Source organism: Waddliaceae bacterium, assembly GCA_018694295.1.
In the GTDB taxonomy this organism is placed as follows: domain Bacteria; phylum Chlamydiota; class Chlamydiia; order Chlamydiales; family JABHNK01; genus JABHNK01.
In genome coordinates, this window is the sequence record JABHNK010000029.1 from 1 (window position 1) to 42,733 (window position 42,733).

The following is a 42,733-nucleotide window of genomic DNA, read 5'->3' on the forward strand; positions in this document are numbered from 1 at the left end:
AAATAGACGTCTTGGATGATAGCATAGATGATTACGCTGCTATTTCTCGCGATATCATCGACAGAGGAACAGACAAAACAATAAAAGTTGCCGAAGATTGGTTTGATATAGCAATAGAGTTCTTAAGAGAAGAAGATGAAGATTTTGCAACATACCCGCAAATGGACGTCTTGGATGATAGCATAGACGATTACGCTGCTATTTCTCGCGGTATCATCGACAGAGGAACAGACAAAACAATAGAAGTTGCCGAAGATTGGCTCGATACAGTGGCGGAATTCTTAAGAGAAGAAGATGAAGATTTTGCGACATACCCGCAAATAGACGTCTTGGATGATAGCATAGATGATTACGCTGCTATTTCTCGCGATATCATCGACAGAGGACCTGCCAAAGCTATAGAAGCTGTCGAAGAATTCCTCGTGACCTCTAAAGAAGTTTCCGAAGAAATGCTGGAGGCCTCGGAAGAATTTATAGAAGAATTCCTCGTGACCTCAGAAGAAGTTATAGAAGAGCTCCTAGTGACTTCGGAAGAAGTTGCCGAAGATCTGCTAGAAACATCGGAAGAAGTTATCGAAGAATACCTAGTGACCTCAGAAGAAGTTATAGAAGAACTCCTAGTGACATCTAAAGAAGTTGCCGAAGATCTGCTAGAAACCTCAGAAGAAGTTATCGAAGAATTCCTCGTGACATATAAAGGAGCTCCCGAAGAATTCCTAGAGATCTCGGAAGAAGTTGCCGAAGATCTGCTGGCAACATCGGAAGAAGTAGTAGAAGAACTAAAAGACAAGGCTGAAGATTGGCTCGATACAACAGTAGAGTTCTTAAGAGAAGAAGATGAAGATTTTGCGACATATCCACCAATAGACGTCTTGGACGAAAGCATAGATGATTACGCTGCTATTTCTCGCGATATCTTCGATAACGGACCTGACAGAGCTATAGAATCCGTAGAAGAATTCCTCGTGACCTCTAAAGAAGCTGCCGAAGATCTGCTGGAGACCTCGGAAGAAGTCGTAGAAGAACTAAAAGACAAAGCTGAAGATTGGTTCGATATAGCGATAGAATTCTTAAGAGAAGAAGATGAAGATTTTGCAACATACCCGCAAACAGATGTCTTGGATGATAGCATAGACGATTACGCTGCTATTTCTCGCGATATCTTCGATAGAGCACCTGACAAAGCTATAGAAGCTGTCGAAGAAATCCTAGCGACGTCTAAAGAGGTTGCCGAAGAGCTTCTGGAGACCTCAGAAGAATTCCTAGAAACTTCAGAAGAAGTTATAGAAGAATATCTCGTGACCTCAGAAGAAGTTATCGAAGATCTCCTTGTTACCTCTAAAGAAGCTGCTGAAGATCTGCTGGATACTTCAGAAGAATTCCTAGTAACCTCTAAAAAATCCGCCGAAGAATTCCTCGTGACCCATAAAGAAGTTACAGGAGATTGGATTTCAGAGATCTCAGAAGAAGCAATGAAATGGATAGAAGATCTTGTCGCCGAAGAAGAACCTTCACTTACATCAGACGACACGGCTTCTTATGAAGAGGAATCAATAAGTATAGACGTCGACAAAACGATAAGCGATATCGAAGATCTTGATGCATATGGCGACTATGTGCCTACAACATTCGAATTTTCTAAAGATAGTATCAACGTCGGAGAAAGAGTAAGACAGTTCCAAATGCAGCTTGCAAAATGGTTCAAAAGAAACTACGCAACGACAGCACCGAAAAGAGAATATACTGCGCTTTCCAGCGACGAGCCAACACAAAACAGCCACGAAGAAAAAGCTCCCGAGCCAACACCTGATACTATACCGCAAGAAGAAGAAAGAAGCGCGGTAGAGATGCTGCTACAAAGAGAAATGTTTAAAAGAGAAGCAACGACAAACGAGTAATACTCAATGCTCAATGATCTTATACCAATTCTCGGTGAAAAGTTCAGAAATTGGACTCAAGATTTTTGTGTAGAAAGAAGTGCGGAGATCGCCGCAAGCATTTGTGTGCTAGCAAGATCGAGCGCAAAATTCTACGCAAAAAGATGAGGATGAATTTGTGAAGTTTTTATCGAGAATTGGTATTACTACGCTTCTACAGTGATGGCATTGACAGGACATTGGTTCGCTGTATCTTCGAGCTGGTCGAAGTCTATAGAAAGACATCCAGCTTCGATAACTTCAGCGATGCCGTCGTCGTTGATCTTAAAGCATTCAGGGCAAAGATTTTCGCATAAGCCGCAGCCGATGCATGTTTCTGGATTAACGGAAGCTTTTGGCATAGAAGAACTCCTTAAAAGAGGTGTTTTTAGGTAAAAATCATACTATATGACGATTGCACCACAGAATGCAAGAAATTATTCTGTAATATTGCCGGCCAAAATTCTTAAAACACGCCTTATACTAAGAGAGTTTCCACTCCTACGCGATATTGCTATGACATAACAGTCACTATAATAAGGGATATCTTTGTAAGCCTCTCTAGATTCAACACCTGAAACAACATACTTCGAGCCGAACATATCGTGTTCTTTAACGTACTTAAAAAAATCTTGGGCGACTCCTTCAGTTTTAAAGACAATTTCAGCGTATTTAGAAGGGATCTTCTTTCTCATAAGATGTCTTGGAATTATTGGAACAGGAAAAAAGACGACGTCTTCTAAATGTAAAACTATTGGTTGCAATGAAGGAGCCGTCATTCTTTAGCTTTTTCTCAATTTATTGACTTAATATTTCATTGATCATTGATCATTGATCATTGTTCTAGCGACATCCGTGGATCTAGAAGGGTATATGTTATGTCGGCAGTAAGGTACCCGAGAAGTGTCAGCGTTGAACTCATAAGCGCCGAGAACATGATGACGTTATAGTCGCGGTTTATCACGGCCTCATAGAAAAACCTTCCGAAGCCGTCGATGCCGAAGATCGTTTCTATTATCAGTGAACCGCCAAGGACGATACCAAGAGACCCCGCTACCGACGTCACGATGGTGATGGCGGCATTGCGCCCTACGTGGAAGATAAGAACATGTAGAGGGCTTAGGCCTTTGGCATGGGCAGTGCGTACATAATCTTGACGTAATACTTCAAGAACGGCAGTACGCGATAGCCGCGACTGTACAGCGAGCGTACCGTATAGCACTGCCAGCAGTGGTAGGCAGATATGCTGTAATATATCAAAAAACCTTTCGGAAGATGTGAAGGTGTTGTATATGCTGTCGGAACTGTTGAAGCCGCTGATGGGGATGGCGATGTCGGAGAAGAAAAAGGTGTTGTTAAGGGCAACCTTTTCGATGAGGAAAGGCGCGACGACGAAGATAGGAGTGGCGTATAACAGCAGGAACATGACGTTTAGGGTGATGTCCTGCCAACGATTTTGTCTTATAGACATATAGCATCCGAAAACCTGGCACAGGACAAAGGTTATAAGCATAGGAAGGATAGCAAGGGTAAGAGAGTATTTAAATCTTTTAGACACTTCACCGATGACTTTCTTGTTATTGTCATTACGAAGCGTTCCGAAATCCAGGGTCAAGACCCTGCTGAGATATCGTGCAAAACGTGTCTCTATAAATAAAATTTTTGCCTTTGAGATGTTGTCGGGTTCGAAGACATAGCTTTCTTTATTGCCTTCGTACCACAACGCCATCGTAGAGATTTTTTCGGTGATGACATCAGAAGGGTCGGCGGCGGATATCATCGCATTCCTCAAGATGTTATTGTCGACGGAGATTTTTTTGTTGTAGGCTTTTTTCTTTGCAGGAAGGCCAGGGCCGAGAAATGGTTGACGAGACCCTCCGCGGGCGAAGAACCGCGACGCTATAGATTTTGTGGCGATGTCACCATCACCTTCGATGATGTCAAGAAGATGTGGCATGACATAACGCGCCCTATCGCCGAAGGCCGTCTGTATCGCAGAGAAATCTTTTATAGACATCTCTTCAGCGTCGTCGGGGCTTTCTTTCTTGGTGATAAGCTGGACGATGACACGCGACACATCTTCTTTCGGCGTCGAAGACCAGCGGTTGAAAATTATAGGTAGTGTAAGACCATAATGTTCGCGGAAATGTAGGTATCGTTCGTCGCTGCCGAAGGCATCGCTAGCGCTTTCTTTTCTGCTGGCGTTTCCACTGTCGGAGATCTCTGTGACGGAAACAGGGTCGCCGGGAGCGAGGTTTATTATGACAAAATTTACTATTATGATGCATAGCAACGTCAGCGGGAGAAGCAAAAGTCTTCTTGTTATATAGCTTGCCATGGTAGCTATTCCTTAATCCAGAAGATACTACTGTCGGGCTCGGAAGTCGTCGCGCCAGGGATGATATCTTGGCGTTCTTTTGGGATGAAGACATTCTGAACATATTCTCGATACAGCAGCGCTCTCTTAGGAGTATATAAGAAGATGTATGGTGCTTCGTCGTGGAGGATTTTGTGAAAACGGTGATATAAAGATAGGCGACGCTCGCCATCGTATTCGTATTCTAAAGCTTCGATGATGCTGTCGGCTTCGGCATTGACAAAACCGATAGCGTTAGAAGAGCCTTTTTCTTTGGCGCCGGAAGAGTGCCACAGCTGTCGAGGTTTTTCGGGGGGAGTGCCAAGTTGCCATCCGAAGTATATGGCATCGAAGGATTTGGCCTCGAAGTCAGCAGAGAGATCATTGATGTCTACACCGTTGAGACGGCAGTCTACGCCGATTTCCTTAAGGGCGGTAGCAATGTATTCGCAGTTGGATTTAGTGGTAGGGTTCTTGACATAATATGTTAGGGAGAAAGAAAAAGGAACGCTCTTACCGTCGATGATCTTGTCGCGGATGCCGTCTTCGTTGGAATCGTACCACCCATCTTCTTCGAGGAGACGCCGGGCTTCGTAAGGGTCGAAAGGCCACGGCGGTATCGATGTGTCGTACGATGGAGAATTATAGAAGAAAGACCCTGTTATTTCAATGCCCATATCATTGAGGTTTTGCTTGATAATGCGTCTGCGGTCGATGGCATATGCCATAGCTTGACGTACCTTCTTGCTAGAGAAAAATGGCGTCGCATGGTTCCATCCTACATAGTTGTATGCACGATAGAGGTAGTCGAGGCGTCCTATGCCATTGTTGTTGGAAGCCTGCAAAAGATAGTCGTCGTCGTTGAGGAAGTTTTTTAGCTCGACAAGCTGTTCTGGACTGAGTTCATAGGTGTCGATGTTTCCGACTTTAAATTCTTGCCATATGGCATTGGGAGACTCTTTGAAGTTGACCTCTAAAGCTTCGGATAGAGCAGCATAGCGATTGTGATAGTCGCGGTTGCGTACGAAGCGTATCATATTGTCGGTCATACCGTCAAAAATCCAAGGACCACAGCTTACTATGATATTCTTCGCCCAGTGTTCTGCGAAATTATTGGCCCATACCGAGTCGATACGATAGGTGTCAAGGGCGCTGTCATCTTCGACGATCTTCGTTCCGTCGGAGAAATATTGATAAACAAAACGTGGTAATGGCTGAAGACCGCCGGTAAGACTCCTAGCAATATATTTTATCTTGGAAACTTTTTCGCCAGTAGCGGCGTCTTCAACGATTGAAGACTTCCACCGTGCGACGAAGGTGTAGTCGTCTATGACCTTAAGATCTTCAAGGTCTTGGAAGAAGGTTCTTTTAGCAGAAGCGCCACCTATAGTAAGGTGTGGGTTCATCATGGCGTCGAAGAAGAACTTAAAATCATAGGCAGTGACGTTATGTTTCTTGAGAAAATGTTCGGCAAGGACAACGTCTTCGGGGAAATGCTCTTGCTGGAGAGGCTCCCAGTATACGTCATGACGTAGGTGTACCCAAAATTCAGGGATGCCAGTGTCGGCATCTATACGTTCCTCGATTTTATAGGCCATATTGGGTGAGAGGGTCTCGTATTTTCCGAACTCGAGGTCTGCGACGGAGATAGAACATAGGCTGATGAAGCCAGCAATCGTTGAGAAGTTGCTGAAAGGGTGGAGGTTGTCGGGCTTGCCGACCATAGCATTGTGGCGTGTTCCGCTAGGAACAAAATCTTCGCCGAGGATCTCTGGTAGTGTAGTAGAATAAAAAACGTCTTCGTTGAGGATGTTAGGAATGGTGTCGTCGACATAAGAGCTTTTATAATCGAGATCATAGCCTTCTGAGGTGTCGTAAGAGACTTCATTAATGAGGCTTTGATTTTTGAGAATTATACGGAGGACGTCTTCTTTGATGTCCTCGGTTTCGAGACGCGTAGAAACTATTTCATCTTTAAGCTGGCTGATGTCATTGCGGAGTTTCTTGACGTCGCTCTCAAGCAATGACGAAGACCAATACAGCATCGCCATAAAAGCAAGAAGCCCTAAACTTATTACGAAGCGGAAGATATATAGCACGATAGGTTCTTTTTTCATGAGTTTTGAAAGCCCCATTTGTTTATAAGGAAATCTAAGGTGCCATCATCTATGACGGTTTCTAGTCCGCTATTGAAATGTTCCGAAAGGATTTTCCCTTCGGCGTCTTTTGGCGTTACAAGCCTTAGGGCGTCGTTGGTCAATGGCGACGAAGCGACCTTTAGAATTTTTGCATACGCATTCTTGCAATAAGAACGCCCCGAGACGATACCCATGATTACGGCGTCGACTTCATTGTTGACGAGCTTGTCGAGTGCTATGATATTATTTTCGTAGGACTCTATAAAAATTTCAGGGTGCTTTTTTAGGAGATATATGTTCTCAGAACCATTGAGGATGCCGAGCTTTTTTCCGGAGAGATCGTCAAGCGATGATATGTCTGAGTCTTCGTGGACGATGATGACGGGTCCCAAAGAAAAATAATGTTCGGAAAAATGGTATAGAGCTTTTTGTGAGGCGCGAGGATGGCGAGGTGAAAGAACACCATCATACGAGTCCTTCTCAAGGCCGTAGAAAAGCTGCTCTGTCGAAGCCTGCGATAGCTTAAAAACGATGTTTTCTTCTTTGGCGATAGCACGGAGAAGGTCGTCGGAAAAAGCACGGAGGTGTGCATTCTTGCCCATAAGAGGAAGGTTGCCCCACGAGGGGTCGCGGGCGATCCTGAAAGTTTTGTTCTCCATTTCTTTATCTTCGCCAGAAGAACATCCGACAAAGAAAAGACATATAAAACCCAACAAAAATAATATCGACCTCATAATCTACACCGTAATGATACTAAAAATATTTTTTCAGTGTAGCAAATCAATGATCAATGATCAATGATCAATTATCAATAAAAAGCTTATCTTATGCGTTATACAACTTTTGTTGGAGTGAAATCTAGGTGGTCGCACGAGGTGAAGATATATTGTATCTCGTTTTTCGTGCCGAATAAGGGCTTTTCAGTAGAGACATTATGGAGGTGCCCGAAGATGCATATGTCGACGTTGTATTTCTCGAGAAGACGCGAAACGGAAGAATCTTGAAGATCAGGGCCGATAGGGGGGAAGTGTGTTATTACGATACGCTGCTTCGCCGCAGGGTTCATAGCTTTAAGGCCAAGCTCTAGGCGGTGAAGCTCACGGGAAAAGATCTTTTCTTGCTGTTCTTTGTCGGAAGGAGACGTTCCGATGTTTATGCCCTCAGTCTCGACGAAGGAAATACAGTCGTTGAAAGAAAACTCCGTAGTGTCCCACAGCCGCGTTCCTGTTATTGAGACATCACCCCAGTCGAAAGCATTGTTTTGTATAGGATGTATCGATTTCGGCAACACTGCTTTCATCTTCTTCATAGAAGACCACCAGTAGTCGTGGTTTCCGCGGACGATGACTTTCGTGCCGGGAAGTCCACCGACCCACGAAAGGTCGGCGGCGGCAGCATCGAGGGTCATCGCCCAGGAGATGTCTCCGGCGATGAGGACGAGGTCGTCATTGCCGATGTTCTTACGCCACCGTTCCTGGATTTTGTCGGTATAGTTTTCCCAGGGGCCACCGAAGACGTCCATCTTTTTGTCGGCGTCTTCGAAGGCAAGGTGCAGATCTGATAGTGCCCATATTGTCATAATAATTCTCCTATGTTTTTGACGAAAGGACCCCTGCGCCGATGATACCGTCGTAGCCGTCGTCGTAGCCCAAGGCTACAAGCTTGTCTATCCCTACATTTTTAATCTCTTCGACGAAAAGCGATCGGTACCGTTCTCCGCCATTGATTGCGAGACCACCCATTAAGACGATGACGTCGGGGTCGTTGGCGACGATGATATTTTTGAGGGTCTTGGCGAGGATATGTATAGAGGTTTTGATGACAGCTATAGCGAAAGCATCTTCATCGTCGACGTATTGCAGCAGCTTCTGAGGAAAAGTTTCTGCTTTCTTGGTCGTTATGTTTTTGTTAAGGGCGGAAAGTATAAAAAGTTCTCTGTATTTTTCATCTTCAGCCATAGCTTCGGCGAGTTTGACGATGCCGTTGCCAGAGCAGTACCTTTCCAGTACGCCCGACAGCGGTTTATCGTCGAAGAAAACTTTTTCGGTGGTGAACGTTAGCAGTCCTATCTCTTCGAAACTTTCTGCTGCCTCGAGGGATATTTCTTTATGTTTTGTGTCGTAGACCTTAGCGCCGATGCCACTACTTATCGTCATAGACATTATTTTGTGATGCGAAGAAAATCGTGGGTCTTTGCCGTAGCGTGCTGCTGCGGCAGTCATATCGTTGATGACGGTGACGTCACACTTCCACGTTTCGGAAAGCGTCGACGTTGGCAGCTCACAGTCTTCGTCGCCCCAGATGTTGTGAGAATATATTATCGTGCCATCATCAGTGACGGGGCCCGCCATCGCTAACATTATCTTCGAGAAATTATGGCGTTGCCTGTATCCGGCGACCTTTTCGGCGAGGTCTGCTATCCACACCTTCTGGACGTCGCTGACAGAAGCCCCACGAAGCTTTTTGTCTTTGTAGTTTTTTGTCGGGAACGAAGAGATATCGTGAAGCTCCTCGCCGTCCCATATTGCCATCCGCGTCGTTGTGCCGCCGCTGTCGATGACGAGGATTTTGTTGTTGTCGTGATTTTGTGCCATAGCAAAATACTATCTTTATGATTTTGATTCTTCGGGAGAAAAGAAAAGAGGGAAGTCTAGAAGGTTGACGAGAGCATGTTTTGCAGGGTCTTCTTGGTCGAACGCTGCGGCGATATCACCAAGGCGCTGGTCGAGGATCGTCTGTATCGCTCGTTCGTGTTCGTCGCTGTCTAGGTAGCTGAAATATTCTATGCAGATCTCAAGGAGTTCGCGGAAATCATCTTCGGTGTTAAGAAGGCACAATGTTTTCTTTGCTATAGGGACAAAGAGCTTGTGGGTGCCGTCCTGGACGAGGAAAGACAAGACGTCGAAGCAGAATTCTAAGTTTAAAGACGTCTTCGATGTTTTAGCGAAGAGAGAGCTTATTATCTCGGCGGATTCATCGAAATCATAGCGAGCAACAAGGCGCGCCTGAAGGAAGGTGAACCATTTTGCGTCAGAGATGTATTCTGTGAAGCCCTCGACAAGCTCAGAAGCATAAGAGGTGTTGTTATTGTCAAGCTCTTCGGAGATGAAGTCGTAAAGAAAGCTTTCGATGTCATTGGCGCAGTTGGCGGTGAGAGCGGTGAAGATCTCGGAAGGTTTCCCACCTTCGTCGATGTTCTCGTCAAGGATGATCTGTAGGTTCGCGATGAGGTCTTCGAGATGTTCGGTGTTTTCTACATCTCCGCGGTCGTAGCTGTTGATGCTGTGGTCAAGCTCGTCGCAGAAGACAGAAAACGAAAGCTTCTCGGGGATGAAACGACGCCATAACTCGAAGACAAGAAGATATATCTGATCTTGTATGACGATCTCTTCCGTGGTGTCGATAAAAATATCAGCGAGGTCTTCGGGGGTGTCATATTTATTTGAGAGTACAAGGAAATTATCAATCTCTAGGGCGATATCAAGATTGTCGAGACGTAATAATATCTCTTCGGTGTCGAGAGCTCTATAGTCTTCGACCTGCCACTTTTCGACGTCGAGAGTATCGTCGCGAAAGTAATTCATTAGTAATAGATTGTATAGCGCCCGACGTTCCATTTCCATAGAACATAACCTCACAGATTGTTTTACTTTTTATCGTATGCTTTTTATCGCAGCCTATTCAATTTTTCGTTCATAATAGTTTTTACTTCGCAGATTTTTTTTTCTAGGCTTGATATTTTAAAGGAGACATCATCGTAATGATCTATGATAGAACGAAAAGAAGCACCATGAGTATTCCGTGGATCCTCAAGGCTTTTGACATTAGATTCGTTATTATATGCTTTTTCGTTCATACTATGGAGAATGTGTTTTGTGTTACCATCATATGTAGCGTAAACGATGATATTAAAGCTACATTATTTCTACTAACTCTATAGATATATACCCTATATCGCCCGAAGGCGTCGCAATTTTTATCCACGGAGCTTTGTCAGTGGCGTCGAGGATCTTGACGGTGATGCCGGCAAGGAGAGGCTTAGCAGTGACGCTTTTGTAGTGGTCTCCGGCGTCACAGCGCAGCACTGTAGGATCTATAACGATACCTCGTGAGTGTGCAGTGGTGATGCTTGTCATTGCGCTTAAGAATAATATGGCGGCTAGAGCCGTAAACCATAGAGCTATAAGTTTTATTCGTCGCCGTCGCTGCCATAAGAATAAAGACCACAATGCCGTAGCGGCAACGGTGAAGATTGTGAAAAGCACAGACCTTTCTTTGAAAGAAAAGACTTTATGGAAGAATAATAGCGTAGTAGTAATATATCGCGGATTTTCGGGGGCGACGCCAGCTTTTTTCAGCGATAAAGCAAGATGATGCCGTATCTTTTTCTCGCGAGGAAGAAGTTTTAAGGCTTTGTTATAATAGACGATAGCGTGTGGGTATTCGCCAAGATGAAAATAGCAGTTGCCAATGTTGTAATATAGCTTTCCATATGACGGATATTTTTTTTCTGCTTCGGAGTATAGAAGAAGAGCTTCGTTGAAAGCAGCAGAACGGTCAGCAAAGGTTTCGGCGCGCTCGCCGGCAGTATAGCTTTCGTATGCTGTAGCAAGGATGTCGTCAGAAGCATCGACGAAAGAATGTATTAGCATCGCAGATATTATTAGCAAAAAGATTTTTTTCATATGGAGTCCTCAAAGAATATATGGCGTGCCTGTTTTATTACGTCGTTGATATCAACACCTTCTTTTTTTAGGAAACGACGCTCGTCGATCCCCTCGAAGAAAAGACGCACTGCACCACAGCGCCCTTCGCGAGGAAGATGGGAAAATGTTCCGCCATCGATATGATGTCCTTGTTCTTGGAGGCGTAGAATAAAAGCTTTCTCCAGAGCAGCGAAGAACTTCTGCTCCTCGTTTTTTACGGCGAGGGCATGATAAAAAAGCTCTGTACTGCCGATGCCTTGACTTTTTTTCTTCTTCATAATATTCCGCATAACAGCCTGAAAAATTATCACGATAAAAGCAAAAGGAGCAAGCCATAGGATGCTATTATTTTCGAATGGCGATGACGATAGCTGTTTGTCAGAAAGAATTTCATTGCCGGCAAGGACGATAAGTCCTGGAGTGTAGATGTCGTCATCATCGTCGATGATCGCTGTAGCGATGTCGGAAGATATAGATATAGGAAGCACCGTTATAGGAAGAAGCCCGAGAGTTTGTGTGATATAACGTTCTTTTGTCGGAGAGAACGACGAAATTTCAATAGAAGGGATAAAGGAAACGTCGGAAGATAAAGGACGTAGCTCTATCTTGAAGGTTTTTTTGTTGCCTTCGGTTTTTATGTCAGGAGGGAGGTCGCTGATACGGAAAGCTCTCTGGAATTCCGGAAGCTGCCGTATTTCAGGAAACTGTACCGTCGAAAGAGGGCCGTCACCGACGAACGACACCTCAACGACGATCTTGTCGCCGACGTGAACTTCCTCGGGAGTAACCATCGTTATCGTCGCTGTATATTCGCCGATAGCACCAGAGAATGACGGCGGGCGCCCTTTTTCTGGGAAGTCTGCCACCGTTATCGTCATGGCCGGCGTAGCGGCACGAAGAGGGGCGCCGAGGTATGTCTTCCTGCCAAAGAAATCCTGCCGGTATGACTTTCCTTCTATAACAGAAGGTTCGAAGGCATGCTCTCCGGGTTTTGTTGCTTCGACGTCTTGGAGGATCTCTTTGACGTTGTATCCTCCGTTGGAGTATGCCCTGATGCGATGAGCCCCTGTATTGCGGAAGCCTTCGGCGTCGAGAAAGGGAAGGTACTCATAAGTGATCTCTACGGGGTCTTTAGAGAAGATCCTATAGACGAAAGTAGCGCTCTGTCCAGGATATAGACGCTCAGGGCCTTCGAGCGATGCTTGTAAGCGGAAAGATTCGTCGCTGGCAACGTCGGCAATGACATAACTTATCGCCGAAGATCGGTGTTTTTCACCGCCGATGACGACAGATATCGGCATAAGAGTATGAGCGCCGATATCCTGCGGCGGAATGAAAAAACGGTATCTTGAATTCGTTGTATTCGACTCGCTGCGCTTGCCATTGATGATAGAGACAGAAGATTGATACGAGTCATTGAGGAATTCGACAGTAAGAGGCTTGCCTTCGAGGAAGAAGGTGCCGATATCAATTTCTTCTTCGCCGTCGTGAGAGATATTTATCATCCCTTCGATAGGCCTGTCTACCGTAGAGGATTCGTCATTAATACGTACTGTAACAGTGACGTCGGCATATACGGAAAAAAAGAAAAATATATACAACGGCAAAAGAAATGCCAGAGGTCTTCGTAGCATTACCATGGGTGCTGTCCTTGTTTTATCGGCTTTTTATTGGTTTCATGGATAGTGTCTTCTTGGTCCATTTGCTTCAAAAGAAACATGACGTCGTTGAAACTGTTTTCTTCAGCAGGGCTTATGTTTTCAGCGTCTTGTTCATCGCCACCATCATTATCAACGAGATCGTCGAGATTATCATTGCCATTATCATTATCCTGATTTTCATCACTATTGTCAGCATCGCTGTTATTTTCTTGCTGTTTCTTAAGAAGGTCGTAAGCGGCAATAAGCTCTTCGGTGCTTTCTCCTATAGTGTCGATATCAAAAAGGTCTAGCGCCGAAGAGTAATGATGTTGAGCTTCACGAAAAGAAGCCTCTTCATCGGCGGGTATTTTATCATCAAGAGCATCCCAAACTTTTCTCCACGGCAATGTTTCTTTACCAAGGCCTTCGAGATGGTGTTTTTTTGTGGTTTTGTTGGCGTCGGCGTTGTCAAGCGTTATAGTTTCTTTTATTAGACTCTCGAGATGTTCTGCTATGGTGTTGCAGCCCTCTTCGAAAGACAAAGACGACAGCCATTGTTCATAATTCTGCTGCGATAATTTCGATAATAGATTTTGTAGGAGATTTTTCGTGTCTTCGAAATTTTTAGGAGACACTGCAGAGTCTTCGCCGTAGAGCTCGGCGGCGATAATGTATTTCTTTTGTGCCTCTGCTATTGTGGCAACGCCTTCTGTGGCAAGCGCTATAGCTCGAGAGATGTCTTCGTCGGAGAGGCTTTGTGCATACCCTAGAAGAGCAGAAGCTTTGGTGTATAGAGTATATGCTGAAACATGCGGAGGGATATCGACGATGTCTAGCGCGCGCGAGCAATATGAAAGGGCATCTTCCCAATGTTTTTCGGCGACGAAGATCTCTGCGATGTTGGTGATAACGACGCTGCGCTCTATAGGAGATAAATTATTGTCGAGAGCACGATTATACTCTTCTATAGCACGAAACGGCTGCCCTACATGATACAACGCCTCAGCCTCTTTGATGATGTCGTCGCTGCCATGGGAGTATAACGCGGAAGAAAAGGCAAAGAAAAATATTATGACAAAAACTTTGTTTTTCATAACACCCTCCTTTTTCTGTGTATCGCTGTTGCAAAGAGATAGTATGTCAATGCCACTATAGCAAAAGCTAGAGGTGTCTGGTAATATAGGTCATAGTATATTTCAGCATTCTTTTCTACAGACCGCATGACAGCATTGGTGACGGCATAGGAAGACTCTTCTTCGATGTAAGGGCTATCGTTTTCTATTGTACCAATAATGTCTTCTGCGATGATAAGCGGTGAAGCATCATTGGCGAAATAGTAGCGACCACGGCCTTCATCGCTGAGAGCACGAAGAAGACCTTCGTCGAGAGAGGAGCGTACAGTGTTGCCGTCGAGAGTGATGTCAGGGATGATATCACCGCTATGGCTTCCGACGCCTATGCAGAAAGTTCTAAGATTCAAATCCTCGGCACCACGGAGACACTGCGTTATTGCCAGCATCTCAGTTTTTCTGGCGCTGCCGGATAAACCTTCTAGACGAGTGTCGCCACCATCGGTGACGATAATTAGAGTGCGCGCCTTATCGACACCACGCTGTAGGTGCTTTTCTTTTACGGTGTCGAGAGCTTCCAAGATGTCAGTGCCGGCGACGTCGCCTTCGTTGATAGAAGCCTTTTTGAGCATAAGCCTGAAGAAAAGCGTGTCCACCGTAGGAGGCACTAACGTGGTGACTTCCGAGGTGAAAGCATAAAGCGATACTGACTGCCCACGTAACATCGTGCAGCATTCGTCGATGATATCTTTTGCATAGTCAAGACGCGATGTTCCTGTTCTCATATCAGCAACAGACATAGACGCCGACGCATCTAATAAGAAGATAACATCGTGGGCTTTGCGACGACGCGATATGGTAACGCTTACATCATCGTCAACATCCTCGAAGGAGGCCTCTGCAATAATATTGACATCGTCATCATCGGCGTTGAGATATTGGATATTTCCACGAGGGTCCATAAAAGCCAGCACAGCAGAAACCCATACGACACACAGCGCTATAGCACGAAACAGTCGAAGCCTTCGCTCAGGAAGGACCGCGATCTTTTTTAGAGAATCCTTGTCGGCAAAAGCTTTTAGATCTCGCTCTCTGCAATAATATTCATATACGATAACAGCAGCGATGGGAGCCAAAAGCAGCATAAAATACGATCCTTTAGGGACGCCGTAGACGATAGCATCGAAAAACATCATAGTGTCCTCCTGAAGAATAAAGCCTCCGAAAACACAGCGAACAATAACATCACAAGACCAGCGCCAATAAGACCATGATAATATGATTTGTGGCGGCGTGGGGCCTCGTCTTTAACGACGACGTCTTCATGGATGGCGATGACGGTATCTTCTCCGCCGGGAAGCTCTGACGTTTCAAGGGCGTCGATCTCAGAATATATATTCTGGAGGCTCTCAATGTTATCGGCGATGAAAAGCTTGCCGCCAGTAGCTTCAGCGGCATCATGCAACGCTTTGCGCTGTAAAGAATAACGAGGATGGCGGATTATTGGCTCTATGTCGATGATATAGGTCTTTATGTCATTGTCACCAGCATACTGCGCAGCAGCAGATAAAGACATCTCACGAAGAGGATGCCCAGCATCGAGAGGGCTGGGATGCTGAATGCCGTCAGTGACGACGACGATGACGGTGTTTTTTATGTCGTAAGAAGGGGAGTCGTCACCGATAAGGTCTCGAGAGAAATGCTTGGTAGCAGCAATAAGGTTCGCCGTCTTGAAGATAGCATAGCCTATGGCAGTGCCGTCTTCGTCGCGGTATTGTACGACATCAAGATCATCGAGATTATCAAGGATGGCACCATGGTCGAGAGTAAGAGGTGCTACGACGGTAGCAACGCGTGCGAAGCGTATTATCCCTATCATATCATTGCCATGGCCAGGAAGGCCAGAAGCCCTGTCTCCGGCGATAAACTTCTTTGTAGTGTCTTTTAGCGCAGCGATACGAGAGATGTTGCCATTGGAGCTAGAAAGCTTTTCTAGCATGGAACTCGAGCAGTCAAGGACAAGATATAAAGCAATGCCTTCGGTGGGAAGCGGCTCTATATCATAACGCTCGTCGTCGAAGCCGTCGACAATATCATTAGAACCATTACCGACAAGATGTGGATCGATGAAGGCAATGACAAAAAACGCCAAGGCGACAAAATAACAAAGCCTAGGGATGAATATAAGCCGTTCTTTAACACTGCTTGGAATGTTGGTAAGAACGTCGAGACTAGAATATGCGATATGATGGTTTTCACGGCGACAACGAAATACGTATAGCACGACACCAACGCCAACAAAAAAAATAAGGGCGATGAAAATAGCAACAATATCAAAAAGTAAAGTCATACTGAACCTGAACAATATTTATTAACTGATTTTACGTGATATCCAGAATTTTTCACCACAACGAAGCGCATATTCATTTATCAATTTATAATTGATGTTACGCGCTACCGATTTTTTCACCACAGAGCACACAGAGAGCGCCCACCGCGCAGAGCGCGCGCAGCGGACGCACAGCTGTCGCCATTGTCGTTGATTGTGCTTCCTTTCTTTGTTTTTCCTATAGCAAACGTAAAGATATAATCTTACTCTTACGACAACGGCGAGAGGGGGCACTGCCGTGCCCGGGTTTATTCAATGTTCAATGAAAAAGGGGGTCTGGGGGAGAATCCCCCAGCCATGTTCTTTTTCCTCTCTGTGTTCTCTGTGACTCTGTGGTGAAAAATCCTATTCCGAAATTCCTTCTTAATAATGGCTATCGCGTAAGGTCAGTTATAAGTATTTAATGCTCCGAACTCCGAACTCTGAACTTATTATGCGACAAGAACCTTGCTGATATGGTCTTCGGTGAGAGGGAGCTTCTTACGTAGGATGCGCATAGCTTGCTGGCGACGGCGGCGTGTGTCTTTGTCTTGGGCATAAGAAGATAGACACTCTTGTATATGGTGGGCTTTGGTGAAATTTCCTGCACGAGCTTCACAGGCACTAAGGATCTCCCAAGATAGGGGACTGGAGTTTAACATCACAGCTTGGTGTGCCATAGCAAGGCCGTCGTCATCGGAAAGCGAGGAGCTTAACCCTACACCATAAAGCCACGCCAGAGAAAGATATCCGGAAACATGGCGGGGGAAAGCGTCGGCGAGCTTGAGATATACTCCCTCGGCGTCTTCCCATAGACGATGCTGCTCAAGGCAATACCCCAGGAAAGCAAGAAGCTGTGGAGAGCGCACGCCCTTCTTCAAGGCCGCCTGTAGATACAGCCTCCCATGGTCGTATTGTTGCGTCATGACAGAACATATCCCCGCCTGGTGGAGGATATTTGCGTCGCCGAGGTTCCACGCCTCGACACTGCGATATAAGATTAGAGCTTTGTTAAAGAAGCCTTTCGCCTCGAAACATTCACCAAGGCCTAAAACAGCATCGGTGGCGGAGTCGTCGAGACGTACTATCTCAGAAAAACAGCGCTCGGCATCGTCCCAATGCCTAAGGCTCTTGTGACAGAAACCTATGCGATATAAAACATGATGATTGCTCCAGCCACACTCTTGAGAGCGAAGATATAAGACGAGAGCTTTGTCGTAACCCCGCCACGAAAAATGACAGTCGCCGGCAAGGGCAAGAAGCCTGCCGTTTCGGGATGTTTCAGTGATGTTCTTGAGGACGTCCCACGCCTCGAAGGGCTTGTCGTTATGGAAAAGCGCCGAAGCGAGGTCAAAGAAATCATCTTCATTACGAAGAAGAGGAGCACGGGAATTTAGAGCTTTTAAGGCTTCGTCATAGTTTCCAGACTCCATAAGAACACGGGCGCGCTCTTGGAGAAGTGAAGGATGTGAAGGGTGATTAATAAGAGCTTTATCGAGGAAAGAAAGGGCTTTTTCCCACTGTTTTGTGCCACGAAGAACTTGCGAATAAAAAAGAGAGGTTTTAAACCCTCCTTTTTCTACGGCGACAAGAGGGGAAAGAACGGCGTCGGCAGCGTCCCAGTCGCGTAGAGCAACAAGACGTTCTGCGTTTTCTAGGGCATCACTGATCGCATGGCTTGCTCTATGACGGTAAAGCAGCCAAAAGCGGAGCGAAAAAAGCCCCGAAACAATGGCGAAGAAAACTACTATAAAATAAACCAACGTAATAGCACCTTAAATTGGTATTATCCGCATTTAAATAATAAATACCATCTTTCACCATTTATTCGCCAGGTTAAAGTGAATATTTTATGCTTATTTATGCTTTCCTAGCCTTTGTCCCATAAGACCACGAACTTCGAGTCCCTGCTCCGAGGATTTGACAAGGTCTTCATCGAAGACAATAGTATCGGGTTTGAAGAGAAGTATTATAGTAGAGGCGCCGAAGGAGAAGAACCCTTTCTCGTCGCCTTTTTTTGCAGACACGTTACATTCGTATGTCTGTGTTATCGATCCGACATTAGTGGCGCCGACCTCGAGGTAAAGTACAGTATCAAAAGTTTCGGTATTCAAAGCGCAAACAGTACGCTTATTTTCCATGAAGATATCGGCGTTCTTCTTAAAGGCCACTGGGTTAACAGAATACAACCACCCGTTGATGAGGTGCGAAGGGCCGGGGATGCAGTCGCAAGGGAAATGAAACCTATGATAATCAGCAGGACACAGCCTTGCGATAACCATACTTCCGGCAGCATAGTCTTTGGCAAGCTCTTCGTTTTTTAGAAGCTTAGAAAGGTCGAGAGAATGGCCTTTGACGAAGAATTCTTCGGCGACATCAAGATGCTGGTATACGGTATACCGCGCATCGGCAGGGAGCATAGCGACGTCATCGCCGACGGTAATAGGGCGCGCTTCTTTTGTTAGCTTCCTGCTGAAAAAGTCGTCGAAAGACACAAAACTGTCAATATCATCGGCGAACTCCTTAACATCGATGTCGAAGCCCTCAACAAAAGGGCGTATCTTCTTCGTAGTGCGATGCCTTCGCTGCAGCCATCCATATAGTGCAGAGAATATCGGCGTCTTCGAGATGAAGAGGGCAATAGCGCCGAAGATCTTATTGAGGAGGCCGCTACCATAAGGTATCGTTATCCACATAGCCCCCAGGACTTTTTCTGTTTTCTTTGCGCCGCTCTTCCTGTCGAGATAATTTACTTCTTTCATAAGACTCTTGAAATTTAAGGGGTTATCATATATCATCAAAGAATATTTTTATAAAAAACAACTATACCATAATGGACTTTGTTCATCAAACACCTAAAGAAGGCGATACTATCGCCGCCATCGCTACACCACCAGGATCTGGCGGCGTCGCTATCATAAGGATATCAGGGCCTAACGCCCTCGACCTTGCAGACAGGTTTTTTTCTGGGAAAGTAAAAAGCTACACCACCCACACAGCACACTATGGCAAAGTCCTTGGCGCCGACGGCGAAGTCATCGACGATGCCCTTCTTCTCGTTATGCTCGGAGAAAAATCATACACCGGCGAAGATACCGTAGAAGTCCACTGCCACGGCGGCAGCCTGATAGCACGCGCAGTCCTCGAGACCTTCATCACCGGCGGCGCGCGGATGGCACAGCCCGGAGAGTTTACCTTTAGAGCATTCATGAGCGGAAAGCTCGACCTCGCACAAGCAGAAGCGGTGCAAGAGCTCATCGCCGCACAAAGCTCCTACGCACTAAACGCCGCAGGAAGTCAGCTGCAAGGAGCTCTCTCGAAAAAAATACAAGGCTTCCAACATGACCTCACCGATATCGCAGCGATACTAGAAGCATGGGTGGACTTCCCTGAAGAAGACCTAGAATTCGCCCCACGAGAAGAGCTTTGCGAGAAGCTCAGCGACGCCGAAGACTCAATAAAAAGACTCCTAGACACCTTCCATGACGGTAAAGTCGCCCACGACGGCATAACGATGTGTCTAGTAGGAGCTCCTAACGTCGGTAAATCTTCGATAATGAACGTGCTCCTAGGAAAAGACCGCGCTATAGTGACGCATATCCCAGGAACGACGCGCGACGTCTTAGAAGACAACATAAAACTTAACGACCTGCACTTCCGACTTCTCGATACCGCAGGGATACGTGATGACGCAGAACTAATAGAACGCGAAGGGATACGTAAAACCCATGAAGCAATACAAGAAGCTGACCTTATACTCTTCGTCCTAGATGTGACAAAAGGGATAGAAGCCTTCGAAGCGAAGATGCTAGCAGAACTCCCGCACAATAGAACGATATGCGTCTGGAATAAAAAAGATATGCCCCACGAAGCCCTCGAAAGCATCAACATCGCCGCTACAGTAGAAGTCTCGGCACTGCAAAACAAAGGCTTCGACGATCTTAAAAATGCTATCGACAAAATCGTATGGGATAAAGGCCCTCCATCGAAAGAAGAAGTCCTCGTGACAAGTACCAGACATAAAGAAGCCCTAGCACATGCTCTAGAGGCAGCATCACGCGTTCGCGAAGGTCTAACTACCGACGTGTCTCCAGAATTTCTCGCTAGCGATATGCGAGAATGCCTTAACGCACTAGGGTCGATAATCGGCACAAACATCACCGAAGATATCCTCACAACAATATTCTCGAAGTTCTGCGTAGGGAAATAACCAAATGAACTCAAAAGCACGAAAGATCACGCAAATCCTCGACGAACTATATCCACATCCAGAAATACCACTGCACCATACCACCCCATACACACTACTGATAGCCGTACTCCTCTCAGCACAGTGCACAGACAAACGTGTAAACAGCATAACACCAGAACTATTCGCCCTCGCCAATAACCCACAAGACATGGCACGCCTCGGCATCGCCACAATACAGAAAATAATACACACATGCGGACTAGCACCAACAAAAGCCCGCGCAATACACGCCCTATCAAAGATCCTTATAGAAAAACACAACGGCATCGTACCCGACAACTTCAAAGACCTAGAAGCCCTCCCAGGCGTAGGACATAAGACCGCCTCAGTAGTGATGGCACAAGCATTCGGTCACGACGCATTCCCCGTAGACACACACATACATCGCTGCGCAAAAAGATGGGAATTAACCTCAGGGAAAAGCATCGCCCAAACAGAAAAAGACCTAAAAGCCATCTTCCCCAAAAAAAGCTGGTCAAAGATCCACTTGCAAATCATCTACTACGCACGCCAATACTGCACCGCCCGCAACCACAACACCACAACATGCCCCATCTGTCAAGTGTCAAGGGCTCCGCGCCCTTGACAATCCGCGACAAGGGGTCTAGACCCCTTGTATCCCCGCGGCAAAGCAAAGGAGCGATGGCGAAACGCCATAGCGCCTTTGCTTTGCCTTTGCCGTCATCACCATCGAAACGATGGCGATGAGGTTTTTCTACGCATTAGTAGAGGCAAATAAATATTTTACTCAATACATTGAGTAATTTTACTCAATACATTGAGTAAAATGGTTGACTTCTCCGAGGCGCTGTGTTAATATTATAAATATATTGAAAAGAGTGCTTTTTGGAGGGCGCCATGAAGAAAAGATCTATATACAAGCATCTTATTAATAGGGTGAGAGAGCCTCGTCGATTTATTCAGGTGCTTTTGGGCCCTAGGCAGGTGGGGAAAACCACTTTAGCCTTGCAGGTTTCAAAAACTTTACGTAGGCCGATTCATTATATTTCTGCTGATCTTGTGACTTTACAAGATTTAGTTTGGCTAGAACAGCAGTGGGAAGTTGCGAGAACAAAGGTGAAAAAAGAAAAAGGGGCTGTATTAATCATTGACGAAGTGCAGAAAATTCCTCATTGGTCTGACATGATAAAGTCTTTGTGGGATCAAGATAGTCGTAATGGGGTTAATTTACATGTTATCATTCTTGGTTCATCGCCATGGTTAGTGCAAAAAGGACTTACAGAGAGCCTGGCGGGGCGTTTTGAGGTTATTCCTGTTACTCATTGGTCTTATGCAGAGATGCAGAAACATTTCGGTTGGTCGTTGGAGCAGTATATTTATTTTGGAGGATATCCTGGTGCGGCACCTCTTGTAGATGTCAAAGATCAGTCGCGATGGAGTCATTATATCAATGATTCGTTAATTGAAACGACGATTTCTCGTGATATCTTGCTTATGAAGCAGGTGAATAAGCCAGCATTATTAAGAAGACTATTTCAGCTTGGCTGTAATTATTCTGGGCAGATTTTATCGTATAATAAGATGATAGGACAACTACAAGATGCAGGGAATTCGACGACATTAGCACATTATCTTGATTTATTGTCGGGTGCCGGCTTGTTGGAAGGCTTACAGAAATATGCACAACAAAATGTTAGACGGCGTGGATCGAGTCCGAAATTTTCGGTGTTCAATACAGCGTTGATGTCAGCACAATCGGCTAAAACATTCGATGAGGCTCGCTCAGATCATGAATATTGGGGTAGGCTTGTTGAGTCATCTATTGGTGCTCATATTTTGAACTCCATCAGGGGAACACAGATAGAGGTATTCTATTGGCGAGAAGGCGATAAAGAGGTGGATTTTGTTTTGAAGAAAGGGGATAGGATTACAGCAATTGAGGTGAAGTCGGGGACAAAAAAAATGAAAGAATCGGGCATGGATAAATTTGTAAGTGCGTTTCGTCCCGACTGCGTTCTTCTTGTAGGAAATAATGGAATACCCGTGCAGGATTTTCTTAGTTCACCGATTTCTGATTTTATCTAGATAGCGGTAGATCCATGCCTTACCAGATCATTATGCTAGAACAGTATGTTGCTGACCTATTTATCATCATCATCGCGTAGCGATGGTGATGACGGCAGAGACAAAGCAAAGAGTGAAGGCAGTTTCTGCCTTTGCTCTTTGCTTTGTCGTGGGGATGCAAGGGGTCTGGACCCCTTGCCGCGGGTGGCGGGGCGCGGAGCACCGCCATTAGTTAGATGTGTTTTAGTGAGGTTGTGATGAGTTCTAGTAGTGGGAGGGTGTCGTTGGTGGTTCCTGAGAGGGTTTTGTTTATGGCTTTTTCTACGGATTTTTTGTTATAGCCGAGGTTTGTGAGGGCGCTTATGGCGTCTTCGATATCTTTTGATTGTGGGGTGGCTTTTGTTGTGGAGAAGCGTGTGCAGATGTTGTTGATGGAGGAGAATTTGTCACGGATGTCTATTACGAGGCGTTCTGCGGTCTTTTTCCCTATGCCTGGGGTTTTTGCTATGAGGGCAGTGTCGTTGGTATTTATTGCGGTGTGTAGTGCTTCGGCGTCGAGGCTGCTTATTAGGGCGAGAGCCATCTTTGGTCCTATCCCTGATACTGTTAGGAGGAGGTTAAAGATATCGCGCTCTTGTGTCGTCAGGAAGCCGTATAGTGCTTGGAAGTTCTCGCGTATTATGAAGGAGGTATGCAGGGTAATATCAGCTTCTGTTGCGGGCATTTTTCCGTAGTCGCTGGCGCTTATGAATATTTTATATCCTATACCGTTGACGTCTATTATTGCGTGTGTGGGGTATAGCTCGAAGAGCTCACCTTTTACGAAATCTATCATTTATTTAGCCTCTGAAGTTTTACATTTCATATTTTTCATGCCAGTTATTATGTGCGGCGTTGCTATGGCATATTGCCAGTGCCAGGGCGTCGGCGGCATCTTCTGGCGGTTCTTTTGCTAGTTTTAGAAGGACTTTAATCATGTTTTGCACTTGATGTTTTTTTGCGTTGCCTTGTCCTACTGCGGCGAGTTTTACTTTAGAGGGTGTATATTCGAATACGGGGATGCCTCGCAGTGTCGCTGCTAGTATTGCCATGCCTCGTGCCATCCCGAGTTTTATTGCGCTTTGCGGGTTTTTACCGACGTATTGCGTTTCGACGACGAGGGCGGTGGGGTTGTGTTTATCTAGGAGGACGCATATTGCGTCGAAGATTATTCGGTATCGTTGTGAAAGTTTATCTTTTCTTGGTGGGCGTATACATCCGTAGTCGATGACGTTATGCGAGCGAGGGTTTGTGGCATCGATGATGCCATATCCTGTTACTACTGTTCCTGGATCTATTCCGATGATAATCACGGTTAAACCCGTGGTTGCGATCTATCTTTTCTTTAGCGCCATAGAGTTAGGTAAGATGGCTCAGTGCACGACAAGCGGATAGTTGTAACTATTCGCGAGGAGTAAAATGAGCCAGATTGCCTGACACTATGGATGCTATAGGAAATAGATCTGTTTTTAAAGCCCTGACAAGAAATTTTAACTACGTAAAGATAAATATCTTAAGCCATCGCTACTTCTTATTATTTTTATTTGCTCGTTTGCCTTTATCTTGCTTCACCATATCTCTTTTTGCAGCAGCGCATCTACTTTGCTTCTATCCTCGCGAATGTTTTAACATTCGCTCGTCTTTCATCTTCGTATCTGTACCACTGCAAAAATTCTATGGTAAAGGATAGGTCGCAATCACGGGTTTTAAAACAGGTTTTCTTTATGTTTTCCATCTTGCTGTGTATCTTCGCCGAAGATTTCCTGCTGCACTCGTGGCGGCGATGTCTCTATGGTGTCGGTGGCGATGCCGCCGTCGAAGGCATTCTGGAAGTTTTGTTGTTGCGGCTGCTGTTGCTGCTGTAGCTGCTGCTGAGGGACTCCCAGGGCATTTTTTATGTTGGAGAAAACGCCTTTAAGCTGCTGGTATTCGCCTTGTACCTGTTCTAGTTCTTTCATCCGTCGTGTGTTGCGCTCGTATTTCTCGTTGAGGGAGGAGTATTGTTCTTCGTGATGTTTGACTTTTTCTTCGGCAGTTTTGACGCTTTCTTTTACGAAGGCATGCATTCTTTCTTCATTGGCGGTAAGGATTTTTATCTTGTCTTGCTGCTGTGTTAGCGTCGTGGTATATTCTGTGGCGCGGTTTTGAAGCTGCATAGAATAAACTTTCTGCTTCTCAACGTAGTCTTGGAGCATGGTATTCTCTTTGACTTTCTTGGCCATGTGGTGTTGCGCTTGCTTGATATACAGGTCTTTGTCGTAGACTTTCTTCTGTAGGACGCCGATGGTGTTTTCTAGCTTTTCTTGGTCATCGAGAATCTCTTCGATGTCAGTGGCTTTCTTCTGTAGCTCTTCGTCTTTAGTTTTCACGACGTTTTCTGTTTCGTGGATTTTTCCTTCTAATGATGTTTTCTCGTCGAGGGCTTCTTGTAGGCTCATCGTCGCTGCAAGGAATTTCTCTGAGAGCTCGGTGTGTTTTCCTTCGAGGGAGGATTTTTCTTCTGCGATGACGCTGCTATTTTCTAGGGCTTTTTGATATATGGTGATCTCTTCCGAGAACCTTGTCACTACGGCATTGTGAGAGTCTTTTTGTACTGACATCTCTCTTTCTTTGTCGCGCAGCTCTTGTTTTATTATGTCTAGCTGTCCGACTGTTTCGTGGAGGTCTTCGATATCTTTTTCTAGGGACCTTCGTTCTTCTGCTGCTGCGGAGACTTTTGCGTTGAGACGCTCGTTTTCGTTTGAAATCGCGTCGTATCGGTCGTGGAGGTTCGACAGCTGATGTTTGTTCTCTGCGACGGCATTGTCGGCGGCTTTTAGAGCTTGCTCCAGCTGTTCCGTATGCTGCCTAGAGCTGTCGTTGTCGCCGGAAGACTCTTTTATACGATCTTCTAGCGTTGCTATTGTTGCCGTGAGGGTTTTATTTTCGGTGCGTAGCTCATAATAGCGTTCTTCTAGGGAGGCTTTCTCTTCGACGATGGCGTCGTAGCGCTTCTCGATGTCGAAGGCTTTCTCCTGCCCGCGCGATAGCGCTGCTTTTATGGTATTAAGGTCGCAGGAAAGCTCTTCGAGGCGAAGGCTTTTCTCGAGAAGGCTTTCTTCGGCCTTATTTTTGTCTTCGACAGAGAAGCTCTCTGTTGTCATCGTAGGTTTTGCGTCGCCGAAAGTCTGGGCGATGAGGTTTTTCTCTGTGGTGACAGTCTCGATGTTTTTCTCTAGGGAGGCGATATGCTTTTCTGCGCTGAAGAGCTTTTCTTTCGTCGTCGTCAGAGCCTCTTCTAGGGTAGCGGACCGGTCTTTTAGACCAGAAAGCGAGCCTTGGAGGCCTTCGTAGTCGTCTTGTGCTGAAGACGCTTCGTTTAGGACGAAAAGCTTCTCTTCTTCGAGGGCAAGGCGTGCTTTTTGTTCTTCGCCGAGGAGGACTTCGAGCTCATGGCGACGCATCTCTGACTCTCTATAGCGCTTCTCAAGGTCGTCGACTCCTATGGTGAAATCCTTGTCGTAGCGCGAGGCGTCGAAGAGTAAAGACGTCTTCTTCTGGTGTTCTTCTTTCTTTGCGGCGAGCTTCGTTAAAGACGTTTCTAGGGAAGAGATCTTACGGCGTGCGCTTTCTAGGGCTTTTTGTGAGGTGGCGAGTTTCCCTTCATCGGAAGCCTCTTCGGCGAGGATTTCGTTGAGACGAGAAGTTTTTCCTCGTAGCGCTTCGTTTTCGATGGAGGTATTGGTGAGCTTCTCTTTGATGACTTCGTCTTCATGTCGTAGCTTTTTGATGATATGCTTGGCGGCATGGAGGTTCTCTTCGAAGGCAGAAAGCTGCTCTTTTAGGGAGGAATTTTTTTCTTCGAGGTGGAGTATGACGTCGGAATTTTTCCGTTCGGAGGTCTTACTTTTTTTTAGCAATGCCTGTGTTTTTTCTACTACTCCGTAGAAATTGTTGTGTTCTTCTTGTAGCGTAGAATGTTTTTTCTCTAGAGAAGAGTATTTCTCTACTAGGGATTTAGAAGCATGCTGTAAGGCCTGGAACTTATCTTTTTTCTCCTGCAGGTCTGTTTCTTTTATCGCTAGGGAGATGCGAGCCTTTTCGAGGTCTTTCTCGAGGATATGTATTGCCGTGTCTTTCTTGGCGTCGTCGATACGCCCGGCTTTAAGCTTACGTATTGTGGCGTGAGCTTTCTGACATAACGCTGTGAGCTCGTCGTTCTCTGTGGAACTTTCTTTCGCGAAGATTTCTAGGCTATGGATTTTGTCTTTAAGAGCAGAGATGATAGCATCATCATGCGATACCCTAGGAGCTTCACGACGGACGGAAGTGCTACGCGCCTTCTCTTCGAAGTGTCGGTCACGGAGAGAGGTAAGCAGTTTCTTAAGCTTAGCCTTGTCAGTGGTGAGGTTGTTATGGGGATCACGACGATGAAGATCGCGAAGCTTTTCTTTGAGGACAGAAAACTTCTCTTCGAGCTCGGGGTCTCCGAGGTCGACAGACGCTATGCCATCGTTGTCATCGTGCTCTTCAATAAGAAGATCTTGTAGGATCTTTTTATAATCTTTATTCTTTGATAATGTTGAATTCAATGGTAGACTCCATGCCAATACTTGACTTGTATATAAAATCAATAGTACTCTTATAGTCGATGAGGTTTAAAAAGTGAAAGATAATTATTACCCATGATTGCGACTTATCCTTTGCCATAGGGTTTATATAGCGGATAGTTATGGCGTTTAGCGGATAGAAACTACCTATCCGCTATAAAAAGTATGGTGAAGCTAAATAATAGCAAATGGGCAAATAAAAATAATAAGAAATAGTAAGGGCATATTCATTGATCATTGTTTAATGATCATTGTTCAATGAAAAAATGAGCCATCTCACCTAACTCTATGGCGCTAAAGGAAAGATAGGTCACAATCATGGGTTATAGCAACATAAAGAATATCGTCGTTCGCATGCCGAACTGGCTTGGCGACATCATCATGGCAACGCCGGTGCTAGAGGATCTGCGAGAGAGGTTCCCCGAGGCCAATATCGTCGCTATGTGCCAGAGCAATGGCGCTGCAATACTCGAAGGTAACCCCTTCATCGATGAGATCTTCGCATATCAACGCCCCAAGACAAATAGCGAGAAAACGGCGATAATAGAGAAAATCCGCGATGGAAATTATGACCTAGGTGTCCTTACGACGAACTCCTTCTCGTCAGCATGGTGGTTTTTGCGTGGTAAGGTGAAGCAGAGGATAGGGTATACCGGAAATCTTAGGGGGTTCCTGCTTACTACGGCGATACCTTTCCCCAAAGAAAGAGAATGCCAGCACCTTGTCGATACATACAAAAACATCCTAACGCCCTTAGGAACAAAGATTTCTAAAAGCACCACGCAATGCTATGTCAGCGATGAAGAGCGTCGCCATGCAAATATAACCCTAGAAGATCTTGGTGTCCCTACCGATGCTACCATCATCGGTATCAACGCAAGCGCAGCTTTTGGTACGGCGAAGTGTTGGCTTCCCGAGCGTTTTGCCGGCCTAACACAGCGCCTCCTCGAAGACATTAACGTTCACGTACTATATTTCGGCGATGCTAGCGGGACATCGCTTATCGAGGGGATATGTTCGAATTTCACAGAAAGAGTGTATTCTATGGCGGGGAAGACATCATTACGATCGTTTATATCCCTCGTCGCGGCATGTAACGTCTTCATCACCAATGACAGCGGCCCTATGCATATCGCCGCGGCACTTAAGACGCCGCTAGTAGCAATCTTCGGCTCTACAAACGATACCACCACAGGCCCATATCAGTGGGGTACTGTTATCCACAACCGCGTGTCGTGTTCGCCGTGCTACAAAAGGGAGTGCCCTACGGACTTCCGATGTATGAGAAGTATAAGCGTCGAAGATGTATATCGCGAGACGAAGAAAGTCTTACACAACGAAGACCGCCTATCTCGTCTTGATGAACAGAAAAAGCTCCTTCTTGAAGACAAGCCAGAGACACCAAAGGTTACGCCCTATGGAAAGTGTGACGTTGTCGATATGTCGATACGTAATAGCGACGCTGTAGCCGCCGGCACTGTTGGATGCGTCATCATCGCCGGTGGAGAGGGGACACGCCTTGGGGTACAAGGACCTAAAGGGGCATTCCCAACGTCTGTGATAGAAAACAAAAGCCTTTTTCAGATGTTCGCCGAGAAGGTTGTCGCCGCAGGGAAACAAGGCGATAGAAACCTTCCTCTGGCGATAATGACTTCTTCGAAAAACCACGACGCTACGGTATCGTTCTTTGAGGAACATAATTTTTTCGGGCTTAATAGTGACGACGTTTCCTTCTTCAAACAGGGGACGCTGCCATACCTCGACGACGAAGGTAATGTTTTCTTCGAAGAAAAAGATGTCATCGCCGAAGGCCCTGATGGTAACGGCACCACGCTCAAGAATTTCTATGACTCTGGACTATGGCGACAGTGGTACGACAACGGGATACGATATCTTAACATCGTCCTTGTTGATAACCCGCTTGCTATGCCTTACGACCCGCGTCTTGTAGAATATCATATCAATAAAGGCGGTGACGTCACAGTACAATGCATAGAAAAAAAAGAGCCTCAAGAAAAACTCGGCGTCATGGCACGTAACGGCGACGATACCGTCGTCGTAGAATATACCGAGCTTTCCGAAGACGAAAAAACAGCGACAAATACCTCCGGCGAGCTCCTTTATGGGTTGGGGCACATAGGAATATATTGTCTTAACATGGACTTTGTCGAGAAGGTAGCGACACATAAAACCCCTATGCCTCTACACCTTGCATATAAGAATGTTAAAAAAATCGACGGCGATACCATGGCATGGAAATTCGAAGCGTTTATCTTCGACATCCTTCAGTACGCAGAAAATGTTAACGTCGTACTTTATCCACGCGATAAATGCTTCGCGCCGCTTAAGAATAAAGACGGCGATGACAGCATAAAAACTGTTCATGAAGCATTACAGCATTATGACTCTGCAGCATTTAAAGAGCTCTTCGGCAGAGAAACAACGGTGCCGACAGAACTTTCGCAGGAGTTCCACTACCCGACACAACGCCTTATCGACGCATGCCGAGAAAGCGACGTCGCCGGAGGGTATATCGAGGAAAGAAGTATAATATCGAGGGAAAAATAATGAAAATTATCACAGCACAAGAGATGGGACGCATAGAAAAAATGGCGTATGATGATGGCGCCAAAGAAAAAACGTTCATGAAAAATGCAGGGACTGGCGTAGCACAAGAAGTGCAGCAGTATGTCTTCGACGGACATCTTAAGAAAAACGTTACGATAGTATGTGGTAAGGGCAACAACGCTGGCGATGCATATGTCGCAGCGATAATTTTTAAACGCAAAAAATATGCCGTGAAAGTCTTACAGCTTTTCCCCATAGAAGAATGCTCGCCGCTACTGAAAGAAAATTATCACGGTTTTATCAAAGAAAAAGGTCATGTTACCTTCGTCGAAGATGTCAGCGATATTACCTTCGACGATGAAACCGTCATTATCGACGGCATCCTCGGAACGGGCTTCCACGGCAACGTCGAAGGCTTCCTCGATGCAGTAATAACAAAGATCAACAACTCAAAACTTCCCGTCATCGCCATCGATATGCCTTCAGGATTAAATGGCACGACAGGAGAAGCCGGCGATACTGCAATACGCGCCACCAAGACGATATCCCTAGGACTTCCCAAAACAGGGTTTTTCATCAGCAACGGATGGGACTGCGTCGGAAAACTACAACACGTTGACTTCGGCCTAGAACAAAAATATATCGAAGAAGCCGACAGCACACTATCGATGCTTGTCGAAGATGATATGAAGCCCCTTATGCCAGAAATTATACCATCACGAAACAAATACCAGGCAGGGTATGTCGTAGGGATAGCAGGGTCGCCAGGGATGGCAGGGGCCGCGATGCTCGCCGGAGAAGCTTCACTACGCGGAGGTGCAGGGATAACGCGCGTCTTCCACCCAAAAGGCATGGAAGCCGAGATGGCAGAAGCACCATACGAGCTGATAACACAAAGCTACACAAACAATGACATAAACACTGTCGCAGAAGCCCTTAACAAAGCCTCTGCAGTGTTCGTAGGGCCAGGAATAGGAAAACAGCCCGCAACGAAAGAGTTCTTAAAAGAAATTATCCGCGAAATAAAAAAGCCGTGCGTCTTCGATGCCGATGCCCTTAATATCATCGCAGAAGATAACACTATACAAATACCAAAAGGCGCAATACTGACCCCACACGTCGGTGAGATGTGTAGGCTCCTCGGAAAAGAAAATACCAAAACCATCGACGAAGACTTCCTAGAACAATGCCAGAAATATAGCGACGACAAAAACATCACAGTAATACTAAAAGGTGGACCGACATTCATATTCCACCCCGAAACAACGCCCGTCGTCAATACCTTCGGAGACCCGGGAATGGCCACTGCCGGCAGCGGCGACGCCCTCACAGGCCTTGTAGCAGCACTGCTAGCACAAAAACTAAAACCATACGACGCCGCACGACTAGCAGTATACCTCCACTCCTACGCAGGAGAATGCGCAGCACAAGACCTTACATCATACTGCATGACAGCCTCAGACATAATAGAATACTTCCCCGAAGCCTTCAGCATAGCGTAATGGCGGAGCTCCGTACCCTTTTTTGTAGCGCATAGGAATAGCGTATAGCGTATAGATTTTACTTATCCGTTAAACGTTATAACTATCCGCTATAAAAAAACGAGGGTGATGAAAAAACACAGCTATAATCTATTTAACTGATGTTACGCGAAAATTCTTGTTAGAGAGAGAAAAAGATAAAACTCTTTATATTGTGGGTGTTGCGCAAGGTAAGTGATAGGCATAAAGATAATATAAAAATCCGGAATATAATACCACGGAGCCACGGAGTTCACGGAGTAGGAGGAAAAGAAGATGGGGAATTGGCTATGGGTTTCACCCCTAGAACCCCGAGGGTTTTTTAAAAAAGTTCATAGACCAAAAATGGGGGTTCGGGGGTGTCCCCTGACAATATTTTTTTCTCTTTGAAGCTTCTCTCCGTGTCCTCCGTGCCTCCGTGGTAGGAAATCTTATTTCGAAATTCCTTCATAATAGTGCTTATTCCGCAAGTTCAGCTAATACACTCTTCAAATCATTGTCATATTCCGTTTCCGACATTTCAGCCCAACTACGACCATCTTCGTCATAATTAATAGAGCCATCAAGAGATTCTGTGAAGCCTGGTTCTTCAGGCACATGAATATTCACAATAGAATCATTAAAAATTCTGTCAAAATAAAGTATTGCTATTGTGGTTGCTTTAGTTGATTTTTCTGCTGAACGCATTTTGCTAAAAATCAAGTTGGCTAGAGTGCTTATACTTCTGATTGGAATTTCTTCTTGTGCATATTCGTAAAACAAAGCTGCAGCGGTAGATAGAAAAGCCTTTCGGGCTTTGTTGGCACCGTCTTCTAGTGTCGGCAAATAACCTTGTTTAATAGGTAAATTTAGGTCTTCAGAAACCTCTAGTTCTTTTTCTAAATTGATGTATGTTACGCGACTGTCATGGAAGTTGGTTATTCGCATATCAGAAAGCACTTCAAAGTAAAGCGCGGAGATGAACGATATTCTTTCATCTGAGACTGTGCAAGAATTAAAGTGTACTTTGATTGCTTCACAGGCCGGATCTATGATTGAATCGTCTACTGAACCGTGTTCAATTGCACGTTTTAAGGGCACAAAATCAAATGGAATCATTTTCAGTTTTTCCTTCTTTAAAGACATCATTGCCACTAAATGTACGGTGGCAAATAAGCCTGTTTTTTTCTTGTTTACTCATTTTTTTAATCTCAAGTTCTCGTTTGGTGGCCTGAGACCGGTTTTTATGCTTTTCCTGAAAAACAACCTTTTTAGGAGCGTCAGAACGGAAAAATTTTGCTCCTTTAGAACCAAAGTGTTCCTGGAAACGTCTACTTATGTCTGTAGTTATTCCTGTATATAGCCGACCCAAAACAGTTTCGATAATATATACGGTCCATTCATTTTCTTCACTCATAAATAAACGCCTTTTATGTTGTGAAAAATCCTATTCCTGTCTCCGAACTCCGAACTCCGAACCCTGAACTCCGAACTACGCAGCATAGCTGCGTTTGCTGCATTATTCCAGCGGATCAATATAACCGTCGATGATGCCTTTGATGATATTTTCCGTTGTCCTTTCCGTCTCTTCGGAAGGTCCGACCATCTCGTTGAAAACAGTTTTGATGCCACCGTTTCTGTAGTTTAGGATATAACGCTTCTCACCAAAAGCACCTTCCCTCGTAAGAGATATCATATCGTTGAGAATAGCATCCCAGGAATATACCTGCGAAGCAATGACGTTGTTTGGAGAGATTGCGCTATTGTCGATTTCAGCGCCAAGCCAGAAAATGTCATTGGACTCTGCAACATAAAGAGCCCCTAACGCCTGCGGAGATATCCCAGAAAGTACCTGCGCGCCGCTGAGGAGCAGCATGCTGGCAGGCTCTGCAGAATAGTCAGGATACCACGGCGACTGTATATAGTTGGCAGTAAAGCTGCTGCCTGGAGATGCAGAGAGAAGGCCATTGTATAAGCCTCGAGAATACCTGTCGTTATAAAGAGAAATATCGTCTTCGGTGGTGATAAGACCCAAAGAAGCAAAGTCAAAAGAAAGGCCCGCGATGATGCCATTGACATATCCCGCCTCTTCAGAAGCTACAGAGTAGAAGAAAATGTTGTCGAAGGAAAGAAAGTCGTCGCCATCATCGAAATATGGTACCGCAAAGCGTGTGTCAGGGAAATCGGTAGAGATGCTGAGAATAGCTTCTTTGTATATATCACTATGAGCGATGACAAGGTCGTAGCCCTTTTCGGCATATTTTGCGATGACCCTCTTCGCAGTCTCAAGGTTTAATACCTTCTCAACAACAGAAAATTTGTCGATAGAAGAACTCTTGCCGCTATATCGTATGCGACGCAATGGCGCATATATCGACTGACTCCACGAATCGTCATCCCTCCTAGAAGGAAGAACAAGGGCGACCTTGAATTCTTCGGTGTCCTGAGGACGTACGACTTCTACAGCATCAGCAGAAGATTTTTTGCTCTTGCCTTTAACATCACTCCACGGCCACGAGAAACTCGACAGCGTAATAACAAGAGCGATAAGAACAAACGAGAGAGATAGCGAAAAATACCTTTTCATTGCAACACTTCCATACTAGATAACATAATAACATACTACGAAAGAAAAGATATTTAGTAAAGAACGCTTCTTTATTTACGCACAGCTTTTTTCTTCTTGGGAGCTGCTTTACGTACAGGACGCTTAGCAATAAGCTTGGGATCTTGAAGGCGTAAGAAAAAAAGACGGTAGAAAATACGTAAAAAACGTCGAGGAGCATTGATGATTTTGTTGTGGCGAGAAAAGAAATCTTTGGTGAAAGGCGTAACAGTACTATTCCATAACACGTGAAGAGGCTTGGGATCGGAAGATTCTGTGTCTTCATGATTTTCAACCTTAAGGGGAGGAGCATCAGCATGACGAGACATGCTGTCACGGACTTCAGTAAGACCGCCGGCAGGAGGACGCTGAGGTTGCTGACCTTGTGGTCCTGATGGATATTGTCGTGGCTGCATAGTTTAACTCTCTTACTATAAAGGTAATAAAAACATAATAGAAAGGATTTTAACAGTAAATAATCTTATTGTCAACCATAATATCCTTTATACCAGTCAACAAACTTCGCAACGCCATCTTCTAGTGAAATCTTGGGCTCGAAGCCCAAAAGTTCAGTGCTATGCTCAATATCGGCGTACGTTCGGAGTACGTCACCATCCTGCATAGGCATATAATTTTTCTTCGCAGGGATATCTAGGCTTTTTTCTATTATAGCGATAAAATCTTCGAGCTTTTCAGGCTTATTATTTCCGAGGTTGAAAACCTCACATCCTGCGCCGAGGTCTATAGCAGCGGCGACACCATTAACGATGTCGTCGACATATGTGAAGTCTCGACTTAGTTTCCCGTTGTTATATACGTCGATAGGTGTCCCTTCCAAGATCTTCTTTACGAAAAGAAAACATGCCATATCGGGACGTCCCCACGGACCATATACCGTAAAAAAACGCAGCCCCGTTACAGGAATCCCAAAAAGATGATGATATGCGTGGGCCATCAATTCGTTAGATTTTTTTGTCGCGCCATAGAGGCTTACCGGGGTTTCGGTGACATCATCGACAGAAAACGGAACCTTTTCATTGAGGCCATATATCGACGACGATGATGCATAGATGAAAGGTATAGAGCTTCTTTCTCGCAGAACCTCCATCATAGTGACGAAACCTTCGATGTTCGACGTTATATACGCTTGAGGGTTTTCTAAAGAATAACGTACCCCTGCCTGCGCGGCGAGGTGTAAGACGTGGGTGATGGCGTTGTCATCAATGACAGAGGCTACAGACTTGCCGTCGCAGATATCGCCTTCGATGACAGTGATGCCTTCATCTTCCAAAACCTTTGCCCTGTCACGCTTTAAAGTCGGGTCGTAGTAGTCGTTGAAATTGTCGTATCCGACAACGAAATCGCCACGGTTTTTATGGTGTCGTGCACAGTGGAAGCCTATAAAACCTGCGGCTCCTGTTACTAATATACGTTTCATAGCGTCGCCTTCCATTGGTGGAGGATTATAGACTCAAGGTCAGGGAATTCGGGCTTCCAGCCCAGCTCTTTCTGCGCCTTCTTGGCAGAAGCAACAAGGACGTCAGGATCTCCAGCACGGCGCTCGCCTTCGATGACGGTGAAGTTTACTCCAGTGACTTTCTTGGCAGTATCGATGACGTCGCTGACACTATAGCCGTCGCCATTGCCGAGGTTGTACTGTGATGATGTGGCATCATCGACGAGAAGCTTCTCAAGGGCGGAAATGTGTGCAGAGGCAAGGTCGTGGATGTGTATGTAGTCGCGGACACACGTTCCGTCGATAGTGTCGTAGTCGGTGCCGAAGATCGTGACAGGAGACTCCTTTTCGATGGCATTGAGTATGACGGGAATAATGTTAGTGCTATTAATATTATAGTTTTTATGCTCGCCAGAAGGGTCGCCGCCAGCAGCGTTGAAATATCGTAAACAACACGATTTCATACCATAGGCGATGTCATAGTCACCGAGGATCTTTTCTATCATAAGCTTTGTTCTGCCATAAGGATTGATAGGAAGGACGCGGTGTTCTTCGTCGATGAGATCTTTTTCTGGAGAACCGAATATCGCTGCAGATGACGAGAATAAGAAACGTTTCACACCATAGTCGACCATAGTGTCAAGAAGAGCCAAGGTATTGACGACATTGTTGTGGTAGTATTTCCCTGGGTCTTTGACAGACTCCCCAACAGCGGTATGCGCCGCGAAATGCATGACGGCGTCGATGTCATTGTCTTCGAAAACCTTCTTCAGCGTAGCAGTGTCGCCGAGATCTCCGACGATAAGAGTACCAACATTGACGGCGTCTTTGTTGCCAGTACTAAGGTTGTCAAGGACGATAGTTTCAAAACCTTTCTTGTTCATCATAAGGTTGACGTACGAGCCGATATATCCAGCACCACCGACGATTAAAATAGCCATAATTATGCCCCTCTCATATTTAAGATCTCTAAGATTGTGGCTTAAAACGTCACAAATGTCAATGTTAGAGCTTGCATCGCAGAAGAACTATTGGTATTCTAGCAAGATATTCTTACTAAAAACCTGGGGCTTACCATGAAATTATCGATATTCGTACCAATATACAACGAAGAAGACAACATTCCCTTGTTGTATAAATCATTGCATGACGTCCTTGAAAACCTCGAGCATGACTACGAAGTTATCCTTGTCAACGACGGCTCTTCCGACAACAGCAAAGCGCTTCTCGATGAGCTCGCCGAAAAGGACAAGCACATCAAAGTTATACACTTCCGCCGCAACTACGGGCAGACGGCAGCGATGATGGCGGGAATTGACTACGCCACCGGTGACGTCCTTATCCCTATGGACGGCGATCTACAAAACGACCCCGCTGACATACCAAAACTTCTCGCTAAGCTCGACGAAGGATATGACGTCGTCTCAGGATGGAGAAAAAATCGTAAAGATAACGGTATCATGCGTATATTGCCGAGCAGGATAGCAAACTGGCTGGTATCGAAGATATCTGGAGTGAAACTTCATGATACAGGATGCTCGCTTAAAGCATACCGACGTGATGTCATCAAAGGCGTAAAATTATATGGCGAGATGCACAGATTCATACCAATATACGCCACATTGGAAGGCGCTAAGGTCGCAGAGGTCGTCGTCAACCACAGACCTCGTATCCATGGCGTCTCGGAATATGGCATAGAAAGAACCTTCAAAGTTATCCTCGACCTTATCGTCGTGAACTTCTTAGCGAAATATTCGCAGAAACCAATATACGTCTTCGGGGGTGGCGGGCTGGTGAGCTTTGGGCTTTCTTTCATCTCGTTTGTAGGGATGCTTTTCTATAAATTTGGACTTGGAGTGTCTTTCAGCAGAACACCATTGCCTATAGTGACGGTAGCTTTTGGTCTTATGGGCTTCATGGCGATATTTATAGGGATACTTTCGGAGATCCTCATGAGGACATATTACGAGTCGCAGAATAAATCAGTATATACCGTCGACGAACACCACAATGTGGAGTAAACAATGAAAAAAGCACTAGTTTGTGGCGTCAGCGGACAAGACGGCGCATATCTCTCCAAGCTGCTCCTATCAAAAGGATACGATGTCATCGGGACGTCACGCGATGCTACGACGTCGACATTTGCAGGCCTAAAAAAAGTTGGTGTATATGATGATATCGAGAAAGTGTCTATGGCGATAAGCGATTTCCGTAGCGTAGCCTCTGTCTTGAAAAAATATCGCCCCGATGAGATATATAACTTGGCAGGACAAAGCTCAGTAGGGCTTTCGTTCGAACAGCCCGTAGAGACGATAGACAGCATAGTAACAGGGACGCTGAATATCCTAGAAGCTATACGTTTCGAAGAGCGCGACATAAAGTTCTATAATGCCGGGTCTAGCGAATGTTTCGGCGATATAGGCGACACCCCCGCCGATGAAAACACACCATTCAAACCACGAAGTCCATACGCCCTAGCAAAAGCGTCGGCATATAACCTCATATCAGTATATCGCGAAGCATATGGATTATTCGCATGTACAGGGATACTCTTTAACCACGAGTCACCACTACGCTATGAGCGCTTTGTAACACAGAAAATAGTAAAAGCAGCAGCACGTATCGCTGCAGGATCGAAAGAAAAACTTAAACTCGGAAATATCGATATCTATAGAGACTGGGGATGGGCGCCGGAATATGCAGAAGCAATATGGCTCATACTACAACAACAAAAACCTCAAGACTTCGTCGTCGCCACAGGGAAAACAATATCGTTGACGGAGTTTGTAGAAAAAGCCTTCGCATACTTTAACCTCGACTGGAAAGAACATGTTGATGTTGATGAAAGCAGCTTAAGACCACTAGATATCCATATGGGAAAAGCAAACCCCAAAAAAGCTGAAGAAATATTAGGATGGAAAGCGACATCGGATGTCGACGATGTTGTACGTATGATGTGCGACGATGCAAAACAAGGCTGACGATGAAAAAAACTCACGCATATTCATATTGGAAGATAGTATGGCAGCAGTTTAAGAAGAATAAAATCGGCTGCGCCGCCCTTGTTATTATAGCGATTTTCGTTATATGTGGTATATACGCCCCTATTCTTGCGTCGAGCAAACCAATCTTCCTTGTATATGATGGTGAAATATATTTCCCCTTGTTTCGACATCTTTTCTATCGAGGGTTCTTCACAAAACGCCTAGACATTTTCTTCAACATAATGATGTTCGCAACACCAGTGATGGTGGTGACGATGCTATCCTTACGGCGAGGACGTAAAGCCGCTATGGTAACGATATTATCAGCAGTGATAGCGCTTTTTCTATATCTTAGCTTCGCTACACCAAAAGACCCCGCCAAAGACGCGGCTCTCAGCGCAGCAAGACAGCATATCATCCAAGAACAACTTATCGTCTCTGACAGAGACCCTCTCCTCGAGCCCTTTCCTATATATGAAGACTGGGACTTCAACCTCCAGCATATGAACGAATATGCCAAGATTAATATGTTGATACGCTACCGTCTTCGGAAAGAACAACATCATCGCCTTCAAAAATATTACGATGGCAATAACTCCGACGGATTTGTTATTCAGACGCTATGGCAGGTGGCGAAAGAAAATGACGAGAATCAGATAAAACGCCTAGAAGCAAAACTGCAAGGAAAAGAAGGCGTATACGTTAAAGCTTTTATGCAGATGCCGTTCCTCGCCGAAGAATATCAGAAGAAGCCTACAGAACGTAAACGCAAACGCCTAGAGAAAATACGTATCATCGTCGGAGAATACGAGAGCACTATAGCGAAGATATCTTTCATCAAAGATCGTAGGAAATGGCTAGAATGCGAGAATGCAAAAATTTTGCACTTAACAATGCCATTGCTAAAGAACTTCCACTGGGAAGACGACGCCGGCGGTGAGCAAGCGATAAATTCCATAGTGAAATGGTGGGACCTTACACGTATCAACCGTAAAGATCTCGTCGCAGGACTTATCTTCGGAATAAGGATATCGCTAGTAGTAGGACTCCTCGCCGTCGCTGCACAGCTTTCGATAGGGATACCAATAGGCTCTATGGCAGGATACTACGGCGGCAAGACGGACATTCTCGTCAACAGGATGCTGGAGATCTGGGAGGCGATGCCGACGTTCTTCATGCTGCTAATGGTCGTCGCTATTGTACAGAGCAAATCGATATTCCTTGTGATATCGGTGTTAGGAATATTCGGATGGACAGGATACAGCAGGTTCATCAGAGGGGAATTCTTAAAGCAGCGAAGCCTGCCTTATGTCGATGCATGTCACGCCATGGGCTTCGGCGACAGGCGTATCGTCTTTTCGCATATCCTCCCCAATGCAATACCACCAATACTCACGATAATACCTTTCTCGATAATGGCTGCGATAACAAGCGAAGCAGGACTTTCGTTTATCGGCCTTGGAGAAGAAGGGTCGTGCTCATGGGGTGTCCTCATGGACGAAGGGCGTTCTGCCTTCCCCGGCGAAAGCTACCTACTGTGGCCGCCGGCATTGATGCTCACCACGCTTCTTATCGCCATCGCCCTTGTCGGTGACGCCTTCCGCGACGCTCTCGACCCAAAAATGCGAAAATAATTTTTTCACCACAGAGTTCCTCAGGGCGACCTGTCGCCCCTGCAATAAAAAATAACAAGCCCCAATTTTTTCACCACAGAGCCACAGAGCACACAGAGAGCGCCCACTGCGCAGAGCGCGCGCAGTGGGCGCACAGCTGTCGCCGTTGTCGAGAATTGCACTTTTTTCTTTGTTTTTATTATAGCAAACGTTACAACACAATTCAGTTCTTGCGACAACGGCGAGAGGGGGCACTGCCGTGTCCGGGTTTATTCATTGTTCATTGAACAATTATCATTGAGCATTGTTAAGAATGAGTTCGGAATTCGGAGCTTTTTCGGTGATCAATGCTCAATGTTCAATGTCCAATGTTCAATGAAAAAGGGGGTCTGGGGGATTCCCCCAGCCATGTTTTTTCCTCTCTGTGTTCTCTGTGGCTCTGTGGTAGAAATTCCTACTCCTAACTCCGAACTCCGAACTATGCAGCGTAGAGGCATTATCCAAATATCGCTTTAAGGATATAGAAGAAAACTATCGTCAAGGCTGCTCCAGCGGGGATGGTGATGAACCATGAGAGAACGATGTCGCGGATGGTCCCCATGTTTAGGGCGCTCATACCGCGGGCGATGCCGACGCCGAAGATCGCACCGACGAGGATATGTGTCGTCGATACAGGAAGTCCGAAGCTCGAAGCCAGGACTATCGTCGTAGAAGCCCCGATCTCCGCAGCAAAGCCCCGCGAAGGGGTAAGTTCTGTGATCTTCTTCCCTATAGTCTCTATGACACGCCAGCCCCACGTCCCTAAACCGAAAATTATTCCGCAGCCACCGAGGACGAGGATCCAGGCAGGGATCTCGGTAGCGCCGACGACGAAGCCGTTGGAAAGGACAGAAACACACGCAGCAAGAGGGCCTATGGCATTGGCGACGTCATTGGCGCCATGGGCGAACGCCATAAAACATGCAGTTATGAGCTGTAACGATGCGAAGATCTTCTCGACAGGAGCGAAATGCGCATGCTCTCCGATATTTTTATCGTGGTAGTCAATGTGCTCTTTTAGAGCCTTGGCCTCGTCGACGACAAGAGATACCTGGTAGTTAAGATCTCCCTTAGACGCTATTTGCATACGTTGAAGGTGCTTCAAAGCTTTCCTCAGAGCAGTAACAGCTACAGGGCTTTGGTATGGGAGATCGCTGCTGTCAGGAGCTTTTATCCTACGTATCAAGAAGCCGATGACTATGCTTCCTATCAATCCAATAGAAAGGGCTAAAGCCGCCGTCTCTAAAAACGAAAGGTCTAGGTTGACATTCTTAAGCCCACGGAAAAGTAGTATCGACGAAAGCATCGTAAGCATGCAGAAGACAATATACGGTATCGTCTTCTTGGCAGCATTGAGAGGATGAGGGGAATAGAAGATTTTCTTACGTATCGATACGAAAGCGATATATGATATAGTCCCGCCCATTAGCGGCGAAATCACCCAGCTAATAACTATCGATGCTACCTTGTTCCAATGTATGCCATTGACACCACCGATGACGAGGCCGAAGCCAACAAGAGCTCCTACGATAGAATGCGTCGTCGAGACAGGCCACCCCTTATACGAAGCAAGCTGAAGCCATACCCCAGCAGCGAGCAAAGCACCGATCATTCCGAAGACGAGAAGCATAGGATCGTCGACGAAAAGGTCCATCTTGACGATGCCTTTCTGTACAGTCTCAGAGACGTTAGACCCGAAGAAAAATGCGCCACAAAATTCTAATGACGCCGCGATGATGACAGCACGCTTTAACGTCAAAGCACCAGAACCTACGGCAGTGCCGATAGCATTGGCAGCATCATTGGCGCCGAGACTCCATGACATATATAAGCCACTTAATAAAGCAATTATAAAAAGAAGAGTTACGTTGTCCATTGGTTTCTGTGCCCTGTAATTATGATATGTCGAGCATAGTACGAACTTTATAGGCGAGCTTCTCGGAGATGTTCGAGATCCCAGAGATCTCACCAAAAAGATGCTGCCACAAAGAGAATATCGGCGGTGTCATGTCATCGCCGATGTCAAAGATAAGCTGGAGAAGAGTCCTCTGAAGGACGTCGGCTTCGTGCTCTTTAAGAGCAACTTCGTCAACGAGACGCTTGACCTTCTCCGCTTCAACACCGCCAAACGACGACTGCAGAAGGACGTCGATCTCTTCGACGATAAGACGTGCCGTATCGAAAGAATCGATGTTTTTGTCCAAGAACTTCTGGAAGGTCTCTAGAAAATCTCCTGAAGGCATGGTAAGCTGTCGATAGGTGAGAAGGACGCCGATGTTCTCGGCTTTGTCGGCAATACTATCTTGCATAGTAAGAACCTCGAGGACGGCACCACGATCTACAGGTAAGAACATCCTCTTAGGAAGGTGGTTCCTGATGTCTTGCTTGGCGATGTCAGCAAGATGCTCGAGCTTCGATGTCTTCTTGACAAGGACGTCGATGGTAGCAAAATCGCCGTCGACAAGAGCTTCGAACATCTTAGGGACTTCCTTGACGCAGTCGTTGACTTTGTTCATATGTGTCTGAAGGAAGGTGAACGGTGACCTGCTGAAAAGACTTAATATGGTACGCATAAAATTTTCTCTAATGTGTATGATTTAAAAATTAAAACCATTATATTAACGAGAGAACAATTTTGTATACAAGGGAAGATATATGGCCGTTGATACTACGGTACTTAGAGTCGAGAATCTCACGACGCTACTGCAAACTTCTGCAGGGGACGTCGCCGTCGTCGATGGCATAACTTTCGATCTAAAAAAAGGTACGACGCTTGCCATCGTCGGGGAGTCGGGGTGTGGGAAGTCGATGACCGCGCTTTCGATAATGCGTATCTTACCAAAACCTCCAGCCCTAGAACCTACTGGAGC

37 protein-coding genes are annotated in these 42,733 nt (G+C 45.7%); 10 read left to right on the top strand and 27 right to left on the bottom strand.

Translation table 11 applies throughout. The features are described 5' to 3' along the window. On the top strand, positions 1-1,898 hold a 1,898-nt coding region (locus tag HN980_03315; protein MBT6928507.1), incomplete at its 5' end, for a hypothetical protein. 185 nt (positions 1,899-2,083) lie between these two features. Here the strand turns inward: HN980_03315 and HN980_03320 are convergent. From HN980_03320 to psd, 16 genes are all read right to left on the bottom strand, one after another. Continuing rightward, positions 2,084-2,278: a ferredoxin gene (locus HN980_03320; protein MBT6928508.1), complete on the bottom strand. Its 195-nt coding sequence runs from the start codon at positions 2,276-2,278 to the stop codon at positions 2,084-2,086. A 75-nt stretch (positions 2,279-2,353) separates the two neighbouring features. Beyond that, positions 2,354-2,695 (bottom strand): hypothetical protein, encoded by a 342-nt coding sequence (locus tag HN980_03325; protein MBT6928509.1) that lies wholly within the window; start codon positions 2,693-2,695, stop codon positions 2,354-2,356. A 56-nt stretch (positions 2,696-2,751) separates the two neighbouring features. Continuing rightward, positions 2,752-4,254: an ABC transporter permease gene (locus HN980_03330; protein MBT6928510.1), complete on the bottom strand. Its 1,503-nt coding sequence runs from the start codon at positions 4,252-4,254 to the stop codon at positions 2,752-2,754. A gap of 5 nt (positions 4,255-4,259) precedes the next feature. Then, positions 4,260-6,389, bottom strand: coding sequence for a permease (locus tag HN980_03335; GenBank protein ID MBT6928511.1), 2,130 nt, complete (start codon positions 6,387-6,389; stop codon positions 4,260-4,262). Continuing rightward, positions 6,386-7,144 (bottom strand): transporter substrate-binding domain-containing protein, encoded by a 759-nt coding sequence (locus tag HN980_03340; protein MBT6928512.1) that lies wholly within the window; start codon positions 7,142-7,144, stop codon positions 6,386-6,388. Before HN980_03340 ends, HN980_03335 begins: the two co-directional genes overlap by 4 nt. A gap of 98 nt (positions 7,145-7,242) precedes the next feature. Then, on the bottom strand, positions 7,243-7,989 hold the full coding sequence (locus HN980_03345) for a phosphoesterase (protein ID MBT6928513.1): 747 nt from the start codon (positions 7,987-7,989) through the stop codon (positions 7,243-7,245). Positions 7,990-7,999: 10 nt separating this feature from the next. Further along, positions 8,000-9,004 (bottom strand): ROK family protein, encoded by a 1,005-nt coding sequence (locus HN980_03350; GenBank protein ID MBT6928514.1) that lies wholly within the window; start codon positions 9,002-9,004, stop codon positions 8,000-8,002. A gap of 15 nt (positions 9,005-9,019) precedes the next feature. Continuing rightward, on the bottom strand, positions 9,020-10,033 hold the full coding sequence (locus HN980_03355) for a hypothetical protein (GenBank protein ID MBT6928515.1): 1,014 nt from the start codon (positions 10,031-10,033) through the stop codon (positions 9,020-9,022). Between the two features lie 44 nt (positions 10,034-10,077). Beyond that, positions 10,078-10,266, bottom strand: a complete 189-nt coding sequence (locus HN980_03360; protein MBT6928516.1) for a hypothetical protein — start codon at positions 10,264-10,266, stop codon at positions 10,078-10,080. Positions 10,267-10,324: 58 nt separating this feature from the next. Beyond that, positions 10,325-11,095, bottom strand: a complete 771-nt coding sequence (locus HN980_03365) for a tetratricopeptide repeat protein (protein ID MBT6928517.1) — start codon at positions 11,093-11,095, stop codon at positions 10,325-10,327. Next, complete coding sequence (locus HN980_03370; protein ID MBT6928518.1) at positions 11,092-12,756, bottom strand: hypothetical protein; 1,665 nt, start codon at positions 12,754-12,756, stop codon at positions 11,092-11,094. Before HN980_03370 ends, HN980_03365 begins: the two co-directional genes overlap by 4 nt. Continuing rightward, entirely contained in the window at positions 12,750-13,850 is a 1,101-nt protein-coding gene (locus HN980_03375; GenBank protein MBT6928519.1) for a hypothetical protein, read from the bottom strand. Before HN980_03375 ends, HN980_03370 begins: the two co-directional genes overlap by 7 nt. Beyond that, positions 13,847-15,022 carry a VWA domain-containing protein gene (locus HN980_03380; GenBank protein ID MBT6928520.1) on the bottom strand — a complete coding sequence of 392 codons (1,176 nt, stop codon included), beginning with the start codon at positions 15,020-15,022 and terminating at the stop codon, positions 13,847-13,849. The genes HN980_03375 and HN980_03380 overlap by 4 nt, the downstream gene beginning before the upstream one ends. Next, the gene (locus HN980_03385; GenBank protein ID MBT6928521.1) at positions 15,019-16,176 is read right to left on the bottom strand and encodes a VWA domain-containing protein; all 1,158 of its coding nucleotides are present in this window, start codon (positions 16,174-16,176) and stop codon (positions 15,019-15,021) included. Before HN980_03385 ends, HN980_03380 begins: the two co-directional genes overlap by 4 nt. 470 nt (positions 16,177-16,646) lie before the next feature. Then, positions 16,647-17,957: a tetratricopeptide repeat protein gene (locus tag HN980_03390; protein MBT6928522.1), complete on the bottom strand. Its 1,311-nt coding sequence runs from the start codon at positions 17,955-17,957 to the stop codon at positions 16,647-16,649. A gap of 93 nt (positions 17,958-18,050) precedes the next feature. Beyond that, positions 18,051-18,956 (bottom strand): phosphatidylserine decarboxylase, encoded by a 906-nt coding sequence (psd, locus tag HN980_03395; GenBank protein MBT6928523.1) that lies wholly within the window; start codon positions 18,954-18,956, stop codon positions 18,051-18,053. A 71-nt stretch (positions 18,957-19,027) separates the two neighbouring features. Here psd and mnmE point away from each other — a divergent pair, with 71 nt between their 5' ends. The 3 genes from mnmE (at position 19,028) to HN980_03410 (ending at position 22,492) form a co-directional block, all read left to right on the top strand. Further along, entirely contained in the window at positions 19,028-20,404 is a 1,377-nt protein-coding gene (mnmE, locus tag HN980_03400) for a tRNA uridine-5-carboxymethylaminomethyl(34) synthesis GTPase MnmE (protein ID MBT6928524.1), read from the top strand. 4 nt (positions 20,405-20,408) lie between these two features. Further along, a complete protein-coding gene (gene nth, locus HN980_03405; protein ID MBT6928525.1) occupies positions 20,409-21,032 on the top strand; it encodes an endonuclease III in 624 nt (207 codons plus the stop codon). A 272-nt stretch (positions 21,033-21,304) separates the two neighbouring features. After that, complete coding sequence (locus HN980_03410; protein ID MBT6928526.1) at positions 21,305-22,492, top strand: ATP-binding protein; 1,188 nt, start codon at positions 21,305-21,307, stop codon at positions 22,490-22,492. 211 nt (positions 22,493-22,703) lie between these two features. Here the strand turns inward: HN980_03410 and ruvA are convergent, their stop codons facing one another. The 3 genes from ruvA to HN980_03425 all read right to left on the bottom strand — a co-directional run bounded on the left by ruvA (position 22,704) and on the right by HN980_03425 (position 27,081). Then, positions 22,704-23,306 (bottom strand): Holliday junction branch migration protein RuvA, encoded by a 603-nt coding sequence (ruvA, locus tag HN980_03415; protein MBT6928527.1) that lies wholly within the window; start codon positions 23,304-23,306, stop codon positions 22,704-22,706. Positions 23,307-23,325: 19 nt separating this feature from the next. Next, a complete protein-coding gene (gene ruvC, locus HN980_03420) occupies positions 23,326-23,823 on the bottom strand; it encodes a crossover junction endodeoxyribonuclease RuvC (protein ID MBT6928528.1) in 498 nt (165 codons plus the stop codon). 393 nt (positions 23,824-24,216) lie between these two features. Next, on the bottom strand, positions 24,217-27,081 hold the full coding sequence (locus HN980_03425) for a hypothetical protein (GenBank protein MBT6928529.1): 2,865 nt from the start codon (positions 27,079-27,081) through the stop codon (positions 24,217-24,219). 336 nt (positions 27,082-27,417) lie between these two features. Between HN980_03425 and waaF the strand changes: the two genes are divergently transcribed. Both waaF and HN980_03435 read left to right on the top strand, forming a co-directional pair. Then, positions 27,418-29,667: a lipopolysaccharide heptosyltransferase II gene (gene waaF, locus HN980_03430; GenBank protein MBT6928530.1), complete on the top strand. Its 2,250-nt coding sequence runs from the start codon at positions 27,418-27,420 to the stop codon at positions 29,665-29,667. Then, positions 29,667-31,169 carry an NAD(P)H-hydrate dehydratase gene (locus HN980_03435; GenBank protein MBT6928531.1) on the top strand — a complete coding sequence of 501 codons (1,503 nt, stop codon included), beginning with the start codon at positions 29,667-29,669 and terminating at the stop codon, positions 31,167-31,169. The genes waaF and HN980_03435 overlap by 1 nt, the downstream gene beginning before the upstream one ends. Before the next feature lie 477 nt (positions 31,170-31,646). On the opposite strand, the gene HN980_03440 is transcribed toward HN980_03435, so the two are convergent. The 6 genes from HN980_03440 to galE form a co-directional block, all read right to left on the bottom strand. After that, complete coding sequence (locus HN980_03440; GenBank protein ID MBT6928532.1) at positions 31,647-32,285, bottom strand: hypothetical protein; 639 nt, start codon at positions 32,283-32,285, stop codon at positions 31,647-31,649. Next, complete coding sequence (locus HN980_03445; protein MBT6928533.1) at positions 32,272-32,583, bottom strand: GIY-YIG nuclease family protein; 312 nt, start codon at positions 32,581-32,583, stop codon at positions 32,272-32,274. Before HN980_03445 ends, HN980_03440 begins: the two co-directional genes overlap by 14 nt. A gap of 102 nt (positions 32,584-32,685) precedes the next feature. Next, a complete protein-coding gene (locus HN980_03450) occupies positions 32,686-33,753 on the bottom strand; it encodes a BMP family ABC transporter substrate-binding protein (protein MBT6928534.1) in 1,068 nt (355 codons plus the stop codon). 71 nt (positions 33,754-33,824) lie between these two features. Further along, a complete protein-coding gene (locus tag HN980_03455; protein ID MBT6928535.1) occupies positions 33,825-34,187 on the bottom strand; it encodes a hypothetical protein in 363 nt (120 codons plus the stop codon). Between the two features lie 71 nt (positions 34,188-34,258). Continuing rightward, positions 34,259-35,224, bottom strand: coding sequence for an NAD-dependent epimerase/dehydratase family protein (locus HN980_03460; GenBank protein MBT6928536.1), 966 nt, complete (start codon positions 35,222-35,224; stop codon positions 34,259-34,261). Then, positions 35,206-36,168 (bottom strand): UDP-glucose 4-epimerase GalE, encoded by a 963-nt coding sequence (gene galE / locus HN980_03465; protein ID MBT6928537.1) that lies wholly within the window; start codon positions 36,166-36,168, stop codon positions 35,206-35,208. The genes HN980_03460 and galE overlap by 19 nt, the downstream gene beginning before the upstream one ends. A gap of 135 nt (positions 36,169-36,303) precedes the next feature. Here galE and HN980_03470 point away from each other — a divergent pair, with 135 nt between their 5' ends. The 3 genes from HN980_03470 to HN980_03480 are packed head-to-tail and all read left to right on the top strand — an operon-like array spanning position 36,304 to position 39,845. After that, positions 36,304-37,248 carry a glycosyltransferase family 2 protein gene (locus HN980_03470; protein MBT6928538.1) on the top strand — a complete coding sequence of 315 codons (945 nt, stop codon included), beginning with the start codon at positions 36,304-36,306 and terminating at the stop codon, positions 37,246-37,248. Positions 37,249-37,251: 3 nt separating this feature from the next. Continuing rightward, complete coding sequence (locus HN980_03475) at positions 37,252-38,208, top strand: GDP-mannose 4,6-dehydratase (GenBank protein ID MBT6928539.1); 957 nt, start codon at positions 37,252-37,254, stop codon at positions 38,206-38,208. A gap of 2 nt (positions 38,209-38,210) precedes the next feature. Next, positions 38,211-39,845: an ABC transporter permease gene (locus HN980_03480; protein ID MBT6928540.1), complete on the top strand. Its 1,635-nt coding sequence runs from the start codon at positions 38,211-38,213 to the stop codon at positions 39,843-39,845. 475 nt (positions 39,846-40,320) lie between these two features. Here the strand turns inward: HN980_03480 and HN980_03485 are convergent, their stop codons facing one another. Together HN980_03485 and HN980_03490 are read right to left on the bottom strand one after the other, a co-directional pair. Next, positions 40,321-41,739 carry an inorganic phosphate transporter gene (locus tag HN980_03485; protein MBT6928541.1) on the bottom strand — a complete coding sequence of 473 codons (1,419 nt, stop codon included), beginning with the start codon at positions 41,737-41,739 and terminating at the stop codon, positions 40,321-40,323. Positions 41,740-41,758: 19 nt separating this feature from the next. Beyond that, on the bottom strand, positions 41,759-42,436 hold the full coding sequence (locus HN980_03490) for a TIGR00153 family protein (GenBank protein MBT6928542.1): 678 nt from the start codon (positions 42,434-42,436) through the stop codon (positions 41,759-41,761). An 82-nt stretch (positions 42,437-42,518) separates the two neighbouring features. Here HN980_03490 and HN980_03495 point away from each other — a divergent pair. Further along, on the top strand, positions 42,519-42,733 hold a 215-nt coding region (locus tag HN980_03495), incomplete at its 3' end, for an ATP-binding cassette domain-containing protein (protein ID MBT6928543.1).

Excerpts from the sequence above, each read along its gene's own strand:
- nth (MBT6928525.1), top strand. The coding sequence starts at position 20,409 with ATGAACTCAAAAGCACGAAAGATCACGCAAATCCTCGACGAACTATAT.
- HN980_03460 (MBT6928536.1), bottom strand. The coding sequence starts at position 35,224 with ATGGAAGGCGACGCTATGAAACGTATATTAGTAACAGGAGCCGCAGGT.
- HN980_03435 (MBT6928531.1), top strand. The coding sequence starts at position 29,667 with ATGAAAATTATCACAGCACAAGAGATGGGACGCATAGAAAAAATGGCG.
- waaF (MBT6928530.1), top strand. The coding sequence starts at position 27,418 with ATGGGTTATAGCAACATAAAGAATATCGTCGTTCGCATGCCGAACTGG.
- HN980_03330 (MBT6928510.1), bottom strand. The coding sequence starts at position 4,254 with ATGGCAAGCTATATAACAAGAAGACTTTTGCTTCTCCCGCTGACGTTG.
- HN980_03380 (MBT6928520.1), bottom strand. The coding sequence starts at position 15,022 with ATGATGTTTTTCGATGCTATCGTCTACGGCGTCCCTAAAGGATCGTAT.
- ruvA (MBT6928527.1), bottom strand. The coding sequence starts at position 23,306 with ATGATAGATTTCGTAAAAGGTGAGCTCTTCGAGCTATACCCCACACAC.
- HN980_03340 (MBT6928512.1), bottom strand. The coding sequence starts at position 7,144 with ATGAGGTCGATATTATTTTTGTTGGGTTTTATATGTCTTTTCTTTGTC.
- HN980_03485 (MBT6928541.1), bottom strand. The coding sequence starts at position 41,739 with ATGGACAACGTAACTCTTCTTTTTATAATTGCTTTATTAAGTGGCTTA.
- HN980_03365 (MBT6928517.1), bottom strand. The coding sequence starts at position 11,095 with ATGAAAAAAATCTTTTTGCTAATAATATCTGCGATGCTAATACATTCT.
- HN980_03360 (MBT6928516.1), bottom strand. The coding sequence starts at position 10,266 with ATGAACGAAAAAGCATATAATAACGAATCTAATGTCAAAAGCCTTGAG.
- HN980_03320 (MBT6928508.1), bottom strand. The coding sequence starts at position 2,278 with ATGCCAAAAGCTTCCGTTAATCCAGAAACATGCATCGGCTGCGGCTTA.
- mnmE (MBT6928524.1), top strand. The coding sequence starts at position 19,028 with ATGGACTTTGTTCATCAAACACCTAAAGAAGGCGATACTATCGCCGCC.
- psd (MBT6928523.1), bottom strand. The coding sequence starts at position 18,956 with ATGAAAGAAGTAAATTATCTCGACAGGAAGAGCGGCGCAAAGAAAACA.
- HN980_03345 (MBT6928513.1), bottom strand. The coding sequence starts at position 7,989 with ATGACAATATGGGCACTATCAGATCTGCACCTTGCCTTCGAAGACGCC.
- HN980_03355 (MBT6928515.1), bottom strand. The coding sequence starts at position 10,033 with ATGGAAATGGAACGTCGGGCGCTATACAATCTATTACTAATGAATTAC.
- HN980_03410 (MBT6928526.1), top strand. The coding sequence starts at position 21,305 with ATGAAGAAAAGATCTATATACAAGCATCTTATTAATAGGGTGAGAGAG.
- HN980_03490 (MBT6928542.1), bottom strand. The coding sequence starts at position 42,436 with ATGCGTACCATATTAAGTCTTTTCAGCAGGTCACCGTTCACCTTCCTT.
- HN980_03450 (MBT6928534.1), bottom strand. The coding sequence starts at position 33,753 with ATGAAAAGGTATTTTTCGCTATCTCTCTCGTTTGTTCTTATCGCTCTT.
- HN980_03325 (MBT6928509.1), bottom strand. The coding sequence starts at position 2,695 with ATGACGGCTCCTTCATTGCAACCAATAGTTTTACATTTAGAAGACGTC.
- HN980_03350 (MBT6928514.1), bottom strand. The coding sequence starts at position 9,004 with ATGGCACAAAATCACGACAACAACAAAATCCTCGTCATCGACAGCGGC.
- HN980_03440 (MBT6928532.1), bottom strand. The coding sequence starts at position 32,285 with ATGATTCCATTTGATTTTGTGCCCTTAAAACGTGCAATTGAACACGGT.
- HN980_03385 (MBT6928521.1), bottom strand. The coding sequence starts at position 16,176 with ATGACTTTACTTTTTGATATTGTTGCTATTTTCATCGCCCTTATTTTT.
- HN980_03375 (MBT6928519.1), bottom strand. The coding sequence starts at position 13,850 with ATGAAAAACAAAGTTTTTGTCATAATATTTTTCTTTGCCTTTTCTTCC.
- HN980_03455 (MBT6928535.1), bottom strand. The coding sequence starts at position 34,187 with ATGCAGCCACGACAATATCCATCAGGACCACAAGGTCAGCAACCTCAG.
- HN980_03470 (MBT6928538.1), top strand. The coding sequence starts at position 36,304 with ATGAAATTATCGATATTCGTACCAATATACAACGAAGAAGACAACATT.
- HN980_03370 (MBT6928518.1), bottom strand. The coding sequence starts at position 12,756 with ATGGTAATGCTACGAAGACCTCTGGCATTTCTTTTGCCGTTGTATATA.
- HN980_03335 (MBT6928511.1), bottom strand. The coding sequence starts at position 6,389 with ATGAAAAAAGAACCTATCGTGCTATATATCTTCCGCTTCGTAATAAGT.
- HN980_03475 (MBT6928539.1), top strand. The coding sequence starts at position 37,252 with ATGAAAAAAGCACTAGTTTGTGGCGTCAGCGGACAAGACGGCGCATAT.
- galE (MBT6928537.1), bottom strand. The coding sequence starts at position 36,168 with ATGGCTATTTTAATCGTCGGTGGTGCTGGATATATCGGCTCGTACGTC.
- HN980_03480 (MBT6928540.1), top strand. The coding sequence starts at position 38,211 with ATGAAAAAAACTCACGCATATTCATATTGGAAGATAGTATGGCAGCAG.
- HN980_03445 (MBT6928533.1), bottom strand. The coding sequence starts at position 32,583 with ATGAGTGAAGAAAATGAATGGACCGTATATATTATCGAAACTGTTTTG.